We start from the raw sequence: 43,549 nt of genomic DNA, 5'->3' as shown, positions 1-43,549 counted from the left end.
GCCTCGCCCGGGGTTACCGGGCTGACGCGGCTGAGCGCCTGGTGGGCGAAGCTGGGCATCCGCCACGAGCGGACGGCACCGGGCAAGCCGCAGCAGAACGGGCGTCAGGAGCGGTTCCATCTGACCCTGCGGGAGGCGATCGAGCCGCCGGCGGCCGACCGGGCGGCCCAGGCCGCGCGCTTTGCCGAATTCCGGGCGTATTACAACCACGAACGGCCGCACGAAGCCTTGGGGCAGACGCCGCCGGCGCGGCACTATCAGCCGTCGCCGCGGCCGCTGCCGAAGCGTCTGCCGGAGCCGGAGTACCCGCGGGAAGCCGATATCCGCCGGGTGCGCTCGAACGGCGAGATCAAGTGGGCGGGCGACTTCCTGTTCGTGTCCGAGGTTCTGGTCGGCGAATGGGTCGCCATCGAGGAACGCGAAACCGGCGAGCTGCGCATGCGCTTCTACAACACGCCGATCGGGGTGATCGACCCCCAGCAGAAGCGACTGCGTCGGGTTGGGGCGCTTGCGCGCAGGCGCCCAACCCCGACGCATCTGTCACCCATCTATCCGGTCTAAAATGTCACCCATCTATCCGCTGGACATGTACTCGCGACGACGATCCCCTCTGCCGCTTCGCTCGGTCCCGATCGTTACGTGGATTTCATCTTTCGCCCACGCAGGCGTTAGCTCCGGCATCGTAGGGTTCGTTCGTCGGAGCCAAGACGTGGCCTCCCGCCCGCCTCTCCTCCGATCTTCGTTGTCCCCTCGATGGAGATCGTCCCATGCGCAGGAGCCTTCTGTTCGCCGTTCTTGCGGTGCCCGCCCTCGCCCTTACCCCCGCCTTGGCGATGGCACAGACCCAGCCCGCCGTGGCGGCACCGGCCGCCGCCGCGCCGATGAAGATGAAGACCCACCACGCGGCCGGGACTCATCATCGCAAGCCGGTCGCGCATCGCAGCGCCAACAGCGAGCAGGACCAGACCCGCAAGCTGAACGAGGAGCAGCTGAGCAAGGCGAAGTAACCGGTTCGGGCCGCAACAGGCCCTCGCTTCCACCCCCCCTTCCGAGGCGAGGTCCGCGGTCCGCGAGGCCCGGCTGCTCAGGCAGCCGGGCCTCTTTTTCGTCCGTCTCCAGGATTCGCGGCCGGCCCGCCAGACGATCCCCGGAAACATGAAATATCGTTCATGAAGGCATTTTCCCCGGATCGGTATCGCCGGTCCGGTCGTTAGGGAAGGGATCGGTTCACGTGCCGCGGCCGTCTGTGCCTGTGGCCCCGATCTTCAGCATCCCTCGATGGAGATCTTCATGCGCAGGAGTTTTGTCTTTACCGCCCTCGCCGTGTCGGCGCTGGCCGCCGCGCCCGCCCTGGCCCAGACCGGGACCGAGCCGGCGGTGCCCGGCACGACGCCGTCGGTCGAGGCTCCCGCCGCGAACATGCCGTCAGAGCCGACTCAGGGCACCCACCATCGCAAGCACATGCAGTCCTCGAACGCCGAGGACCAGACCCCCCGCCGGCACCGCGGCAGCAAGAGCGCGCAGAACGCGGCGGAGGAGGAGCAGACCCGCAATCTCAACCAGCAGCAGCTGAGCGCCGGAGCCACGCCGCAGCAGATGATGCCCGGCCAGATGGCCCCGGCCCAGCCGATGCAGCCGGGGACCATGGATCAGGCGCCCGCGATGGAGCAGGCTCCCACCATGGACCAGACCATGCCGTCGGACGAGTCGGCTCCGGCCGAGTAATCGCCGCACCATCGGCGACGGAACCAGGGGCCCGGCCGCACCAGCGGCCGGGCCTTTCTCATGCCATGGCGGCGGGATCGCCGGAGGCGAGCACGGTGTCGCGAAACGCCGCCGCCGCCGGCGACAGCGTCCGGCCCGACCGGGTCAGCACGCCGATGTCGCGGGTCACCTCCGGCCCCTGCAGCAGGCGCGTGGTCAGGGCCGGATGGGCCAGCACCGGCAGGGTCAGCACCGGCAGCGCCGTCACCCCGAGCCCGGCCGCCACCAGCGCGCCGGCGGTGGCGAGATGCGACACCTCGAACTCCGGCTCCACCGCCACCCCGGCCTGGGCGAAGCCGCGGTCGGTCAGCGGCCGGACGCTGGTGATCCGCGACATGGCGACGAAGGGGAAGCCCGCCAGGTCGGCCCAGGTGACGGCCGAAGCCCGCGCCAGCGGGTGATCCTGGCGCAGGATGGCGACGAAGCGGTCCGACAGGATCCGCGTGAACTCGACCTTGCCGTCGGGCGCCGGCCGGCCGGCGATGCCGAGATCGGCCTCGCCGCTCAGCACCGCGCCGACCACGCCGTCGAGCAGAGTGTCGATGACGCCGACCGATACGCCCGGATGGCTGCGGCGGAACCGGTCGATCACCGGCGGCAGCAGCCCGGCCGTGACCGAGGGCAGCCCGGCGACGGCGACGCGGCCGCGGGCCGAGCGGAAATAATCGCCGAGATCGTCGAGCGAAGACCGCAGGTCGCCGATCAGCCGGCCGGCGATGGCGGCGAACTCCCGTCCCTGCGGCGTCGGCTCGACCGTCCGGGTGTTGCGGTCGAACAGGCGGATTCCCAGCCGCCCCTCGGCCCGCGCCACCGCCCGGCTGACCGCGGGCTGCGACATCCCCAGAGCCTCGGCCGCGGCCCGGAAGCTGCGCAGCCGGTCGACCTGCAGGAACACCTCGATCTCGAACAGGGACAGGTTGATGCGTTTCATGCATCAATCGATGACACAAATTCACTTCTCGTTCCACCACCCGCCATGGCGTCCTGAGGCCGAGCGGTCGCCGCCGGAAGGACGGCCGCCACAACGGGAGGATGACCATGCTGGCGGCCCTGGGGTTTCTGACCATCGCAGTGTTCCTGGCGCTGATCCTCAGCGGCCGCGTCTCGGTGCTGGTCGCGCTGGTGCTGGTGCCGCTGGCCGGCGGCCTGCTCGGCGGCTTCGGCGCCGGCCTCGGCCCGATGATGCTGGACGGCATCGTCAAGGTCGCGCCGGTCGGCATCATGATCATGTTCGCGGTGCTGTATTTCGGGCTGATGCTCGACACCGGCATCTTCGACCGGCCGATCCGCGGCCTCTTGTCCCTGGTGCAGGGCGACCCGGTGCGGCTGTGCCTGATCACCGCCCTGCTGACCATGCTGGTCGCGCTGGACGGCGACGGCGCCACCACCTTCCTGATCACGGTCACGGCGCTGCTGCCGGTGCACCGCCGGCTGGGCCTGAACCCGCTGGTGCTGCCGGGCATCATCTGCCTCGCCGCCGGGACCATGAACCTGCTGCCCTGGGGCGGCCCGACGGCGCGGGCGATGGCGGTGTTGAAGACCGACGCCGCGGCCCTGTTCAACCCGGTGATCCCGGCGATGATCGCCGGCCTCGTCTGGGTGTTCATCGCGGCCTGGCTGATCGGCCGCGGCGAGCGCAAGCGCCTGGGCATCGCCCATGGCGTCGACGCGGTGGCGCTGGTCGAGCCGACCGAGGCCGAGCGGGCGGCGCGCCGGCCGCACCTGGCCTGGTTCAACGCCGCTCTGACCGTCGTCCTGATCGTGGCGCTGCTGGCCGGGCTGTGGCCGCTGCCGGTGCTGTTCATCACCGCCTTCGCCATCGCCCTGCTGGTCAACTATCCGCGCTGGGAGCAGCAGCGCGAGCGGCTGGTGAAGCACGCCGACAGCGTCGTCACCGTCACCGCGATGATCTTCGCCGCCGGCATCTTCACCGGCATCCTGGGCGGCACCAAGATGATCGGCGCCATGGCCGAGGCGCTGGTGGCCATCGTGCCCCAGAGCCTGGCGCCCTACCTGTCGCAGATCGTGGCGGTGACCGGCATGCCGCTGAGCCTGGTGTTCACGCCGGACGCCTACTACTACGGCATCCTGCCGGTCTTCGCCGGCACCGCCGAGGCGCTGGGCCAGGACCCGCTGGCGATCGGCCGGGCCGCGATCCTGGGCCAGATGACCACCGGCTTCCCCTTGAGCCCGCTGACCGCCTCGACCTTCATCCTGGTCGGGCTGACCGGGGTGCAGCTCGGCGCCCATCAGCGCTTCATCTTCAAATGGGCCTTCGCCTCGACCCTCGTCATGACGGCCGTCGCCTGGGCCACGGGAGCCATCTGAATGCCGACAACGATGCGGATCGGGGCCGGTGCCGGATTCGCCGGCGACCGGCTGGAGCCCGCGGCCGAACTGGTGGCGCGCGGAAAGCTGGACGCGCTGGTGTTCGAATGCCTGGCCGAGCGCACCATCGCCCTGGCCCATCGCCGCCGCCGGGCCGATCCCGATGCCGGCTTCGACCCGCTGCTGGAGCGCCGGCTGCGCCCGGTTCTGCCCGGCGTCGCCGCCCAGGGCATCCGGGTGCTGACCAATATGGGCGCCGCCGACCCGGTGGGCGCCGGCCGCCGCGCCGCTGCCTTGTGCCGCGAGCTCGGGCTGGCGATGCGGATCGCGGTGGTGACCGGCGACGACGTGCTGGACCGGATCGACCCGGCCGCCCTCGCCCTCGAGGACGGCAGGCCGCTGGCCGCGCATGGCCCGCTGATCGCCGCCAACGCCTATCTCGGCGCCGATGCGATGCTGCCGGCGCTGGAGGCCGGGGCGCAGCTGGTGATCACCGGCCGGGTCGCCGACCCGTCGCTGTTCGTGGCGCCGCTGGCCTGGCGCTTCGGCTGGGCGCTGGACGATGCCGGCCGCATCGCCACCGCCACCCTGGCCGGGCACCTGATGGAATGCGCCGGCCAGGTCACCGGCGGCTATTTCACCGATGCCGACGGCAGCGACGCGCCCGGCCTGGCCGATCTCGGCTTCCCGATCGCCGAGGTGACGGCGGGCGGCGGCATCACCGTGACCAAGCTGCCGGGCACCGGCGGGCGGGTCAGCCGCGCCACCGTGACCGAGCAGCTGCTGTACGAGGTCACCGACCCCGGCGCCTATGTCACCCCGGATGTCGTGCTCGACGTCACCGGCGTGTCGGTGGCCGAGCAGGGCGAGAACCGCGTCGTCGTCGCCGGGGCGCGCGGGCGGATTCGGCCGGAGTCGCTGAAGGTCAGCGTCGCCTATGAGGCCGGCTGGGAGGCCGAGGCCGGCATCTCCTACGGCGGCAGCGGCGCGGTCGAGCGCGGCCGGCGCGCCGCCGAGATCGTGCGCGAGCGCCTGGCCCGCCGCGGCGACATCACCGATCTGCGGCTCGACCTGGTCGGGGTCGATGCGCTGCTGCCGGGCCGGCTGCGCGGCGGGGCGCCGTCGGAGGTTCGGCTGCGGCTGTGCGCCCGCGCCGCCACCGCCGAGGCCGCGGCCGATGCGGCGCGGGAGGTGGAAAGTCTGTACACCAACGGCCCGGCGGCCGGGGGCGGCGTGCGCAGCGCCCTGCGCCCGGTCGTGGGCATCGTCTCGACCCTGATCGACCGCCGGGCCGTCAGCCCCGCGGTCGAGATCCTGGAGGCATGATGGTCCGCCTCGGCCAGCTCGCCCATGCCCGCGCCGGCGACAAGGGCGACACCACCACGCTGAGCGTGATCGCCCGCGACCCCGCCGACTACGACCGCCTGCGCCGCGCGGTGACGGCGGAGCGAGTGGAGGCGCATCTCTGCGGCGCCGTGGCCGGGCGCTTCACCCGCTTCGAGCTGCCCGGCCTGTCGGCCCTGCATTTCGTCGGAAGCGGCGTGCTGGGTAGCGGCGTCACCACCTCGCTGGCGCTGGACAGTCACGGCAAGTCGCTGTCCTCCGCCCTGCTCGACCTGGAGCTGGACGCCGGCACCGCCGGCTGAACCAACACAACGGGGGAAATGCATGAGGGGTTGCATCATCCGCGCCGCGGCGCTGTCCATCCTGGCGCTGGGTCTGCCGGACCTGGCCCAGGCCCGCCTCGTCAGCTTCACGGTGGAGCGGCAGGAGGCCGCCGCCCCAGCCAAACCCGGCGCCCCGGCCTATGAGGTCCTGCGCGGCCGCTTCCGGGGCGAGCTGGACCCGGCCGACCCGGCCAATGCGATCATCACCGACCTGCGGCAGGCGCCGCGCAACACCCGCGGCAAGGTCGAGTACAGCGCCACCTTCGCCATCGCCCTGCCGGCCGACCCGAAACAGGCCAGCGGCGTGCTGGTCTATGACGTGCCGAACCGCGGCAATGGCGGCGTGAAGGCCGATCCCGACGGCCATATCCGCGTCGTCAGCGGCTGGCAGGGCGACATCCCGGCCACCGACGGGCTGCAGACGGCGGAGGTGCCGACAGCATCCGGCCTGACCGGGCCGGCCTTCGCCCGGTTCATGAACATGGCGCCGGGCACGCGCAGCCTGCCGATCCTGGTCGGCTTCTCGCGCACCGGGCCCGGGCCGGTGCCGGCGACGCTGGACACCCGCCGGGCGCGGCTGTTCCGGCAATCCGCCGACGACCGGCCGGCGATCCCGGTCGCGCCGCGCGACTGGGCCTTCGGCAATTGCTCGGCCAGCGCCTTCCCCGGCACGCCCGACCCGGGCTGGATCTGCCTGCGCGGCGGCTTCGACCCGCGCTTCGCCTATGGCCTGGCCTATACCGGCAAGGCCCCGAAGGTGCTGGGCATCGGCTTCGCCGCCACCCGCGACCTCAACGCGTTCCTGCACCACGCCGCGGCGGACGATGCCGGCACCGCCAACCCGGCGGCCGGGCTGGTGCGCTGGACGGTGGCGGCCGGCACCTCGCAATCCGGCAACTTCCTGAAGAGCTTCCTCAATCTCGGCTTCAACGCCGACGAGCAGGGCCGGATCGTGTTCGACGGCCTGAACCCGAACATCGCCGCCCGCCAGCTGCCGATGAACCTCCGCTTCGGCGTGCCCGGCGGCGCCGCCACCCTGTACGAGCTGGGCAGCGAGGGCACGCTGTGGTGGACGCATTACAATGACCGCGCCCGCCGGCGCGGCACGTCGAGCCTGCTGGACCGCTGCGAGGCCAGCGGCACCTGCCCGAAGATCATGGAGACCTTCGGCGCGTCGGAGCTGTGGGGCCTGCGGATGTCGCCCGGGCTGGTCGGCACCGATGCGCGCCGGGACCTGCCGCTGCCGGCCAATGTGCGGCGCTACTACTTCCCCGGCGTGACCCATGGTGGATCGGCGATCGGCGGCTTCTCGACCACCGGCGATCCCGCCTTTCCCGGCGCGCCCGCCTGCGTCATGCCGGGCAACCCGAACCCGTCTTCCATGACCTTGCGCGCGCTGCAGGCAGCGCTGGTCGACTGGGTCCGGTCGGGCAAGGCGCCGCCGGCCAGCCGCTACCCGACCCTGGCGGCGGGCGACCTGGTCGATCCGACTTCGCGGGCGATGGCCTGGCCCGCCCTCCCGGGCGCGCCGCGGCCGGACGGCAAGCTGAACGTCTTCCTCGACTATGATGTCGGCCGCGGCTTCGACTATCTGGACCTCAGCGGCGTGCCGGATTTCCTGCCGCCGCGGATCCGGCAGGCGCTGCCGTCGAAGGTCGTGCGCGTCGATGCCGACGGCAACGAGATCGCCGGCGTGCCCTCGGTCCAGGCGCTGGTGCCGCTGGGCACCTATACCGGCTGGAACGTGCTGGCCCAGGGCTACGGCGCCGGCGGCGGCTGCTCCTTCCTCGGCGGCTTCATCCCCTTCGCCCGGACGAAGGAGGAGCGCATCGCCGCCCGCGACCCGCGCCCGTCGCTGCAGGAGCGCTACCGCAGCCATGCCGGCTTCGTCGCGCGGGTGAAGGCGGAAGCGGCGCGACAGGTCGCCGCCGGCTGGCTGCTGCTGGACGACGCCGCGACGCTGGCGGCCCAGGCGGAGGCCAGCGACGTGCTGAAGGACTGAGCCCGGGCGACATGTCGTCGCCGCCCTGGATATCCCGGGGTCTGTGCCCTACTTGAAACACAGACCCCGTGTATCCGGACGACCATGACCATTCTACGCACGATCGCCGCGGCCCTGGCCGCGCTGCTCATCGCCGCCGCGCCGGCCGCCGCCGCGGTCCAGCCGGCCCAGCTGACCGCCCAGGACCGGCAGGACCTGGCGCGGGTCGAGCAGTATCTGGGCAGCCTGACCACGGTGCAGGCGGACTTCGTCCAGACCACCGACAACACCGACCTGTATCGCGGCCATTTCTACCTGAAGCGGCCGGGCAAGATGCGGCTCGAATACGAGCCGCCGATCGCCTACATGTACATCGCCGACGGCACCTGGCTGACCTATTACGACGCCGATCTGCGGCAGCGGAAGGACGTGCCGCTGGGGTCGACCATCGCCGACTTCATCACCCGGGCGAACGTCAAGCTGTCGGGCGACGTCACCGTCGTCAAGGTCAGCCGCGGCAACAACCTGCTGAGCGTCCAACTGGTGCAGACCGACAAGCCGGAGGACGGCACCCTGACCCTGAACTTCACCGCCAATCCGATGATCCTGCAGAGCTGGGTGTCGGTGGACCAGCAGGGCACCGTCACCCAGGTCGACCTGACCGGCATCCAGCCGGGCGTGCAGCTGGACAACAAGCTGTTCGTCGTGCCGCGCCGCCAGGGCAACCGCTGAGCGGTGGCCGACCCGACGCTGGAATGGCCGACGCTGGAATGGCGCAGCCCCTTCACGAATGACGAGCTGAACGCTCTGCATGCGGAATGCTTCGAGCATGCCGTGCTCGCCGACGACTGGTGGGGCCAGGTCAACCGCTTCAGCCTGGGCTGGGTGTGCCTGCGCCAGGCCGGGCGCCTAGCCGGCTTCGTCAACGTCGCCTGGGACGGCGGCGTGCACGCTTTCCTGCTCGACACGGCGGTGACGCCGCCGCTGCAGCGCCAGGGCCATGCGACGCGGCTGGTCCGCGAGGCCGTGGCGCAGGCCCGCGCCGCCGGCTGCGAATGGCTGCATGTCGATTTCGACCCGCATCTCCGCGGCTTCTACCGCGACGCCTGCGGCTTCGCGCCGACCGAGGCCGGTCTCGTCCGGCTGCGGTGACGGGCCTCCGGCCCTATTCCTTGACCATGAACACCGTCGGCAGGGCGACGCCGGCGGCCGTGGGCATCTCGCCGCGTTCGACCGGGCGGTAGCCGAGCCTGGCGTAGAAGGCCTCGGCATTGGCGTTGGCGCGGACCCGGAAGCGGCGGAAGCCGGCGTCTTGGGCGGCCTGCTCCGCCGCCTCGACCATGCGGCGGCCGAGGCCCTGGCCGGCCCGGTCCGGGGCGACGAAGACCTTGCGCAGCCGGGCCGCGGCGGCATCGTCCGCCACCTGGCACCAGCCGGCGGTGGCGACCAGCGCGCCGTCCGGCGCCTCGGCCACCAGCAGGTTGTTGGACAGGAGTTCGCCGGCATAGTCCGGCGCCATGATCAACGCCACATGCGCCGCGATCTGGGCCGGGCTGTGGATGTCGCCGGCGAGGGCCGCGAAGGAATCGGCCTGCAGCCGGCGCACCGCGTCGAGATCGGCCTCGCGGATCGGCCGCAGCACCAGGTCGCTCACGACTCCGCCGGTTCCAGTCGGCGCGCCAGCGGGCCGTCCCGCTCCTCCAGGCAGCAGACCAGGTAGTCGCAGGTGATCTCCTCGCCCGCCGCGATGTCGCGGGCCGCCAGGGTCACCGGCCCGGAATTGTCGGTGTTCGGGTCGTCGTCATGGTTCAGGAAGCGGGCGTCGTCGCCGTTCAGCACATAGCCGCCCGGGAAGTCCGCCGACAGATAGGCGTAGGTCTCGAAGAAGTGGCGCGGCACCTCGGGCAGCGCGGCCACCACCTCCTCCGGCACCACCTTGTCGACCGCCGGCTCGAACCGCCAGATCGGCGTGCCCTGGGCGATCGGCGCCGCGGCGAACACGCCCAGGCCGTGGATCGCGCTCTGCGCCACATAGGTCGGAACCAGGAACATGGGCCCCCCGCTCTCGCTCGTTGAATCGCTTATAACCACGGATTGCGGCCGGCCGGAAGAGGGCAAACAAGGCGTTGTTGCGGCACGCGGGGCGCACGCGGGGCGTGGGCCGAGCCATGCGCGGGCCGCAGGGCCATTCCCGCCCCTGCGGGGCTGGTCGAACCCGGCCTCCGCGGCGAAATATGAGGCACCGGTCCAGGAGCCTGCCCATGTCCGCCTCGTCTCGCCCCATCGTCGGCATCCCGGCCTGCGTCAAGCCGCTCGGGGTCCATCCCTTTCATGCGGTCGGCGACAAATACATCCGCGCGGTGTCGGAGGGGGCGGACTGCCTGCCCTTCCTGATCCCGGCGCTGGGCGCCTGGCACGACATCGACGCGGTGCTGGACCGGCTGGACGGCCTGCTGGTCACCGGCAGCCTGTCCAATGTCGAGCCGCTTCACTATGGCGGCGAGGCCAGCGAGGCCGGCACGCCGCACGACCCGGAGCGCGACGCCACCACCCTGCCGCTGATCCGCCGGGCGATCGAGCGCGGCATCCCGGTGCTGGCGATCTGCCGCGGCCTGCAGGAGCTGAACGTGGTCTGCGGCGGCACGCTGCACCAGCATGTCGAGCGCGTGCCGGGCCGCGCCGACCACCGCGCCGACGAGACCAAGCCGGTCGAACTGCAGTACGGCCCGGCCCATCCGGTGGCGCTGGCCGAGGGCGGCGCGCTGGCGGCGCTGTTCGGCAAGGCCGAGACCATCGTCAACACCATCCACGCCCAGGGCATCGACCGGCTCGGCGCCGGCCTGACGGTCGAGGCGACGGCGCCGGACGGCCAGATCGAGGCGGTGCGGATCGAGGCCGCGCCCTATTTCGGCCTGGCCACCCAGTGGCACCCGGAGTGGAGGTTCCGCGAGAACCCGGATTCGGTGGCGCTGTTCGCGGCCTTCGGCCAGGCCGTCCGCCGCTACGTCGCCGACCGCGACGGCCGCCGCGCCGCCGCGGAATAGGCGGCTCGGCGCCGCGTCAGCGCGCCAACGCCGCGTCGACCGCCTTGGTCACCTCCGGCCCGGTCGGCTCGGCGCCGCTGGGGAAGGCGGCCAGCAGGGTGCCGTCGCGGCCGATCAGCAGCTTGTGGAAGTTCCATTTCGGCACCGCCGCCGCATCCTGCTGCGCCGCCCAGCGGTACAGCGGGTGGGCGTCGGCGCCGACCACCGGCTGCTTGGCCAGCATCGGGAAATCGATGCCGAAGGTGGTCTCGCAGAACTCCGCGATCTCGCCGGACGAGCCCGGCTCCTGCGCGCCGAAATCGTTCGACGGCACGCCGAGCAGCACGAAGCCGCCGTCGCGGTGCCGAGTCCACAACTCCTCGAGCCCGGCATATTGCTTGGTGAAGCCGCAGAAGGAGGCGGTGTTGACCACCAGCACCACCTTGCCGGCGAAGGCGTCGGGGGCGAAGGCGCCGCCTTCCAGCTTCGGCAGCGGCACGGCGGACCAGTCGAGCGGCCGGGCCGCGGCGGGAGTCGCGATCATGATCAGCACCAGGACGATGAATCGGGCCAGCATCGGGGGGACCTCCGACGGGATCGCTCCAGGCTGCGCCGCCGCGCCGCGGGGTGCAAGACCTTGGTGCTCCGCCGGCGGATGCCGTGCTAGGACGGATGGATCCCCCGGCGATGGAAACCCCGCCCGTGCCCGAAACAATCCTGCACCTCCACCCCGGCATGCCGGAGGCGTCGCTGCGCCCGATGCGCGAGCGCTTCGACCTGGTCGAGCATTCGCGGGCGAGCGCCGCCGCCGCCCCGCTGCCCCAGGCCGACCGCATCCGCGGCGTCGTCACCATCGGCGTGATCGGCATCGACCGGGCGCTGATCGAGCGGCTGCCCAATCTCGGCATCATCGCCTGCTACGGCTCGGGCTATGAGCGGATCGACGTGGCGGCCGCGCGGGAACGAGGCATCGCCGTCACCAGCAACACCGGCGCCAACGCCGCCTGCGTCGCCGACATGGCGCTGGCCCTGCTGCTGGCCAGCGTGCGCCGGCTGGGCGAGGGCGACCGCTTCGTCCGCGCCGGGCAATGGACCCGCCCGGCGGCGCCGCCGTCGCTGATCTCGACCGGCCTGGGCGGGCGCCGGGTCGGCATCCTCGGCCTCGGCGCGATCGGCGAGAGGATCGCGCGCCGCGCCGCCGCCTTCGACATGGAGGTCGCCTACCACAACCGGCGGCCGAAGCCGGGCGCGCCCTGGGCCTGGCATGACAGCCTGGCATCGCTGGCGGAATGGGCGGACATCCTGGTCGTCTCCTGCCGCTCCGACGCCAGCACCCGCGGCATCGTCGATCGGGCGGTGCTGGAAGCGCTGGGACCGCGCGGCCATGTCGTCAACATCGCCCGCGGCGAGGTGCTGGACGAGCCGGCGCTGATCGCGGCGCTGGAGGCCGGCACCATCGCCGGCGCCGGGCTGGACGTGTTCGAGCACGAGCCCCAGGTGCCGGAGGCGCTGAAGCGGCTGGAGACCGTGGTGCTGGCGCCGCACATCGCCAGCATGACCGAGGCCGCCCATCGCGAGATGTGCCGGATGACGATCGACGCCCTGGACAATTTCTTCGCCGGCCGGACGCTGACCAACGCGGTCTAACGGCGCCGGCCGCCGGTCAGCCGTGGATCTCCAGCGTCGCGATGCGGCCGTCCTTCAGGCCGAACAGGTAGCGCAGCTCGACCGGGCTGCCGGGAAATTGCCCCGTGACCCGGCCGGTGAGGACCGCGCCGCCCGCCGCCGCGGCCACGGCGAGCGGCTCGACCGTATACGCGTATTTCCGCTTCGACTCGGCCTTCCAGGCCAGGATGGCGTCGACGCCCCGGATGGTGCGGCCCTCGTCGCGGACCTCGGCATCGGCGGCGAAGCAGGCGGCCAGCGCCAAATCGTCGCCGGCATTGTCGGCGGCGACATAGGCGGCGATCGGGTCGGGCAGCTTGAGCGTCATGGCGGATCCTCGGCGTCGGTGGGCCGGTTGCGGGACACCGAGGATGGGAATAGGGTTTCGGGATGGCAAGTACGCACGAAAAAGTAAGGTACTCACCCAAAGGTGAGCGCCCGGCCTACACCCCCGGCTCCGCCGCCGCCGGCGTCGAGCAGGCGCTGAAGATTCTGGAGGGGCGGTGGAAGCTGGTGATCCTGTTCCGCCTGTTCGGCGGCAGGCTGCTGCGCTTCTCGGAGCTGGAGCGCGCCATTCCGGCGATCTCGCAGAAGATGTTGATCCAGCAGCTGCGGCAGATGGAGGCGGACGGCATCGTCCGCCGCATCGTCCACCACCAGGTGCCGCCCAAGGTCGAGTACGCGCTGACCGATTGGGGCCAGGCGCTGTGCCCGGCGCTGGACGCGATCCTGACCTGGGCGGAGCAGCGGCCGGCCGCCGCGCCCGCCGAACCCGAGAGCTGAGCAGGGAGCCGGACCATGGATGCGCTGACCGGGGTGAAGGCCTGCGTCTTCGACGCCTATGGCACGCTGTTCGACACCGCCTCCGCCGCCCGGCGCAGCGCCGCACTGCTGGGCGACAAGGCCGGCCCGCTGGCCGCGCTGTGGCGCGAGAAGCAGCTGTCCTACACCTGGCTGCGGGCGGTGCAGGGCCGCCACGCCGATTTCTGGCAGGTCACCGGCGACGCGCTGGACTTCGCGATGGAGGCGCTGGCGATTGACCAGTCCGGTCCGCGGGACCGGCTCGGTCTGCGCGACCGGCTGATGCAGCTGTATTTGACGCTCGACCCCTATCCGGAGGTGCCGGAGGTGCTGCGCCGGCTGCGCGCCGCCGGGCTGAAGACGGCGATCCTGTCGAATGGCACGCCCCGCATGATCGAGGCGCTGGTCGCCGGGGCCGGGCTGGAGTTCGACGCCCTGCTGTCGGTGGAGCAGGCCGGGGTCTACAAGCCGCATGCCAACGTCTACCAGCTGGCGCTCGACACCTTCGGCCTGCCGGCGCGGGCGATCGCCTTCCAGTCCTCGAACGGCTGGGACGCCTATGGCGCCTCGGCTTTCGGCATGCAGGTGGTGTGGTGCAACCGCAGCCGCCAGCCGCGCGAGCGCCTGCCCGGCGCACCGGACCGCGAGGTCGAGTCGCTGGCCGCGCTGCCGGGCCTGGTCGGGGCCTGACAGCGGGTCAGGAGCCGCACGCCTCGGCGTAGCTCTTCTGCTCGTCGGCGGTCATCTGCTGATGCTCCTGCAGGTCCGAGTCGCGCAGCCCGAGATCGGCCTGGCAGGTCTTGTACAGGTCGCCCAGCTTCACATAGGCGTCGATCAGCGACTTGTGCACGGCGCATTTCTCCGCCTGGGGCGCCATCAGGCTCTTCAGCCGGGCGGATTGCAACGGCGGAATCGCCTTGGTCTGCGCCATGAAATCCTCGTTGCAGCCGGCGAAGGCGGGCACGGCCAGCAGCGGCACCAGGGCCGCGGCAAGAAGGAACTGCTTCACGGAACGCGTCTCCCCACGCTTTCGGGATCCCGGGCCTTGGCCTTACAGGCGGCGAAAAAACCCATCCCGGCGCGAATCGTTCCTGGCCATCTCCCACTGTGGACAGGACAGGGTCGCGACGGTGCCCGGCTCCGTATGTCCATTGGATCCAATAACATCTTGTTGACGTACGAACTTAATTCCATTAAATCCATCAATCACAATGTAACCGGCCGCGACAAGGAGGAACCGACAGATGCAAGCTGAATTTACCCCTGCTCATAAGAAATGGCTCGATGTCTGGACGATCATGGCCGAATGCGTCGAGAAGGCGCTGAGGGCCAGCGGCTACGGATTTGATGCGCCGCCCCACTACACCGGGCGGTCGATCATCTGGTCCGTATCGAAGGATGGAAAAGCGCAGAAGGTGGCCGTCAGAACCTGCCGCGACGGATGGTTCGCCTTTGCCAAGCGGCCGGACGGCGAATGGAAGACGCTGTCCGAGGTGGACCTCGTGGCCGTTGCCGCGACGGATCGAAAGCAGAATCCCAGGCACGTGGAGATCTTTCTGTTTCCGGCGAAGGAGGTCGGGAAGCGGCTCGATCAGAATGTGGAGGCTCGCAAGGCGGCGGGGCACAAGGTGGATGCCGCGAAGGGCATCTGGATCGGACTGGAGCGGAAGGGCGCCGACAGCCCGACCTCGGCCGGATCGGGCCTAGCCGAGATCCATCCGGCCATCGGGGACTATACAATAATGAAATTGCCGGAGGAAAGTTATTCCGATAATTCCAACAACGAGCCGGCCGCCGCATCGCGCTTCGAGGAGCTCGGGAGCGTCGGAGAGGTTCTGCAGGCGGCCAGGGAGCGGATTGCGGTACTGGCCAATGTCCCTTCCGACGCCGTCAGGCTAGATCTCAGCATTGCCAGCAGGTAGCCGGGACCGTCGGCAGCCGACCTCGGTCCGCAACCCGATTCAGCCCTTCGCCGGGCCGGTCGAGGCGCGCAGCACCAGCTCGGTGCCGAAATGGATCTCCTGGCGGCCGCGCGGGTCGATCAGCAGCTCGGCCGCCGCCCGCCCCTTCTCGACCAGCGGCTGGCGGATGGTGGTCAGCGGCGGCCGGGAGGCGGCGGCCGCGGCGATGTCGTCGAAGCCGATCACCGAGACGTCGCCCGGCACCGACAGGCCCTGCCGCGCCAGCCACGCCATGGCCCACAGCGCCAGCCGGTCGCAGGTGGCGAGGATCGCGGTCATGCCGGGCTGGCGCCGCAGCAGCCGCGGCATGCTGCGCTCGATCGACTCGGCCTCGAACAGGCATTCCTCGATCGCCACCTCGCCGGCCGGGATGCCGGCCCCGGCCAGCACGTCGAGATAGCCGAGGAGCCGCTGCTGGCAGGCGTCGTAGATCGAGTCGCGGATGCGGCGCAGCGATACCGCCCCCTCCCGCGAATCCGGCAGCAGCTCCATCGACAGCACGCCGATGCGGCGATGACCAAGCTCGAGCAAATGCCGGGCCGCAGCCTCGGCCCCGGTGCGGTCGGCGACGGTGACGGTGCGGCAGCCCTCGACCAGCGGCTGGTCGACCGTCACCACCGGCAGGCCGCGGCTCTTGATGATGTCGAGGACGCCCGGCTCCTCCTCCATGCAGTACATGATGAAGCCGTCGACCGCGGCCGAGGCCAGGGCCCGGCGCGCCGCCCCGACATCCGCGGCGGCATAGACCGAGATGCCGCGCCCGGTCTCGTCGCACACCGCGGCGACGCCCTGGATCAGGGCCAGCGCCGCCGGGTCGCCGAAGGCGTAGTCCAGCCCTTCCGGGATGATCACCGCGATGGTGCCGATATGGCCGGTGCGCAGCATCCGGGCCAGCGGATCGGCCCCCTGGTAGCCGAGCGCCTCGGCCGCCTGCATCACCCTGGCCCGGATCGCGTCGCTGACCCGCTCGGGGTGGTTGAAGACGTTGGAGACCGTGCCCTGCGCCACCCCCGCGGCGATGGCGATGTCGCGCAGGCGCGCTTTCGGCTTCGGGGCGTCGGGCGTCGGGGCGTCCTCAGGCATGCCCTAGCCTAGCCGCGATTTTGAACCGATTCAAAAACTCCTTGACGGCCGAGCCGCGGAGAGTGATTATGAATCGATTCAAAAAATCGATTCAAAGGAGGCCGTCATGTCCCTCATGACCGGATTCCCGCTGGTCGCCCATCTGATGCAGATCCGGCTGGGCGGTCGATACAGCCACCTGCCGCCGTCGGTGGCGGCGGAGCTGGAGGCGTTCGCCGCGGATCAGGACGCCGCCGCGCGTTCGGCCGCACCCGAGCCGAAGCCGGCCGGCAACCGGAGATCGTCGGTGCCGTCCCCGGCGCCCGCCTTCGCCCTGCGCAAGGCGTGCTGCGGCTGATCGCCTGCCCGGAAACCCTTGTCTCAACGAAGGCTATGCCGCCGACGGGTGATTCACGTAGCGAGTCCAGGCCTTCTGCAAATCTCCAAGCGGGATAGGCCACACGATTTCCGAGTTTCGAGGATGCCTGATCGCGTCGAAGCTCTTCAACAAAGCTTGCTCCATCCTGAAGGCCTGCCTTGCCGTCGGCCAGCGCTGTTCAAGAACCGCCTTGTACCGCGCCCCACCCAGTTCGGGCATCGACGCTCGATTGAACTGACGCTCGCGAAGTTTGACGTCGAACGCCCAACCAATTTTGTAGGCCAGATGCTTATGGCTTTCGACACTCATCAGATAAGTGAAGGCCTCGGTGTTTCGCAGGAACATCACTCCACGCCGCGTCGTCATCGGGGGCGGAGCGCGCTTGCGGGCCACTCCCGGATCGAGCGTCTCGTCAACAACCGCCGGCATCACGGCAATCCGGGTCCGGGGCAGCGCCAGGATGGCAGCCGCCTCCGCCTCCAGCAGCGCAACGATTCCACTTGCCGCGTCCATTCCGAATGAACGTGTCGACACGTTCTTCAGCGAACGACGCGGCTCGTCAAACTGCCACGCGTCCCTGATCTTCAGGGCCCAGGGCCAACGATATTCTCCGTCAACGAAATCCTCTGGTCTCGTCCGCAACCGAAACGCCAGCGAAGGGACCGACTCCGTCGTCGGCTCAACCATTCCGAGGATTTTACCCCGATCAGCTTCGGCCGTTTCCTTGCCTTGCGTGCCGACAATCACCACCAAATCACCCGGCCGCAAAACCTGCATGGCCGCCACCATCCTGCCCCGCTCTCCGAACTGCAGGGGTCCGCATGGGGCATCAAAGCCCCACGTCTTCGTCATGTAGATCGCCATTCCGATATCTCGACTTATGTATTTATGGAAGCTGTCCTAAATACCTTATCTGTACTATAGAATACGAAATCTTTGCTAGTCATACATCTAATACCTGGGATCTATTCCCAGCCCGTACTACAGGCCTCTGAAGTCAGTTTGCAGAGCCGCGATCGCGGGTAACAAAATACCCCCAGTCGCGCGATTCGCGCAACTCTGGCATGAAATAGGGCAGTCTCATTGACATAAATCCGCTGACCATGGTTCGGTTGGGGAACGGCGCCAGACAGACGCCACGCCCAGGAAGAGACACCATGACCATCGGCGAGACCCATTACGCCACCCGCGCCGCCCGGATGCGCGCCTCCGAGATCCGCGAGCTGCTGAAGCTGCTGGACCGGCCGGGCGTGATCTCCTTCGCCGGCGGCATCCCCGACCCGACCCTGTTCCCGGCCGACACTATCCGCGCCGGCTACGAGGCCGCGCTGGCCGCCGGCGACACCGCGCTGCAATATTCGGTCAGCGAGGGCTATGCCCCGCTGCGGCAGTGGATCGCCCGGCACATGGCATCGATCGGCGTGCCCTGCGGCGCCGACAACATCGTCGTCACCTCCGGCTCGCAGCAGGGGCTGGACTATCTCGGCAAGCTGTTCCTGTCGCCCGGCGACACGGCGCTGGTGGGCTGGCCGACCTATCTCGGCGCGCTGCAGGCCTTCAACGCCTATGAGCCGCGCTACGACCGGCTGGAGCCGGAGCACGGCAACGCCACGCCCGCGGCCTACCGCACAGCGGCCGAGGCGGCCGGCAGCCGGGTGCGGCTGGCCTATCTGACGCCGGATTTCGCCAACCCCTCGGGCGAGACGCTGAGCCTGGCCGCCCGCGAGCGCGCCCTGGCCCTGGCCGACGAGCTGGACATCCCGCTGGTCGAGGATTCGGCCTATCAGGCGCTGCGCTACGACGGCGCGGACGTGCCGCCGCTGCTGGCGCTGGACGTCGCGGCCAAGGGCGACATCGACCGCAGCCGCGTGATCCATTGCGGCAGCTTCTCGAAGACCCTGGCGCCGGGGCTGCGCATCGGCTGGATCTGCGCCGCGCGGGGCGTGGTGCAGAAGCTGGTGCTGACCAAGCAGGCGGCCGATCTGCACACGCCGACGATCAACCAGATGGTGATGCACCACGCCGCAGAGCACGCCTATCCGGCCCAGGTGGCGAAGATCCGCGCCGCCTATCGCGACCGGCGCGACCGCATGCTGGCGGCACTGCAGCGGCACATGCCGGCGGGGGTGAGCTGGACCCGGCCGGAGGGCGGCATGTTCATCTGGGCCACGTTGCCCGAGAGGCTGGACGGTGCCGAGTTGCTGGCCCGGGCGGTGGACCAGGGCGTCGCCTTCGTCCCCGGCCGCGCCTTCCACGCCGACGGCACCCACGGCAACACGCTGCGCCTGTCCTTCTCCCTGGCCGACGGCGAGGCGATCGGGCAGGGCATCGGCCGGCTGGGCCGCCTGGTCGCGGGGGCGGCGAAGGCGGCGGCCTGAGGGCTCAATAGAGCCCGGGCACCAGCCGCCAAGTCCGCTGGCGATAGGCCTCGTACTCCGCTCCGAACTGGTCGGCCAGCAGCCGCTCCTCGGCCCGGATGCGGGCCACGAGGGGGACCAGGTTGAGCAGCGCCAGCACCACCCCGATGCCGGAGCGGAAGGCCAGCGCCCAGCCCAGCGCGCCGACGATCAGACCGAGATAGCTCGGGTTGCGGATCACGCCATAGATGCCGCCGGTGACCAGCGTGTGCCCCGGCTGGATCGCCACCAGCCCGCTGAACCGCCGGCCGAGCACGAAGACCGGCCACAGCCGCAGCGCACCGCCGAGGGTGAAGATCACGACCCCGAGCCAGCGCACGGTGTCGCCGTCGAGGGTCCAGAGCTCCATCCGGTCGGTCCAGGCCGGCACATAGGCCCCGAGCAGCCCGAGCACCGTGAAGACGATCAGCACCCAGCGATTGCCGCGGTCCTCGCGCTCGCCGGGGCTGATGTTGCCGCCGCTGAACAGGCTCGCGACCGTCAGCACGGCGGTGACGGCCACCAGGGCGATCCGGGCCGGATGCGCGAAGAAGGCGCCGAACCCGCCCCAGCCGAGCACGGCCAGGCCGAGAAAGACCAGGGTGCCGAGGACGGCGAACAGGGCAAGCTTCGGCGAAGGCATCGGTCGATCCATCCGGCGGCTCCCGGGATCACGGACCCCGCAGGATACAATGCCGGACGGCCGGCCCGTGTTCCTGCCGGGCCGGATCAGCTCTGGGGTGCGTCGTCCCGGAAATACGGCTCGACCGTGCCGGTCATCTTCATCGTCAGCGGGTTGCCGCGGCGATCCCGCGCCTTGCCCATCGACAGGCGGACCCAGCCCTCGCTGACGCAATACTCCTCGACATTGGTGCGCTCGGCGCCGTTGAAGCGGATGCCGACGCCGCGGCGCAGCGCGGCCTCGTCGAAATGCGGGCTGTTCGGGTTGTTCGACAGGTGGTCGGGCGGGGTGTCGGCCATCGGAGGGTTCCCGGCAAAGGCGGCGGATGGCGGGTGATAGCCGCACGCGGCAGCGCTGACAATGCGCGAGACGGATGCTATCGGGTTCTCAATTACAGGCAACAGGGTGGGCGAGGCGATGCTGTTCCATGTCTGCAGCTATACGGGCGCGTCCGGCAATGGCGAGGGCATCACCCTGGCCCGGCTGGAGCCGGAGACCGGCCGGCTGGAGGCGCTGGGCAGCGTCGCCGGGCCGAACCCCGCCTGGCTCGCCTTCGCCCCGGACGGGCGGCACGCCTATGCCGTCAACGAGATCGACGAATTCGGAGGCGCGGCCCAGGGCGCCTGCACCGCCTACCGGGTCGACCGCGACAGCGGCGCCCTGACGGCGCTGAACACCGTCGGCTCCGGCGGCGCCGGGCCGGCGCATTGCAGCGTCCATCCCGGCGGCGGGCACCTGCTGGTGGCGAATTACGGCGACGGAAGCTTGGCGGTGCTGCCGATCGCGGCGGACGGGTCGCTGGGCGCCGCCACCGATGTGCAGGCGCCGGCAGGGCCGGTCGGCGCGGACCGGGCCGAGGCCGGGCCGCCCGGCAGCTTCGCCATCAGCGGCCATGACGGCTCGCACGCCCATCTCATCGAGACCGCCGGCCGCTTCGTGCTGAGCACCGATCTCGGCCAGGACCGGGTCTATGTCTGGACCCTGGACCAGGGCGCGCTGCGTCCGGCCGATCCGCCGTTCTTCCCGGCCGCCTCGGCCGGGGCCGGGCCGCGGCACCTGGCCTTCCACCCGAACGGCCGCGTGCTCTACACCACCTATGAGGAGGCGTCGCAGCTGGCGGTCCACGCCTGGGACCCGGCGACCGGCCGCGCCACCCTGCTGCAGCAGCTGGGGTCGCTGCCGCCGGGCTTCGCCGGCTCCAGCTTCGCCTCGGCGCTGGCGGTCAGCCGCGACGGCCGCTTCCTCTATTCCGGCAACCGGCTGCACAACAGCATCGCCATCTTCGCCGTCGAGCCCGCCGGCACGCTGCGCTGGCTGGACGCGGAATGGACCCGCGGCGACTACCCGAACCATGTGGCGCTGGACCCGACCGGCCGCTTCCTGTTCGCCTGCAACCGGCGCAGCGACAACGTCACCCTGTTCCGGGTCGACGCCGAGTCCGGCCGGCTGGCCTTCACCGGCCGCTACCTTCCGGCCGGCAGCCCGAACATGGTGGCGTTCCTGCCGGGGTGAGGAACCCGCCCTCGCCGTTCAATCTCCCTTGCAATGTCACGAGGGGCGATGGAACGTATTAGAATGGTTCGCCTTTTTATTGCAGTTACAGATAGATCTTGGTTTGACTCACTGTCGGCATATCCACCCGACGAGGTTAATTTCTGGCGGCCGAGTGGCGGCAAGCAGTTCCGGGCGCTTCGGCCAGGTGAACTATTTCTGTTTAAGCTCCATGCCCCCGACAACTTCATCGTCGGGGGAGGGGTGTTCAGCCACGCATCGAATGTGCCGCTTTCGATCGCCTGGGAGGCCTTCGAACGGAAGAATGGTGCTGCTTCTCCGTCTGAGATCCGTAGACGCATCGCTCACTACCGTCGGGATCCCGGCATACTTGACCCGCGTCAGGATCCGATCATCGGCTGTCGAGTACTGACGCAACCATTCTTTTGGCCCCGGGATCTCTGGTTGCCCATACCGGAAAGCTGGCGGCCGAACATCGTCTCGGGAAAGGGCTTCGATCTCAGCGAGACTGAAGGTCTAACCCTATGGCAAGCTGTCACCGAACGCCTCGTCGAGCCAGGGCCGCGCAGCCACCTATACGAAGCGCCTGCGCGCTACGGCACCCCGCATCTGATAGCGCCGCGGCTCGGACAGGGCGCATTTCGGCTCGCTGTCACCGACGGCTACGATCGGCGCTGCGCCGTGACCGACGAAAAGACGCTGCCCATTCTCGATGCTGCGCACATTCGGTCCTATGCCGATGGGGGAGAGCACGAACCATCCAATGGGCTTCTTCTGCGCACCGATATCCATCGCCTGTTTGATCTTGGCTATGTCACAGTGAGCGCAGACGGACACTTTGTTGTAGGTCGCCGGCTCAAGGCCGATTTCGACAACGGCAGACACTACTATGAGCTTCACGGTCAGGCCGTTCGCCCTCCGCACAGCAAAGAAGCGCTCCCATCGCCCGCGGCGCTCGAATGGCACCGTGAAAACCGCTTCCTGGGTTAATCGGTGAGCCGCGACGCTCAAATCCGCATGGCGGCCGTCGAACATGTCGAGCGAATAACCGTCGGCGATATCCTGACGTCGGAACAGCTTCGTACAGGCTTCTCGTTTGCAGGCCAGCGGATACCGCTCATCAATCCACGGCGTGGCATCTTCAAGCCGAAAGTCATGGACTATGTTCTCAGCGTGCTCACTGCCTACCCGCGGACTGGAGCGCGGGTCTGGTACGATGATCAACTCCGTGTTCACGAGCAGATCGAGCGCGGCGACGAACTGATCGACTATGCCTTCATGAGCACGGATCCTGCCGCCGCCGACAATCGCTGGCTTCGCGAAGCATGGGAGACGCAGACCCCGATCCTCTATTTCCTTGGGGTTGCGCCTACCCGCTACATGAAAATCTGGCCGACCTATGTTGCCGAATGGCGGCCGTCCGAACTGAAGGTGCAACTGGCGTTTTCAGCCATTGCGGAGACATCGGAAGCCAAGATCGTCTGGGGTGTGAGCGAACCACCAGCCCGTCGATACAGCTTCCAGCTCATCCGCCAGCGTCTTCATCAAGCGACATTCCGAGAAGCTGTTCTGACCGCCTATGGCAACCGCTGTGCCTTCTCCGGCTTGCCAGAGCCACGGCTACTCGACGCCGCCCACATTATCGCCGATGGTCACATCGACCTCGGACAGCCGATCGTTCCGAATGGTCTGCCGATGTCGAAAATCCACCACGCCGCCTTCGATGCAAACCTGATTGGGATCGATCCGGACTTCCGGATTCACGTCAGCGAGGCCCTACTATCGATCGATGACGGCCCGATGCTTGAACACGGCTTCAAGGACATGGCCGGCCAAGCCATCCGGCTGCCTAGGAGGCCCCGCGACTACCCCGACCGGGATCGATTGGCAGAGAGATTCGAACGCTTCATGGGCCGCTGACGACCCATGAAGCGCCGACAGTATCGGCATCCCGTCTACCCTCGATACACCGGCGCCCCCGAGGGCGAGCCGGTGGCGCCGCCGTCGACGAACAGGTCGACGCCCTGGACGTAGCTGGCGTCGTCCGAGGCCAGGAACAGCACGGTCTTCGCCACCTCCTCCGGCTTGCCCATGCGGCCGAGCGGGATGCCGCGGCTGAGGCGCTGCACCAGCGCCGCGCGGCCCTCCGGCGTCGGCGCCACGGCCGACCAGATGTCGGTGTCGGTCGCGCCGGGCGAGACCACGTTCACCCGGATGCCGCGCGGCGCCAGCTCCGACGCCAGCACCTTGCCCATCGACCGGATGCCGCCCTTGCTGGCGGCATAGGCCGACCAGCCGGCCGCGCCGAGCCTGCTGTGCACCGAGCTGGTGAGGATGATCGAGGCGCCGGCCTTGAGATGCGGCAGCGCCGCCTGCACCGCGAAGAACACGCCGGTCAGGTTGACGCGGACGATCTGCTCGAACTGCTCGAACGAGGTCTGGCCGAGCGGGGTCATGCCGCCGATGCCGGCATTGGCGAAGACGATGTCGAGCCGGCCGAAGCGCTCCACCGCCCGGGCCGCCGCCCGCTCCATCGCCGCGGCATCCGCCGTGTCGGCCTGCAGCGCCAGCACGGCGTCGCCCAGTTCGCGCGCCGCGGCATCCAGCGTCTCGCGGTTGCGGCCGGTGATCACCACCTTCGCGCCCTCGGCCACGAACAGCCGGGCCGTCGCCAGGCCGATGCCGGCATTGCCGCCGGTGATCAGCGCAACCTTGTCCTGCAACCTCATCTCGCTCTCCTGCGATCCGGGCTGGCGGCGACGGCCGGCCGAGCCCATATTCTGGATGATGATCGTCATCTCGATCGGGAAGATGATAACCATCATCCTGATTGTCAATGACCGGCCGAGGAGGATCTTTCGTTGGGCCATTCGCGACAGGACAAGGCGGCCAGCCACGACCGCATCGTGCGCATCGCCGCCGGCCGCTTCCGCGAGGCGGGGGTCGGGTCCGTCGGCGTCGCCGAGCTGATGCAGGAGGCCGGGCTGACCCATGGCGGCTTCTACCGCCATTTCGGCTCGCGCGACGAGCTGGTGGCCGAGGCGCTGGAGGAGGCGCTGGAGCAGAGCCGGGCGACCACCGCCGCCGCGCGCGAGGCGGGCGCCGGCTACGCCGAGATCGTCGCCGAGTATCTGAGCCCGGCGCATCGCGACGCGCCGGCGGCGGGCTGCGCCGTGGCCGCCCTGGCCAGCGAGGCCGGGCGGCTGCAGGACCGGCCTCGGGAAGCCTTCACCCGGCACATCGAGGCCAGCATGGAGACGTTTTTGGCGCTGCTGCGGGCGAAAAACCCGGCCGCCACCCGCGCCGACGCGCTGCTGGCCATCAGCGCCCTGGCCGGCGCCGTGGCCCTGGCCCGCGCCGTGTCCGACCCGGCGCTGTCGGACGAGATCCTGCGGGGGGTCAGGGAAAAGCTGGTGGCGCTGGCCGGGCCGAACGCGTGAGGTCGGCGACACGGCCGTCGTGCATCCTTGATGGCCGCTCAGCGGGGTTCGTTGTAAGCATTCCGACCGCTTGATTGTGGAGGAGACGCAGCATGGACCGATTCACGGGCGGCTGCCTGTGCGGCAACGTCCGGATCGTGGCGTCGGGACGTCCGTACCGGGTCGGCCTTTGCCACTGTCTCGACTGCCGCAAGCATCATGGGGCCTTGTTTCACGCCTCCGCGATCTTCCCTCAGGATGCGGTGACGATCGACGGCGAAACACGCGACTACGCCGGGCGGTTTTTCTGCCCCCGCTGCGGTTCGTCCGTTTTCGGGCGCAGCGCAGACGAAGTCGAAGTGAACCTGGGATCCCTGGATGCTCCTGACCAGCTGATGCCGACCTACGAAAGCTGGATCATTCGTCGCGAATCCTGGTTGCCGCCGTTTCCGCTCACGCGACGATACGACCGAGATCGTGACACCACGGGTCGCTTCGAGACGTAGCTCGGCCACGGCACCGGCACGGTGGCGCTAGACGGGGCCGCAGGCGTCAGCCGCGGGCGCCTGCCTTCGCCGCCTCTTCCGGAGTCCGGGTGGTCAGCGACAGGGCGTGCACCCGGTCCTGCAGCTCGGCCGCCAGCAGGTCGTAGACCAGGCGCTGCCGCTCGACCCGCGACTTGCCGGCGAAGGCCTCGGACACCACCAGCACCCGGAAATGGCTTTCGCCGCGGCCGTCATGCCCGGCATGCCCCGCATGGCGGTGGCTGTCGTCGATGATCTCGAGCTGGGCCGGGGCCAGCGCCTGCTCGATCTTGCGGCGCATGCGGTCGGCGATCTGCATCGGTCCTCTCCTCGATCCGGCCTCTGGTGATAGCAGAGGCGGCGCCGCGGCGGGAGGGCACGATATTCCCATATGAAGCAAGCCCCGATGCTGCGACACGAGGGCAGGGCAGATTTCCGCCGCGTCGACTTGTCAGGCGAAAACACCCTCCCCATACTCGCACCATGGCCACTGCGAACCGCAGAGAGTACCGGGCATTCGAGGAGCCGGCGCCGGCGATGCGCCGCTGCGACCACCCGGACTGTGCCTGCGCCGGGGAGTTCCGGGCGCCGAAATCGCGGCAGCGGCTGAACGACTACTGGTGGTTCTGCCTGGAGCATGTGCGGGAGTACAACCGCGCCTGGAACTATTACCAGGGCATGAGCGCCGACCAGATCGAGCGCGAGGCGCGGCGCGACACGGTGTGGGACCGGCCGACCTGGCCGATGGGGTCATGGCGGGCCGAGCAGCGGCTGCGCACCCGGATCTATGAGAGCTTCGCCGAAGGCGCGGGCGACAACCCCTTCCACGCCGGCCGCGAGGCGCAGGAGGAGGCGAAGCAGGGCCGCCCCCCGACCGAGCAGGAGAGCGCGATGAAGACGCTCGAGCTGGCTCCTCCCTTCGACCTGAAAACCCTCAAGGCCCGCTACAAGGCTCTTGTCAAACTGCATCACCCGGACGCCAATGGCGGGAGCCGCGATGCCGAGGAGAAGTTCAAGACCATCAACCACGCCTACAGCGTGCTGAAGGCCGGCTTCGCCTCGTGAACCGATACTCTGGAACTTGGACTTCGACTGGATCATGAGCGCTGACACCTCCTCGACGCTGCCCGACATCAAGGTGTCCGTGCGGCAGACCTTCGGCATCGACAGCGACCTGCAGGTGCCCGCCTTCTCCGCCGCGACGCAGCACGTGCCGGATGTCGACACCGCCTACCGGTTCGACCGCGACACCACAATGGCCATCCTGGCCGGCTTCGCCCACAACCGGCGGGTGATGATCCAGGGCTATCACGGCACCGGCAAGTCGACCCATATCGAGCAGGTGGCGGCGCGCCTGAACTGGCCCTGCGTCCGGGTCAACCTGGACAGCCACATCAGCCGCATCGACCTGGTCGGCAAGGACGCCATCGTGCTGCGCGACGGCAAGCAGGTGACCGAGTTCCGCGAGGGCATCCTGCCCTGGGCGCTGCAGAACCCCTGCGCCATCGTGTTCGACGAATACGACGCCGGCCGGCCGGACGTGATGTTCGTGATCCAGCGCGTGCTGGAGGTCGAGGGCAAGCTGACCCTCTTGGACCAGAACCGGGTGATCAAGCCGCACCCGGCCTTCCGCATCTTCTCCACCGCCAACACCGTCGGCCTGGGCGACACCACCGGCCTGTATCACGGTACCCAGCAGATCAACCAGGGCCAGATGGACCGATGGTCGATCGTCGCCACGCTGAACTACCTGCCGCATGACGCCGAGGTCGAGATCGTCCTGGCCAAGGTGCCGGACTTCGACACCGAGGAAGGCCGCAGCAAGATCAGCGCCATGGTCCGCCTGGCCGACCTGACCCGCGCCGGCTTCATCGGTGGCGACATCTCGACCGTCATGTCGCCGCGCACGGTGATCACCTGGGCCGAGAATTCACGCATCTTCGGCGATGTCGGCTTCGCCTTCCGCCTGACCTTCCTGAACAAATGCGACGAGGTCGAGCGCTCGACCGTGGCCGAGTACTACCAGCGCTGCTTCGGCACCGAGCTGCCGGAAAGCGGCGTCCGCGCCCATCTGGCGTAAGCCTATTTTTCCTGTCATGCCCGGGCTTGACCCGGGCATCCAGAGAGCGTCGACACCCTCTGGATTGCCGGGTCAAGCCCGGCAATGACAGACTGAGGAGACAGCGGCGAAAGCCGCAGAGACGAAGCAGGCGATGCCCCAGGACGACAGCCCGATCGAGGTGTTCAAGCGCGCCACCACGGCGACGGTGCGGGCCATCGCCGAGCGGCCCGACATCACCGTGGCCTATTCCAGCGAGCCGGCCGGCGTCGCCGGCACCCGGGCGCGGCTGCCGCAGCCCTCGCGCCTGCTGACCTCGGCCGAGGTCGCCAAGGTGCGCGGCGCCGCCGATGCCGTGGCGCTGCGCCTGCGCCACCACAGCACCAAGGTCCACGCCGCCCGCATGCCGCAGGGCGACGTCGCCCGCGCCGCCTTCGAGGCGCTGGAGCAGGCGCGCTGCGAGGCGATCGGCGCCACCCAGATGGCCGGCGTCGCCGGCAACCTGGCGGCGGCGCTGGACGACCGCTTCAAGCGCCAGGGGCTGGACCGCGTCACCGAGCGCGAGCAGGTGCCGCTGGCCGAGGCGGTGCGGCTGGCCGCGCGCGAGGCGATGACCGGCGAGAAGCCGCCGCCGAACGCCCGCCATGCCGCCGAGCTGTGGCGGTCCTGGCTGGAAGGCCGCATCGGCCGGTCGCTGCACGAGCTGGCTGATTCGATGGACGACCAGGAGGCCTATGCCCGCTGCGCCAAGCATCTGCTGGCCGAGCTCGACGTCGATGTCGGCCAGGAGGACGAGAGCCAGGAGGACGAGGACGGCGAGGACGACGACAAGGCCGACGGCGAGCAGCCGGAGGAGCAGGGCCGCGAGGGCGAGCAGGTCAGCGCCGAGGCCGACGACAGCGACAGCGACCCGGAGAGCGGCGACGAGACCGACGCCGAGGGCGCCCAGCAGGAGGAGGCGTCGGACGATTCCGACGAGTTCTTGACCGAGGACACCGAGGCGCCGGGCCAGCCCTGGCGCGACGACCAGACCGGCGCGCTCGACCCGAACGGGCTGAACTACAAGGCCTTCACCACCCAGTTCGACGAGATGGTGGCGGCCGAGGACCTGTGCGACACCGACGAGCTGTCGCGGCTGCGGCTGATGCTGGACCAGCAGCTGCAGCACCTGCAGGGCGTGATCGCCAAGCTGGCCAACCGGCTGCAGCGCAAGCTGATGGCCAAGCAGACCCGGTCCTGGAACTTCGACCTGGAGGAGGGCATCCTCGACGCCGCCCGCCTCGCCCGCGTGGTGATCAACCCGCTGACGCCGCTGTCCTTCAAGATGGAGCAGGACACCGACTTCCGCGACACGGTCGTGACCCTGCTGATCGACAATTCCGGGTCGATGCGCGGCCGGCCGATCACCATCGCCGCGATCGCCGCCGACATCCTGGCGCGGACGCTGGAGCGCTGCGGCGTGAAGGTCGAGATCCTCGGTTTCACCACCCGCGCCTGGAAGGGCGGCATGGCCCGCGAGCGCTGGATCCAGCAGAGCAAGCCGCAGAATCCCGGCCGGCTGAACGACCTGCGCCACATCGTCTACAAATCCGCCGACGCGCCCTGGCGCCGGGCCCGCAAGAATCTCGGCCTGATGCTGCGCGAGGGCGTGCTGAAGGAGAACATCGACGGCGAGGCGCTGCTGTGGGCCCACAACCGCATCGTCGGCCGGCAGGAGCAGCGGCGCATCCTGATGGTGATCTCCGACGGTGCCCCGGTCGATGATTCGACGCTGTCGGTCAACCCCGGCAACTATCTCGAGCGGCACCTGAAGCAGGTGATCGAATACATCGAGCGCTGGTCGCCGGTGGAGCTGGTGGCGATCGGCATCGGCCATGACGTGACCCGCTACTACCGCCGCGCCGTGACCATCGTCGACGCCGAGCAGCTGGGCGGCACGATGATCGACAAGCTGGCCGAGCTGTTCGACGAGGAGCCGAAGAAGGCCGTCACGATGCGCCGGGCGAGCTGAGATCAGCCGGCCCGAGGCTTTTCATCATCCCATGCGCGAATCGCCGCGGCTTTGCCGCCGCGGCTCCACACCGTTGCCATAATAAAAGTGCTCTAATGGCATCGAGAAAAACACGGTATGATCCTTCCGATCGAGGAAGACGGTCGCGGCATCGCCGCGATGTCGTCCTCGTGGATCGGCGTTGTTGAGGAATCGGGCGGCTCGACTAGCGGCGTATTTTCCTGTTCTAGGATATTTTGGAGCGCGGGAATGCCGGTGTTCCATGATCGACTTGCGGGCGGCGCGCAGGCGGCGGTTGGTTTCGATCCGGCGAACCACGGGGGGGTGGCCGGGTGACCGCGGGCGCGCAGGTGATCCTCCGGACCGTGCAGCGGATCTACGACGCCGCGATGGAGCCGGAGGAGTGGCCGCATTGCCTCGACGCGGTGCGCGACCTGGTCGGCGGCTCGCATGCCGTGTTCACCACCAACAGCCTCGACGGCGTCCAGCTCTCCACCTGCTCCCGGATGGATGCGCGGCAGCACGGCGACCGCTGCGACCAGATCCTGCACAGCGATTTCTGGACCGAGCAGATGCAGCGGTTCCCGGCCGGAGCCGCCCGCACCCAGTCGTCCCTGGTGCCGGTCAAGGACTATGAGCGGACGGATTTCTACCAGCAGCTGATCCGGCCGATCGGCGGCGGCCTGGCGGCGGTGGCGGTGCCGTGGCGCGGCACGTCCGGCTGGTCCGCCGTGCGCATCTGCCGGCCGCTGGCCGAGCGCGATTTCGGCGCCGAGGAGTTGAACCGGCTGCAGGCCCTGGTGCCGCATCTGGCCAAGGCCGGCAAGCTGAACCGCCGCCTGGCCGGCGTCGACCCGCGCGCCACCGGCGCCCTGGCCGCGATCGACGCGCTGGGCCTCGGCCTGATCCTGCTGGACCGGCACGGCCGGCCGGTGTACCGCAGCGAGCGGGCCGAGGCGGTGATCGCGGCGCGCGACGGGCTGCTGGCCGACGCCTACGGCATCGCCACCACCCTGCCGGCGCAGACCCGGGCGCTGCACCAGGCGATCGCCGCGGCGATGCTGCTGGCCGGCGGGCCGGACACGGCCGATGCCGCGCTGAACCGTGCCGCCGCCACGATGCTGCGCATCCCGGTGTCGCGGCGGCCGCCGAACGGGCCGCTGATCCTGAGCGTCATTCCGGCCCCGTCAGCGGACCGCGGCGCGGTCCCCGGCGAGCCGGGCGCGGTGGCGGTGCTGATCTCCGACCCCGACCGCCGCTGCCGCATCGACACCGCCGGCCTGGCCAGCGCCTATGGCCTGACCCGGCGCGAATCCGACCTGGCGGCGCTGATCGCCGGCGGCCTCGGCCCGGCGGAGGCCGCCGAAAGCCTGGGCATCTCGATCGGCACCGCCCGCCACTACCTGAAGCAGGTGTTCGAGAAGACCGAGACCCACCGGCAGGCCGAGCTGGTGCGCCTGCTGCTGCACAGCTTCGCCGCCCCCGACCTCGGCACCGCGACGGAACGCTAGCCGCCCGCCAGCCCGCCGCCCGCATCCGCCAACAGGCGCCGCAGCCAGCCATGGCCCGGATCGCTGTCGTTCCGCCGATGCCAGAGCATCGTCTCGTCATAGCCCGAATGGTCGAACGGCAGGGGAAAGGCGCGGACGCCCGGCCACTCCGCCATGCGCAGGACGCGCGTGGACAGGGTCGAGATCATGTCCGTGCCGGCGATGATGCGCGGCACCGCCAGCGCGTAGGGCAGGCTCATCGCCACCTGCCGCTTCAGGCCGCGATCGTCGAGGATCCGGTCGACAGCCCCCTTCAGGTCGCCGACATGGGTGACCAGCAGATGGGGGTATTTCAGGTAGAGCTCCAGCGTCAGCTCGTCCCGGACCTCGGGATGGTCCGCGGAGACCAGGGAGACCCAGCGCACGGGGAACAGCGGCGCACGCCGGATCGTCGCCGGGGCATCCGGCAGGATGGTCAGGGCGAGGTCGACCGTACCCTTCTCGAGCGCTTCGACCATATCCTGCCGGTGCAGGGCGCGCAGGATGACCGAGACCTTCGGCGCCTCGGCCCGCAGCCGGGCCATGACGCCGGGCATCAGGACGGCGGCGATGTGATCGGTGGCCGCGATCCGGAACACCCGGCCCGACCGCACCGGCTGGAAGCGCCCGAGGCCGCCCAACGCGTCCTCGATCTGGCGCAGCGCCGCCCGGATCGGGTCGGCCAGGTCCAGCGCCCGCTCGGTGGGGCGGACCCCCTCGGCATGGCGCACGAACAGATCGTCGCCGAACAGGCGGCGCAGATGGGCCAGGCGCTTGCTCATCGCCGGCTGGCTGAGCCCGATCCGCTCCGCCGCCGCGCTGACGCTGCCCTCGCCGAGCAGCGCATCGAAGGCGACCAGCAGGTTGAGATCGACGGCGGCGAGGTTCATGGGCGCCTCACTGTATTTCCCTGAGGAATAGGCAGATAGCGGATATCGATTGGAAGAATATCGGTCAACATGAGACCACTGCGCCCGCTTCGACGGGAGAACCACCGCATGCGACCGCATCTCGTGCTTGCCGCCCTCAGCCTGCTCGTGCCCTCGGGTCCCTCCGGCGCGCAGGACGCCCCCGGCAGCATCCTGGCCGCCCTGTCCGACACCGACATGGTGCCGACCGTCTACGAGACCGGCGATCTCGGGCCGGCCGATCCGCGTCACCGCGACACGCTGTCCCTGATCTCCGGCGCCGAAGGCCGGCTCAGCGCGAGACCGCTGGAGGTCTCGAACTCGACCAACGGGCCGCCGGGATCGCTCGACCTGTCCCCGGACGGCCGCTTCGCCTTCGTCGCCGAGACGTTCCGGCCACGCTCGCCCGGGATGACGAAGCTGAGCGAGCTGGTGCCCGGCACCGGCCTCCGCTCGGTCGACATCCGGCCGGGCCGCGATCCCGCGGTCATCGACCAGGTCAAGATCGGGACCCGGCCGCAGGCGATCCACCTCAGCCCCGATGGCGGCCTGATCGTCGCCGTCACCACCGATGCCGACCGCGAGCTTTCCTTCATCCCGGTGCGGGACGGCCGCTTCGGCGCGGTGACGCGGTTCGGTCTCGACCTGCCGCCGTCGGGCGGCTTCATCCCGCTGAAATCCACCTGGGTGCAGTGGCACCCCGGCGGCCGCCACATCGCCGTCAACCTGGTCGACCGCGCCCAGGTGGCCTTCTACGCGATCGAGCGGGACGCCGCCGGGTCGGTCGCAGCGATGCGCCCATGGGGCAATCGGGTGCAGACCAACAAGTTCCCCTTCGTCGGCCGCTTCTCGCCGGACGGCCGGTTCTACGTCACCTCGGACCTGCAATGGGGCGTCGACACGCAAGGCTTCTTCGGGGTGCGCGAAGGCATCCTGACGACCATCCGCCTGGCCGAGCCCGGCAGCGACGGCGATGCGGCGCGCCACACTGTCCCGCATATCGCCCTGGGCGGCTGGGGATCGGAGACCATCGCCTTCAGCCCGGACGGCCGCTTCCTGGTGACCTCGAATCTGCGCGGAACGGGAAAGCCGGACGGCTCCCCCGACTGGACCCGCGAGGCGTCGCTCAGCCTCTACGAACTGGACGGCGGGACCGGCCGGCTCACGCCACATGGCGATTGGCCGATCGCCGCGGTCCTGCCGCAGGGCCTGGCCTTCGACCGCGACGGCCGGACCCTGTTCGTGGGTGTCAACCGCACCCGCGACGGCAGCCCCGGCGGCGCCGTCGAGGTCTGGCGGATCTCGACCGAGGACACGCCGGTGCTCGAGCCCACCGGGGAACGGATCGGGCTGCCGCCGGGCGTGCATACGCTGGTCGCGCGATAGGCCGGCCGCTTGACCGGCCGGCCGGGATCGGTCTTTGCTGCGCCTTCCCGATTCAGGAGGCGCCCATGCCGACCCCGGAGCCCGCACCGGTGCTGGAGACCGCCCGGCTGATCCTGCGCCCACCCAGGGCCGAGGATTTCGACGGCTGGGCCGAGTTGATGGCCGATCCGGAGGCCGCGCGCTTCATCGGCGGCGTGCAACTGCGCACCGTGGCCTGGCGCGGCTTCCTCACCATGGCCGGCGCGTGGACGATCCAGGGCTTCGCCAATTTCTCGGTGATCGAGAAGACGACCGGACGCTGGATCGGCCGGCTCGGCCCCTGGCAGCCGGAGGGCTGGCCGGGCACCGAGGTCGGCTGGACCCTGTGTCGCGCCGCCTGGGGCAAGGGCTACGCCACCGAAGGCGCCTCGGCGACGATCGACTGGGCCTTCGACCATCTCGGCTGGACCGAGGTGATCCACTGCATCGCGTCGGAGAACGAGCCGTCCAAGGCGGTGGCGCGCCGGCTCGGCTCGCGCTTCCGCGGCCTGGACCGGCTGCCGGCGCCGATCGACGCCAAGGTCGAGATCTGGGGCCAGAGCCTTGAAGACTGGCGGGGGCGAGATCGGATAAAGTCTGCCCCTTCACCCGAATAGCCCCTCATCCCGCCGAACCGACCGGACATCCATGACCGCCACGCGACGAGCCCCGAAGCCCGTGGCCAAGCCACGCAAAGAAGCGAAACTCTCGCGCACCCTGCAGCCCGCCGATCTGTCGCCGGTGGAATGGCAGCGGGCTTTGCGCCGCCAATTCGGCCGCGAGCAGGCCTTCACGCTCGAAAACCTGACGAACGAGCCGTTCTTCTCCGAATTCCGGATTGGCAATCCGGTTTCGAGGTCGAGTTACCGCGTGGTCATCCGAGGACCGGGTCCCGGCGGCAACTACTGCAGCTGCCCCGACTACACGACCAATGAATTGGGCACCTGCAAGCACATCGAGTTCACGCTGGCTCAGTTGGCGCAGAAGCGCGGGGCGAAGACCGCGTTCGCGCGCGGCTACCGGCCGGCGTTTTCCGAGTTGTATCTGCGCAACGACGGCGGCCGCCGCATCTATTTCCGGGCCGGAACGGATTGTCCGCAGCAGGTGGCCGAAGCAGCGGAAGGCCTGTTCGACACCGGACAGGGCGGGGTGCTGCGGGATGACCGCTTCGGCGAAATCGAAGCCTTCCTGGCCGCCGCCTCGAACAGCGGGCACGAGTTGCGGGCCTATGACGATGCCCTCGATTTCATCGCCGGACGGCGCGACGCCGTTCGGCGCGCCGAACGGCTCGAGCAGCTGTTCCCGAAAGGCGCTGCCGATCCCGGGTTCTCGAACCTGCTGCAGGTGCCGCTCTATCCCTACCAGGCCGAAGGCGCGCTGTTCGCGGTCCGGGCCGGGCGGGCGCTGATCGGCGACGAAATGGGATTGGGCAAGACGATCCAGGCGATCGCGGCCATGGAAATCCTGGCGCGCCATTTCGGCCTGGCGAAGGTGCTGGTGGTCTGCCCGGCCTCGCTGAAATACCAATGGCAGAGCGAGATTCTGCGCTTCTCCGGCCGGCGGGACGAGACCGCGGCGCGGGTCATCGGCGGCGGCCGGGCGCAACGCCGGAAGGACTACGCCCTCGACGACTTCTGCAAGATCACCAATTACGAGAGGCTGGCGCCCGATCTCGACCTGATCGCCGACTGGGAGCCGGATCTCGTGATCGTCGACGAGGCGCAGCGGGTGAAGAACTGGAACACCATCGCCGCCCGCGCCCTGAAGCGAATCGACAGCCCTTATGCGATCGTGCTGACCGGCACGCCCCTGGAAAACAAGCTGGAAGAGCTGGTTTCGATCGTCCAGTTCATCGATCAATACCGGCTGGGGCCGATCTGGAAGCTGCTCTACGAGCATCAGGTCAAGGATGAGGGAGGCCGGGTCACGGGCTATGACGGGCTCGAGAAGATCGGCCAGACCTTGGCGCCGGTCATGATCCGCCGGCGCAAATCCGAGGTGCTGCGGCAATTGCCGAGCCGGACCGACCAGACTCTCCTGGTCCCGATGACCGAAGGGCAGATGGCCCATCACCAGGAGAATGCCGACTCGGTGGCCCGCATCATCCAGCGTTGGCGCAGGATGAAGTTTCTGTCGGACAAGGATCAACGGCGACTGACCTGCGCTCTCCAGAACATGCGCATGTCGTGCAACAGCACCTATCTCCTCGATCGGGAAACCGATCACGGGGTCAAGGCCGACGAACTGGCGGCGCTGTTCGCCGATCTGTTCGCGGACCCGGACGCCAAGGCGGTGGTGTTCTCGCAATGGACGCGCAGCCACGACATCGTCATCCGGCGCCTCGAAGCGCAGGGGATCGGCTATGTCAGCTTCCATGGCGGCGTGCCGTCGGAGAAGCGTCCGGCCCTGATCGAGCGGTTCCGCGACGATCCGGCGTGCCGGGTGTTCCTGTCGACCGATGCCGGCGCCTCCGGCCTCAATCTACAGCACGCCTCGACCCTGGTGAATTTCGACCTGCCGTGGAATCCGGCGCTGCTCGAGCAGCGTATCGCGCGGATCCACCGCATGGGCCAGACGCGGCCGGTTCGGGTGATCAATTTCGTGGCGAAAGGAACCATCGAGGAGGGCATGCTGTCGGTGCTGGCCTTCAAGCGGTCCCTGTCGGCCGGAATTCTCGACGGCGGCGCCAGCAGCATCTCGCTCGGCGGCTCGCGCCTCACCCGATTCATGAAGGATGTGGAATCCGTCACCGGGCAGATGGGCCAGGGCGAAACCGTAACGCCGGCCGAGGAGGCCGGAGCCGTGGCGGGCGTGGACGGCGTCGACGCTGCCGAAGCCGCCGAAGCCGCGGAGGAAATGGGGGCCGGGATCGCGGTCGCGCCTGCGAAGGCCGATGCGGCCCCGCCGCATGGATCGCACGCCGACCCCTGGCAGGCCCTGGCGCAGATGGCGGTGCAGCTCGTCGCGGCCGTGGCGGCAACGAAGGATGCGGATGCGCCAGCGCATCCCTGGATCGAGCACGATCCGACCACGGGGACACGAAGCCTCAAACTGCCGCTCCCGCCGCCCGCAGTCGCACACCAGCTCGCCAACGCGCTTTCGGCCTTCGCGGAGGGATTGCGCGGCCGATTCGGCGAACCGCCGTCGCCTTGAGACGGCGGTGGCGCGGCCGGACGCAGCCCGGCTAAGGCGGCGCCACGGCCTTGCTCAGGCGGCGGGTGGTCGGCGCGAAGCCGGCCGCCTCGTAGCAGGCCACGGCCCCGACGTTGAACTCCCAGACGCCGAGCTCGAGGGTGCCGATGCCGCGGCCCCGCGCCCAGTCCTCGGCATGGCGCAGCAGCAGCCCGGCGATGCCGCGGCGGCGGTGGCCCGGCATCACCACCAGATTGTCGATCTCGGCGATGCGGCGCTCCGGCCGGACCGCATTGGCCGCGACCGTCCGTTCGATCAGCGTGGCGAGGCCGGCCAGGGCGCCGCCGTCGTCGGCGACCAGGATGGCGCTGCCGGGCCCCGCGATCAGGCCGGCGACCAGCTCCGGGCTGCGCACCGGGCCCTCCGGCTCGACGAAGAGATCGGGCCGGATCTCGCGGTGAAAGCGGTCGAGCTCGGCGAACAGGACGCAGAGGGCGGCGTGCTCGTCCGGACGGGCCGGGCGGATAAAGATGGGCGGCATGTCGGGTCTCCTGATGGCGCCGCACGGCTCCGGAGACCCCACATGGAAATGCCGCCGGAACCGGCGGCATGGGATGGGCATGAAACATCGTCCCCGCCGCCTCAGAAGGGCGGGGCACCGTATCGCGGAGCGGGGCGAGGACGACGGATCATGCCGGCAGGCTATCGGCGGGCCGGGCCGCGGTCAACCGCGGGCGGCCCGAACGCCTTGAGAATGCCCTCGACATCCGCTACCGCCTGGGCAGGATCACGGGGATGCGGATGATCGGGGTTTTCGATTCGGGACATGGCGGGCTGACGGTGCTGCAGGCGCTGACCCGGCACCTGCCGCAGCAGCGCTTCCTCTATCTCGGCGACCACGGCCACGCCCCCTACGGCAACCGCGAGCCGGAGGAGATCTACCGCCTGACCGTGGCGGCGGTGGAGCGGCTGTTCGGCCTGGGCTGCCGACTGGTGGTCCTGGCCTGCAACACCGCCGCAGCCACCGGGCTGCGCCGGCTGCAGCAGAGCTGGCTGCCGCAGCACCATCCCGACCGGCGGGTGATCGGCGTGCTGGTGCCGATGGTGGAGGCGATCACCGGCGTGCCCTGGATGGCCGACATCCGCACCGGCCGGCATCGCGGCGAGCCGCGCACGGTCGCCATCTTCGCCACCCGCCACACGGTGCGGACCGGCGCCTTCGTCGAGGAGATCGGCAAGCGCGCGCCCGAGATCACGGTGGTGCAGCAGGCCTGCCCGGTGCTGGTGACGCTGATCGAGCGGGCGGCGCCGGAGCCGGTGCTGCGCCGCGCCGTGCGGCGCTATTCGGCCCTGCTGATGCGGCAGCTCAAGGGCGTGCCGCCGGACGCGGTGATCCTGGGCTGCACCCACTACCCGCTGGTCGCCGGCCTGTTCGCCGAGACGCTGCCGCCGGGCGTCGAGATGCTGTCCCAGCCCGACATCACCGCCCGCAGCCTGAAGGCCTATCTGCAGCGCCACCCGGAATTCGACACCGCCGGCGGGGCCGAAACACCGCCGCTGTTCTTCACCACCGGGGATGCGGATCAGGTCTCCACTCTCGCCACCCGCTTCCACGGCCGCCCGGCGCCGTTCCGGCCGATCGGGGCGGAGGCGCTGGCCGGGGTGCCTTGAACCCTATCGGGAAAAGGCCAGCGGGCTTCCCGGCTCCGGCCATTCCATCGCCGCCAGCCGCCCGGTGCCGGACAGGGTGATGTAGGCGGTCCTCCGGTCCGGCCCGCCGAAGCAGATGTTGGTCACGATCGGATCGTCCGGCAGCATCACCTGGTCCAGCACGGTGCCGTCCGGGGCGATCACGGTGATGCAGCCGGTGATCAGCGTGGCGACGCAGATGTTGCCCCGGGCATCGACGGCCAGGCTGTCGAAGCGCTGGTAGCCCGGCAGGCCGCACACCAGCCGGCCGCCATGCGGCGACGGAAACGGGTGCCGCTTCGGCTGCCCCGGCGCCTCGAGGTCGAAGGCCCAGAGGCGGCCGGTCTCGGTCTCCGACACATAGACGACCGAATCGTCCGGCGACAGGCCGACGCCGTTCGGCGTCTCCATCGGATAGGCGACCTCGACGATGCGCGACCCGTCGGCCCGGCCGTAATACAGCCCGCCATAGTCCCGCTCGCGCTCGCGATGCTTGCCGTAATCGGTGAAGTAGAAGCCGCCCGACCGGTCGAAAACGATGTCGTTCGGGCCGCGCAGCGGGTGGTCGCCGCAGCGATCATAGAGGGTGCGGACCTCGCCGGTGGCGAGGTCGAGGCGTTCGATCCGGCCGCTGGTGTAGTGCGGATGCACGCCGCGGCGCATGCGGTTGAAGCCGCCGTCGTGATGGAACAGGAAGCCGCCGTTGTTGCAGACATAGAGCGCGCCGTCCGGCCCCAGCGCGAGACCGTTGGGACCGCCGCCGAGCTGCGCCACCACCTCGACCGTGCCGTCGGGCCGGACCCGGCTGACGGTCTCGCGCTGGATCTCGACGAGCAGGACGGAGCCGTCGGCCTCCGCCACCGGCCCCTCGGGGAACTGGAGGCCGCTGGCGAGAATGCGGATGTCGGGCATTGGTCCTCCGTCGGATCGGCCCGGATCGGGCTGCGGCTTCGTTATCGGCTTCCGCACGATACCGCTGCCGCCGGTCCCGTCCAGGCCGATCTGGCCGGCGCTCAGCCGATCGACCGCGGCGTCAGGATGTCCTCGAGCCCGATCCGCCGCAGCAGCTCGGCCCGCACCCGATCGGCGACGCCGTTGACGACCTCGGCGCCGTCCTGCGACGGGTCGATATGGACTCGGAACGGGCGCTTGCCGAACGGGGTGTCGACCACCTTGACGATGGCGTCCGCCACCGCCTGCGGGTCGGCGTCGGCCGGCTCCAGCGCCGCCAGGCCCTTGAAGGCGACCTCGCCGAAATCGGCGGTCGGGCCCTTGGCGTATTCCTCGGCCCGCGCCGTGTCGGCCGGCGTGCCGGAATGGGCGAAGTGGTTGGTGCCCTTGGTGAAGGCGCCGGGCACGATGATCGAGGTCTCGATGCCCCAGCGCGCCAGCTCGCCGGCATAGCTGACGGCCAGCGCGTCCATCCCCGCCTTGGCGGCGAAATATGGCGCCAGATAGGGCGGCGTGCCGCCGCGCGAGCTGCTGGACGAAACCCAGACCAGCAGCCCCTTGCCCTGCTGGCGCAGCTGCGGCAGGGCGGCGCGGTTGACCCGCTGCGTGCTCAGCACGTTGATGTCGTAGAGCTGGGCCAGCTGCTCCGGCGTGAAGGCCTCGGCCGGGCCGTAGACCATGTGGCCGGCATTGTGGACGACGACGTCGAGCCGCCCGTTATCGGCGATGATCCGGGCGATCGCCGCATCGGCCGAGGGCTGCGACGCGACGTCGAGCTCGACCGTGCGCAGGTCGACGCCGTGCTCCTTCGCATAGGCCTGGACCTCGGCCACCTGCGGCGCGTTGCGGCCGGCGGTGTCGCGCATGCTGGCATAGACGGTGTGGCCGGCATGGGCCAAAGCGCGGGCGGCCATCAGGCCGAAGCCGCTGGACGCGCCGGTGACGACGATGACGTTGCTCATGGGTTCTCTCCGGGAATGCAGGGTCGGTCAGACGAGGCCGCCATTGGCGCGCAGGACCTGGCCGTTGACCCAGCCGCCGTCCGGGCCGGCCAGGAAGGACACGGCCGCGGCGACGTCCTGCGGCGTGCCCAGCCGCTCCAGCGGCACCGCCTTGGCGAAGCGCTCGACCAGCTCCGGCGACTTGCCGTGGAAGAACAGCTCGGTGCCGACCGGGCCCGGGGCCACGGCGTTGACGGTGATGGAGCGGCCGCGCAGCTCCTTCGCCAGGACGCCGGTCAGCGTCTCCACAGCCGCCTTGGTCGCGGTGTAGACGCCGTAGGTCTCCAGCTTGGTGCCGACGACGCTGGTCGAGATGCTGATGATCCGGCCGCCGTCGCGCAGCCGCTTGGCGGCCTCGCGCAGCATGTTGAAGGTGCCCTTCAGGTTGATCGCGACCGTCTTGTCGAACAGCGCGTCGTCGGTGTCGGCGATCCGCGCCAGCTGCATGATGCCGGCGTTGTTCACCACCACGTCGACGCCGCCGAAGGCGGTCTCGGCCGCCTCGAACATGCGGCGCACCGCGGCCGGGTCGGCGACGTCGGCCTGGGCGGTCAGGGCGCGGCCGCCGGCCTGCTCGATGCCGCGGGCCAGGGCCTCGGCGGCCTCGGCATTGCCGGCATAGTTGACGACGACGGTGAAGCCGTCCCGGCCGAGCCGCTCGGCGATCGCGGCACCGATGCCGCGCGAGGCGCCGGTGACGATTGCGACCTTACCGGGCACGCCCGTGGTGTTCCGTTCGCTCATCTTGTCCTCCTCCCCGACATCGTGTCGGTGACGGAAAGATGGACCTTATCCGTTTCCGGATAATCTGCTTTGATCTGGCATCATCATTCGGAATTCGGGAACAATAGCCATGGACCGGCTGGACGCGATGCGACTGTTCCTGCGGGTGGTCGAGCGGCACAGCTTCTCGCTCGCGGCGCAGGATCTCGGCCTGCCGCGCTCGACCGCCACCGAGGGGGTCAAGCAGCTGGAGGCGCGGCTGGGCGTGCGGCTGCTGCAGCGCACCACCCGGCAGGTCCGGCCGACGCTGGACGGCGAGGCCTATTACCAGCGCTGCCTGTCGATCCTGGCCGATATCGAGGAGGCCGAGGCCGCCTTCACCGGCGCCAAGCCCAAGGGGCTGCTGCGGGTGAACGTGCACGGCATCCTGGCCCGGTCCTTCATGATGCCGGGCCTGCCGCGCTTCCTGGAGGAATACCCGGAGATCCGGCTGCATTTCGGCGAGGGCGACCGCTTCGTCGACCTGGTGCGCGAGGGCGTGGACTGCGTGCTGCGGGTCGGACACCCCGCCGACAGCGCGCTGATCGGGCGGCGCATCGCGATGCTGTCGGAAGGCACCTTCGCCAGCCCGGCCTATCTGGAACGGTTCGGCATGCCGCGGAGGCCGGACGAACTCGACGGCCACCGCATGGTCGGCTTCCTGTCCTCCGCCACCGGCGCCCTGCTGCCGCTGGAGTTCACGGTCGACGGCGCCCGGCGCGAGGTGACGCTGCCGGTGACGGTGTCGGCGGCGGGCGCCGAGATCTACTTCGCCGCCGGCCGGCTGGGGCTGGGGCTGATCCAGCTGCCGCGCTACCGCCTGTTCGAGGACATGGCGGCCGGCACCATGGTCGAGGTGCTGGCCGGCACGCCGCCGGCCCCCTCGCCGGTCTATGTGCTGTATCCGCACAGCCGGCAGCTGTCGCCGCGGGTCCGGGTGTTCATCGACTGGCTGGCGGCGGAGTTCGCCGCCCGCCTGCCGTCGGCCGAGGGCGGCTAGGGACGGTTGGAGGCGGCTTACGCCGCCTCCTGGCCGTCGATCAGCCCCATCGCCTGGTGCTCGAACAGCTCGCGGTAATGGCCGCCCTCGCGCTTCACCAGCTCGGCATGGGTGCCCTGCTCGACGATCCGGCCACGGTCGAACACCAGGATGCGGTCGACCTTCTGCACGGTCGACAGCCGGTGCGCGACGATGATCGTGGTGCGGCCGACGATCAGCTTCTCCACCGCCGCCTGGATCAGCGATTCCGACACGCTGTCCAGGCTGGATGTCGCCTCGTCCAGGATCAGGACCGGGGCGTCGGCCAGGATGGCGCGGGCCAGGGCGACGCGCTGGCGCTCACCGCCCGACAGCTTCACCCCGCGCTCACCGACCATCGTCTCGTAACCCTGCGGCAGGCGGGCGATGAAGTCGTGGGCATAGGCCTGCGTCGCCGCGTCGACGATCTGCTCCATCGTCGCGTCGGGCCGGCCATAGGCGATGTTCTCCGCCAGCGAGCGGTGGAACAGCACCGGCTCCTGCGGCACCAGGGCGATCTGCCGGCGCAGGCTCTCCTGCGTCACCCCGGCGACGTCCTGGCCGTCGATGCGGATGGCGCCGCCGTTCAGGTCGTACAGGCGTTGCACCAGCTTGACGAAGGTGCTCTTGCCGCTGCCGGAATGGCCGACCAGGCCGATCCGCTCGCCCGGGGCGATGGTCAGGGTGAAGCCGTCATAGATCGGCTCCCTCTGCCCCTGGTAGCGGAAGGTGACGGCGTCGAAGTCGATCCGGCCGGCCCCGACCTCGAGCGCCGGCGCCGCCGGCCGGTCCTCGACCCCGAGCGGCTGGTCCATGAAGTCGACCAGCTCCTCCATGTCGTTGACCGCACGCTGCAGGTTGCGGACATGCATGCCGACGCCGCGCAGATAGCCGTGGATCAGGGCGTAGGTGCCGAGGATGTAGGCGATGTCGCCCGGCGTCGCCATGCCGCGGCCCCACAGCCACAGGCCGATGCCCAGCACCATGCCGTTCAGCCCCACCATCAACAGGTTCTGGGTGGTGCCGGAATTGGTGCCGCGATGCCAGGTGCGGATGGTGCGCTGGCGCCAGATCTCGACCGTGCGGGCGATGAAGCTGTCCTCGCGGCGCTCGGCGCCGAAGGTCTTCACCACGGCGTTGCAGCCGATCGAATCCGCCAGGTTCCCGCCCAGCTTCGAATCCATCTCATTGGCCAGCCGCGCCGCCGGGGCGACGTAGCGCAGCACCAGCACCAGGCTGACCAGCATGAACACGGCGACGCCGCACGCCACCGCCGCACCCATCAGCGGCCAGCGCGCCGCCAGGAGCGCGGTGGCGCCGAGCAGGACCAGGATCGATGGCAGCAGCTCGACCAGGATCACGTCGTTCAGCAGGTCCATCGCCCAGGTGCCGCGGTTGATCTTGCGGACCGTGGCGCCGGCGAAGGCGTTGGCGTGCCAGTCGGTGGAGAAGCGCTGGACGCGCCAGAACGCCTCCTGCGTCATCGCCTGCATGACCCGGGTGGTCAGCCGGATGATGGCGCGGAACACCGTGTCGCGCAGCGCCACATAGACGATGCCGAGCGCGACGATGGTCAGCAGCGCCTGCAGCGCCGCGTCGTAGCCGCCGGGGCCGGAGGCGATGGCGTCGACCATGTGGCCGGCGAACACCGGCAGCACGACGTCGATCGCGGTCGAGGCCAGCACGCCGCCGATCGCCGCCGTGATCGGCAGCGGATGACGGCGCCAATGGCCGTAGCTGAAGCGCAGCACGCGCAGCAGAGGATTCTGGTTGGTGGTCTGGTCTGGCGCCACGGTCGTTCCGACACCGCCGAAGCGGCATCCTCCCGGCTGAACGGTTCAGGCGAGTCGGCGAGGGCGAGGCCCGGCACCGACGGCGATCTGATGGTTTCTGAACGGGGCGCCCGGGCGGTGAAGGCCCT

49 protein-coding genes are annotated in these 43,549 nt (G+C 69.9%); 31 read left to right on the top strand and 18 right to left on the bottom strand.

The features are described 5' to 3' along the window. The 3 genes from ACTOWL_RS12330 to ACTOWL_RS12320 form a co-directional block, all read left to right on the top strand. A partial coding sequence (locus tag ACTOWL_RS12330; RefSeq protein WP_441321524.1) for an integrase core domain-containing protein occupies positions 1 to 561 on the top strand: 561 nt, incomplete at its 5' end. A gap of 206 nt (positions 562 to 767) precedes the next feature. Beyond that, entirely contained in the window at positions 768 to 1,007 is a 240-nt protein-coding gene (locus ACTOWL_RS12325) for a hypothetical protein (RefSeq protein ID WP_441321523.1), read from the top strand. 271 nt (positions 1,008 to 1,278) lie between these two features. Continuing rightward, entirely contained in the window at positions 1,279 to 1,725 is a 447-nt protein-coding gene (locus ACTOWL_RS12320) for a hypothetical protein (RefSeq protein ID WP_441321522.1), read from the top strand. A gap of 58 nt (positions 1,726 to 1,783) precedes the next feature. Here the strand turns inward: ACTOWL_RS12320 and ACTOWL_RS12315 are convergent, their stop codons facing one another. Then, a complete protein-coding gene (locus tag ACTOWL_RS12315) occupies positions 1,784 to 2,695 on the bottom strand; it encodes a LysR substrate-binding domain-containing protein (protein WP_441321521.1) in 912 nt (303 codons plus the stop codon). Between the two features lie 107 nt (positions 2,696 to 2,802). Here ACTOWL_RS12315 and ACTOWL_RS12310 point away from each other — a divergent pair, with 107 nt between their 5' ends. The 6 genes from ACTOWL_RS12310 (at position 2,803) to ACTOWL_RS12285 (ending at position 8,892) form a co-directional block, all read left to right on the top strand. Next, entirely contained in the window at positions 2,803 to 4,092 is a 1,290-nt protein-coding gene (locus ACTOWL_RS12310) for a CitMHS family transporter (protein WP_441321520.1), read from the top strand. Continuing rightward, on the top strand, positions 4,093 to 5,418 hold the full coding sequence (locus ACTOWL_RS12305; RefSeq protein ID WP_441321519.1) for an acyclic terpene utilization AtuA family protein: 1,326 nt from the start codon (positions 4,093 to 4,095) through the stop codon (positions 5,416 to 5,418). After that, complete coding sequence (locus ACTOWL_RS12300) at positions 5,418 to 5,738, top strand: AtuA-related protein (protein ID WP_441321518.1); 321 nt, start codon at positions 5,418 to 5,420, stop codon at positions 5,736 to 5,738. Before ACTOWL_RS12305 ends, ACTOWL_RS12300 begins: the two co-directional genes overlap by 1 nt. A 22-nt stretch (positions 5,739 to 5,760) precedes the next feature. After that, on the top strand, positions 5,761 to 7,761 hold the full coding sequence (locus ACTOWL_RS12295) for an alpha/beta hydrolase domain-containing protein (protein ID WP_441321517.1): 2,001 nt from the start codon (positions 5,761 to 5,763) through the stop codon (positions 7,759 to 7,761). A gap of 84 nt (positions 7,762 to 7,845) precedes the next feature. Continuing rightward, entirely contained in the window at positions 7,846 to 8,472 is a 627-nt protein-coding gene (locus ACTOWL_RS12290) for a LolA family protein (protein ID WP_441321516.1), read from the top strand. Between the two features lie 3 nt (positions 8,473 to 8,475). Next, positions 8,476 to 8,892 carry a GNAT family N-acetyltransferase gene (locus tag ACTOWL_RS12285; protein WP_441321515.1) on the top strand — a complete coding sequence of 139 codons (417 nt, stop codon included), beginning with the start codon at positions 8,476 to 8,478 and terminating at the stop codon, positions 8,890 to 8,892. A gap of 13 nt (positions 8,893 to 8,905) precedes the next feature. On the opposite strand, the gene ACTOWL_RS12280 is transcribed toward ACTOWL_RS12285, so the two are convergent. Both ACTOWL_RS12280 and ACTOWL_RS12275 read right to left on the bottom strand, forming a co-directional pair. Further along, complete coding sequence (locus ACTOWL_RS12280) at positions 8,906 to 9,394, bottom strand: GNAT family N-acetyltransferase (protein WP_441321514.1); 489 nt, start codon at positions 9,392 to 9,394, stop codon at positions 8,906 to 8,908. Further along, positions 9,391 to 9,792, bottom strand: coding sequence for an SET domain-containing protein (locus ACTOWL_RS12275; RefSeq protein ID WP_441321513.1), 402 nt, complete (start codon positions 9,790 to 9,792; stop codon positions 9,391 to 9,393). The genes ACTOWL_RS12280 and ACTOWL_RS12275 overlap by 4 nt, the downstream gene beginning before the upstream one ends. 209 nt (positions 9,793 to 10,001) lie before the next feature. Here ACTOWL_RS12275 and ACTOWL_RS12270 point away from each other — a divergent pair, with 209 nt between their 5' ends. Further along, positions 10,002 to 10,784: a gamma-glutamyl-gamma-aminobutyrate hydrolase family protein gene (locus ACTOWL_RS12270; RefSeq protein WP_441321512.1), complete on the top strand. Its 783-nt coding sequence runs from the start codon at positions 10,002 to 10,004 to the stop codon at positions 10,782 to 10,784. 16 nt (positions 10,785 to 10,800) lie between these two features. Here ACTOWL_RS12270 and ACTOWL_RS12265 read toward each other — a convergent pair whose 3' ends face one another. Continuing rightward, a complete protein-coding gene (locus ACTOWL_RS12265; RefSeq protein ID WP_441321511.1) occupies positions 10,801 to 11,340 on the bottom strand; it encodes a glutathione peroxidase in 540 nt (179 codons plus the stop codon). A 125-nt stretch (positions 11,341 to 11,465) separates the two neighbouring features. Between ACTOWL_RS12265 and ACTOWL_RS12260 the strand changes: the two genes are divergently transcribed. Then, positions 11,466 to 12,410, top strand: coding sequence for a 2-hydroxyacid dehydrogenase (locus ACTOWL_RS12260; protein ID WP_441321510.1), 945 nt, complete (start codon positions 11,466 to 11,468; stop codon positions 12,408 to 12,410). Positions 12,411 to 12,426: 16 nt separating this feature from the next. On the opposite strand, the gene ACTOWL_RS12255 is transcribed toward ACTOWL_RS12260, so the two are convergent. Then, a complete protein-coding gene (locus tag ACTOWL_RS12255) occupies positions 12,427 to 12,756 on the bottom strand; it encodes a nuclear transport factor 2 family protein (RefSeq protein WP_441321509.1) in 330 nt (109 codons plus the stop codon). 62 nt (positions 12,757 to 12,818) lie between these two features. On the opposite strand from ACTOWL_RS12255, the gene ACTOWL_RS12250 reads away from it, so the two are divergent. Then, complete coding sequence (locus tag ACTOWL_RS12250; protein ID WP_441321508.1) at positions 12,819 to 13,211, top strand: winged helix-turn-helix transcriptional regulator; 393 nt, start codon at positions 12,819 to 12,821, stop codon at positions 13,209 to 13,211. Between the two features lie 15 nt (positions 13,212 to 13,226). Beyond that, on the top strand, positions 13,227 to 13,919 hold the full coding sequence (locus ACTOWL_RS12245; protein ID WP_441321507.1) for a haloacid dehalogenase type II: 693 nt from the start codon (positions 13,227 to 13,229) through the stop codon (positions 13,917 to 13,919). Between the two features lie 7 nt (positions 13,920 to 13,926). On the opposite strand, the gene ACTOWL_RS12240 is transcribed toward ACTOWL_RS12245, so the two are convergent. Continuing rightward, positions 13,927 to 14,238, bottom strand: a complete 312-nt coding sequence (locus ACTOWL_RS12240; protein ID WP_441321506.1) for a hypothetical protein — start codon at positions 14,236 to 14,238, stop codon at positions 13,927 to 13,929. Positions 14,239 to 14,473: 235 nt separating this feature from the next. Between ACTOWL_RS12240 and ACTOWL_RS12235 the strand changes: the two genes are divergently transcribed. Beyond that, complete coding sequence (locus tag ACTOWL_RS12235) at positions 14,474 to 15,151, top strand: hypothetical protein (protein WP_441321505.1); 678 nt, start codon at positions 14,474 to 14,476, stop codon at positions 15,149 to 15,151. Positions 15,152 to 15,190: 39 nt separating this feature from the next. Here ACTOWL_RS12235 and ACTOWL_RS12230 read toward each other — a convergent pair whose 3' ends face one another. After that, entirely contained in the window at positions 15,191 to 16,273 is a 1,083-nt protein-coding gene (locus ACTOWL_RS12230; RefSeq protein ID WP_441321504.1) for a LacI family DNA-binding transcriptional regulator, read from the bottom strand. A 106-nt stretch (positions 16,274 to 16,379) separates the two neighbouring features. Here ACTOWL_RS12230 and ACTOWL_RS12225 point away from each other — a divergent pair, with 106 nt between their 5' ends. Next, the gene (locus ACTOWL_RS12225; protein ID WP_441321503.1) at positions 16,380 to 16,610 is read left to right on the top strand and encodes a hypothetical protein; all 231 of its coding nucleotides are present in this window, start codon (positions 16,380 to 16,382) and stop codon (positions 16,608 to 16,610) included. A 33-nt stretch (positions 16,611 to 16,643) separates the two neighbouring features. On the opposite strand, the gene ACTOWL_RS12220 is transcribed toward ACTOWL_RS12225, so the two are convergent. Then, the gene (locus tag ACTOWL_RS12220; RefSeq protein WP_441321502.1) at positions 16,644 to 17,495 is read right to left on the bottom strand and encodes a GIY-YIG nuclease family protein; all 852 of its coding nucleotides are present in this window, start codon (positions 17,493 to 17,495) and stop codon (positions 16,644 to 16,646) included. Positions 17,496 to 17,788: 293 nt separating this feature from the next. Between ACTOWL_RS12220 and ACTOWL_RS12215 the strand changes: the two genes are divergently transcribed. Next, the gene (locus ACTOWL_RS12215; RefSeq protein WP_441321501.1) at positions 17,789 to 19,009 is read left to right on the top strand and encodes an aminotransferase-like domain-containing protein; all 1,221 of its coding nucleotides are present in this window, start codon (positions 17,789 to 17,791) and stop codon (positions 19,007 to 19,009) included. 4 nt (positions 19,010 to 19,013) lie between these two features. Here the strand turns inward: ACTOWL_RS12215 and ACTOWL_RS12210 are convergent, their stop codons facing one another. Then, complete coding sequence (locus ACTOWL_RS12210) at positions 19,014 to 19,670, bottom strand: methyltransferase family protein (protein ID WP_441321500.1); 657 nt, start codon at positions 19,668 to 19,670, stop codon at positions 19,014 to 19,016. Between the two features lie 86 nt (positions 19,671 to 19,756). Next, positions 19,757 to 20,008 carry a DUF3297 family protein gene (locus ACTOWL_RS12205; protein ID WP_441321499.1) on the bottom strand — a complete coding sequence of 84 codons (252 nt, stop codon included), beginning with the start codon at positions 20,006 to 20,008 and terminating at the stop codon, positions 19,757 to 19,759. 118 nt (positions 20,009 to 20,126) lie between these two features. Between ACTOWL_RS12205 and ACTOWL_RS12200 the strand changes: the two genes are divergently transcribed. The 3 genes from ACTOWL_RS12200 (at position 20,127) to ACTOWL_RS12190 (ending at position 23,141) form a co-directional block, all read left to right on the top strand. Then, on the top strand, positions 20,127 to 21,221 hold the full coding sequence (locus ACTOWL_RS12200; RefSeq protein WP_441321498.1) for a lactonase family protein: 1,095 nt from the start codon (positions 20,127 to 20,129) through the stop codon (positions 21,219 to 21,221). Between the two features lie 63 nt (positions 21,222 to 21,284). Beyond that, a complete protein-coding gene (locus tag ACTOWL_RS12195) occupies positions 21,285 to 22,211 on the top strand; it encodes an HNH endonuclease (RefSeq protein ID WP_441321497.1) in 927 nt (308 codons plus the stop codon). 3 nt (positions 22,212 to 22,214) lie between these two features. After that, positions 22,215 to 23,141 (top strand): HNH endonuclease, encoded by a 927-nt coding sequence (locus tag ACTOWL_RS12190; protein ID WP_441321496.1) that lies wholly within the window; start codon positions 22,215 to 22,217, stop codon positions 23,139 to 23,141. A gap of 35 nt (positions 23,142 to 23,176) precedes the next feature. Here the strand turns inward: ACTOWL_RS12190 and ACTOWL_RS12185 are convergent, their stop codons facing one another. Beyond that, entirely contained in the window at positions 23,177 to 24,046 is an 870-nt protein-coding gene (locus tag ACTOWL_RS12185; RefSeq protein WP_441321495.1) for an SDR family NAD(P)-dependent oxidoreductase, read from the bottom strand. 36 nt (positions 24,047 to 24,082) lie between these two features. On the opposite strand from ACTOWL_RS12185, the gene ACTOWL_RS12180 reads away from it, so the two are divergent. After that, positions 24,083 to 24,661 carry a TetR/AcrR family transcriptional regulator gene (locus tag ACTOWL_RS12180; RefSeq protein WP_441321494.1) on the top strand — a complete coding sequence of 193 codons (579 nt, stop codon included), beginning with the start codon at positions 24,083 to 24,085 and terminating at the stop codon, positions 24,659 to 24,661. 92 nt (positions 24,662 to 24,753) lie between these two features. Continuing rightward, positions 24,754 to 25,146, top strand: coding sequence for a GFA family protein (locus ACTOWL_RS12175; protein ID WP_441321493.1), 393 nt, complete (start codon positions 24,754 to 24,756; stop codon positions 25,144 to 25,146). Between the two features lie 46 nt (positions 25,147 to 25,192). On the opposite strand, the gene ACTOWL_RS12170 is transcribed toward ACTOWL_RS12175, so the two are convergent. Continuing rightward, the gene (locus tag ACTOWL_RS12170) at positions 25,193 to 25,483 is read right to left on the bottom strand and encodes a BolA family protein (protein WP_441321492.1); all 291 of its coding nucleotides are present in this window, start codon (positions 25,481 to 25,483) and stop codon (positions 25,193 to 25,195) included. Between the two features lie 164 nt (positions 25,484 to 25,647). On the opposite strand from ACTOWL_RS12170, the gene ACTOWL_RS12165 reads away from it, so the two are divergent. From ACTOWL_RS12165 to ACTOWL_RS12145, 5 genes are all read left to right on the top strand, one after another. Then, a complete protein-coding gene (locus tag ACTOWL_RS12165; RefSeq protein ID WP_441321491.1) occupies positions 25,648 to 26,229 on the top strand; it encodes a J domain-containing protein in 582 nt (193 codons plus the stop codon). A 34-nt stretch (positions 26,230 to 26,263) separates the two neighbouring features. After that, a complete protein-coding gene (gene cobS / locus ACTOWL_RS12160; RefSeq protein WP_441321490.1) occupies positions 26,264 to 27,244 on the top strand; it encodes a cobaltochelatase subunit CobS in 981 nt (326 codons plus the stop codon). Positions 27,245 to 27,377: 133 nt separating this feature from the next. Continuing rightward, complete coding sequence (cobT, locus tag ACTOWL_RS12155) at positions 27,378 to 29,234, top strand: cobaltochelatase subunit CobT (protein ID WP_441321489.1); 1,857 nt, start codon at positions 27,378 to 27,380, stop codon at positions 29,232 to 29,234. A gap of 117 nt (positions 29,235 to 29,351) precedes the next feature. Beyond that, complete coding sequence (locus ACTOWL_RS12150) at positions 29,352 to 29,570, top strand: hypothetical protein (protein ID WP_441321488.1); 219 nt, start codon at positions 29,352 to 29,354, stop codon at positions 29,568 to 29,570. After that, positions 29,567 to 30,745 (top strand): helix-turn-helix transcriptional regulator, encoded by a 1,179-nt coding sequence (locus tag ACTOWL_RS12145; RefSeq protein WP_441321487.1) that lies wholly within the window; start codon positions 29,567 to 29,569, stop codon positions 30,743 to 30,745. Before ACTOWL_RS12150 ends, ACTOWL_RS12145 begins: the two co-directional genes overlap by 4 nt. Here the strand turns inward: ACTOWL_RS12145 and ACTOWL_RS12140 are convergent. Further along, positions 30,742 to 31,653, bottom strand: coding sequence for a LysR substrate-binding domain-containing protein (locus tag ACTOWL_RS12140; RefSeq protein ID WP_441321486.1), 912 nt, complete (start codon positions 31,651 to 31,653; stop codon positions 30,742 to 30,744). The two genes, ACTOWL_RS12145 and ACTOWL_RS12140, sit on opposite strands and share 4 nt — an antisense overlap. A 108-nt stretch (positions 31,654 to 31,761) precedes the next feature. On the opposite strand from ACTOWL_RS12140, the gene ACTOWL_RS12135 reads away from it, so the two are divergent. The 3 genes from ACTOWL_RS12135 to ACTOWL_RS12125 all read left to right on the top strand — a co-directional run bounded on the left by ACTOWL_RS12135 (position 31,762) and on the right by ACTOWL_RS12125 (position 36,228). Continuing rightward, positions 31,762 to 33,057: a beta-propeller fold lactonase family protein gene (locus ACTOWL_RS12135; RefSeq protein WP_441321485.1), complete on the top strand. Its 1,296-nt coding sequence runs from the start codon at positions 31,762 to 31,764 to the stop codon at positions 33,055 to 33,057. Positions 33,058 to 33,122: 65 nt separating this feature from the next. Then, positions 33,123 to 33,692, top strand: coding sequence for a GNAT family N-acetyltransferase (locus ACTOWL_RS12130; RefSeq protein WP_441321484.1), 570 nt, complete (start codon positions 33,123 to 33,125; stop codon positions 33,690 to 33,692). A 61-nt stretch (positions 33,693 to 33,753) separates the two neighbouring features. Then, positions 33,754 to 36,228, top strand: a complete 2,475-nt coding sequence (locus ACTOWL_RS12125; RefSeq protein WP_441321483.1) for a DEAD/DEAH box helicase — start codon at positions 33,754 to 33,756, stop codon at positions 36,226 to 36,228. A gap of 31 nt (positions 36,229 to 36,259) precedes the next feature. On the opposite strand, the gene ACTOWL_RS12120 is transcribed toward ACTOWL_RS12125, so the two are convergent. Next, entirely contained in the window at positions 36,260 to 36,748 is a 489-nt protein-coding gene (locus ACTOWL_RS12120) for a GNAT family N-acetyltransferase (protein WP_441321482.1), read from the bottom strand. A 260-nt stretch (positions 36,749 to 37,008) separates the two neighbouring features. On the opposite strand from ACTOWL_RS12120, the gene ACTOWL_RS12115 reads away from it, so the two are divergent. Then, the gene (locus ACTOWL_RS12115) at positions 37,009 to 37,878 is read left to right on the top strand and encodes a glutamate racemase (RefSeq protein ID WP_441321481.1); all 870 of its coding nucleotides are present in this window, start codon (positions 37,009 to 37,011) and stop codon (positions 37,876 to 37,878) included. Between the two features lie 3 nt (positions 37,879 to 37,881). Here ACTOWL_RS12115 and ACTOWL_RS12110 read toward each other — a convergent pair whose 3' ends face one another. The 3 genes from ACTOWL_RS12110 to ACTOWL_RS12100 form a co-directional block, all read right to left on the bottom strand. After that, the gene (locus tag ACTOWL_RS12110; RefSeq protein WP_441321480.1) at positions 37,882 to 38,808 is read right to left on the bottom strand and encodes an SMP-30/gluconolactonase/LRE family protein; all 927 of its coding nucleotides are present in this window, start codon (positions 38,806 to 38,808) and stop codon (positions 37,882 to 37,884) included. Between the two features lie 101 nt (positions 38,809 to 38,909). Continuing rightward, positions 38,910 to 39,809 (bottom strand): SDR family oxidoreductase, encoded by a 900-nt coding sequence (locus ACTOWL_RS12105; RefSeq protein WP_441321479.1) that lies wholly within the window; start codon positions 39,807 to 39,809, stop codon positions 38,910 to 38,912. Between the two features lie 27 nt (positions 39,810 to 39,836). Beyond that, positions 39,837 to 40,592, bottom strand: coding sequence for an SDR family oxidoreductase (locus tag ACTOWL_RS12100; RefSeq protein ID WP_441321478.1), 756 nt, complete (start codon positions 40,590 to 40,592; stop codon positions 39,837 to 39,839). Between the two features lie 109 nt (positions 40,593 to 40,701). On the opposite strand from ACTOWL_RS12100, the gene ACTOWL_RS12095 reads away from it, so the two are divergent. Next, positions 40,702 to 41,610 carry a LysR family transcriptional regulator gene (locus tag ACTOWL_RS12095; protein ID WP_441321477.1) on the top strand — a complete coding sequence of 303 codons (909 nt, stop codon included), beginning with the start codon at positions 40,702 to 40,704 and terminating at the stop codon, positions 41,608 to 41,610. A gap of 17 nt (positions 41,611 to 41,627) precedes the next feature. Here the strand turns inward: ACTOWL_RS12095 and ACTOWL_RS12090 are convergent, their stop codons facing one another. Continuing rightward, the gene (locus tag ACTOWL_RS12090) at positions 41,628 to 43,421 is read right to left on the bottom strand and encodes an ABC transporter ATP-binding protein (protein WP_441321476.1); all 1,794 of its coding nucleotides are present in this window, start codon (positions 43,419 to 43,421) and stop codon (positions 41,628 to 41,630) included. Positions 43,422 to 43,549 lie beyond the last annotated feature (128 nt).

Origin of the sequence: Inquilinus sp. CA228, from assembly GCF_052078665.1 — a bacterium.
Taxonomy (GTDB): Bacteria; Pseudomonadota; Alphaproteobacteria; order DSM-16000; family Inquilinaceae; genus Inquilinus.
The sequence above is the reverse complement of the archived record's forward strand: the minus strand, read 5'-3'. Positions and strand labels throughout refer to the sequence as shown.

What these genes read in the sequence shown, in the direction of transcription:
- ACTOWL_RS12325 (WP_441321523.1), top strand. Translation starts at nt 768, where the DNA reads ATGCGCAGGAGCCTTCTGTTCGCCGTTCTTGCGGTGCCCGCCCTCGCC.
- ACTOWL_RS12320 (WP_441321522.1), top strand. Translation starts at nt 1,279, where the DNA reads ATGGAGATCTTCATGCGCAGGAGTTTTGTCTTTACCGCCCTCGCCGTG.
- ACTOWL_RS12315 (WP_441321521.1), bottom strand. Translation starts at nt 2,695, where the DNA reads ATGAAACGCATCAACCTGTCCCTGTTCGAGATCGAGGTGTTCCTGCAG.
- ACTOWL_RS12310 (WP_441321520.1), top strand. Translation starts at nt 2,803, where the DNA reads ATGCTGGCGGCCCTGGGGTTTCTGACCATCGCAGTGTTCCTGGCGCTG.
- ACTOWL_RS12305 (WP_441321519.1), top strand. Translation starts at nt 4,093, where the DNA reads ATGCCGACAACGATGCGGATCGGGGCCGGTGCCGGATTCGCCGGCGAC.
- ACTOWL_RS12300 (WP_441321518.1), top strand. Translation starts at nt 5,418, where the DNA reads ATGGTCCGCCTCGGCCAGCTCGCCCATGCCCGCGCCGGCGACAAGGGC.
- ACTOWL_RS12295 (WP_441321517.1), top strand. Translation starts at nt 5,761, where the DNA reads ATGAGGGGTTGCATCATCCGCGCCGCGGCGCTGTCCATCCTGGCGCTG.
- ACTOWL_RS12290 (WP_441321516.1), top strand. Translation starts at nt 7,846, where the DNA reads ATGACCATTCTACGCACGATCGCCGCGGCCCTGGCCGCGCTGCTCATC.
- ACTOWL_RS12275 (WP_441321513.1), bottom strand. Translation starts at nt 9,792, where the DNA reads ATGTTCCTGGTTCCGACCTATGTGGCGCAGAGCGCGATCCACGGCCTG.
- ACTOWL_RS12270 (WP_441321512.1), top strand. Translation starts at nt 10,002, where the DNA reads ATGTCCGCCTCGTCTCGCCCCATCGTCGGCATCCCGGCCTGCGTCAAG.
- ACTOWL_RS12265 (WP_441321511.1), bottom strand. Translation starts at nt 11,340, where the DNA reads ATGCTGGCCCGATTCATCGTCCTGGTGCTGATCATGATCGCGACTCCC.
- ACTOWL_RS12255 (WP_441321509.1), bottom strand. Translation starts at nt 12,756, where the DNA reads ATGACGCTCAAGCTGCCCGACCCGATCGCCGCCTATGTCGCCGCCGAC.
- ACTOWL_RS12250 (WP_441321508.1), top strand. Translation starts at nt 12,819, where the DNA reads ATGGCAAGTACGCACGAAAAAGTAAGGTACTCACCCAAAGGTGAGCGC.
- ACTOWL_RS12245 (WP_441321507.1), top strand. Translation starts at nt 13,227, where the DNA reads ATGGATGCGCTGACCGGGGTGAAGGCCTGCGTCTTCGACGCCTATGGC.
- ACTOWL_RS12235 (WP_441321505.1), top strand. Translation starts at nt 14,474, where the DNA reads ATGCAAGCTGAATTTACCCCTGCTCATAAGAAATGGCTCGATGTCTGG.
- ACTOWL_RS12230 (WP_441321504.1), bottom strand. Translation starts at nt 16,273, where the DNA reads ATGCCTGAGGACGCCCCGACGCCCGACGCCCCGAAGCCGAAAGCGCGC.
- ACTOWL_RS12225 (WP_441321503.1), top strand. Translation starts at nt 16,380, where the DNA reads ATGTCCCTCATGACCGGATTCCCGCTGGTCGCCCATCTGATGCAGATC.
- ACTOWL_RS12220 (WP_441321502.1), bottom strand. Translation starts at nt 17,495, where the DNA reads ATGGCGATCTACATGACGAAGACGTGGGGCTTTGATGCCCCATGCGGA.
- ACTOWL_RS12215 (WP_441321501.1), top strand. Translation starts at nt 17,789, where the DNA reads ATGACCATCGGCGAGACCCATTACGCCACCCGCGCCGCCCGGATGCGC.
- ACTOWL_RS12210 (WP_441321500.1), bottom strand. Translation starts at nt 19,670, where the DNA reads ATGCCTTCGCCGAAGCTTGCCCTGTTCGCCGTCCTCGGCACCCTGGTC.
- ACTOWL_RS12205 (WP_441321499.1), bottom strand. Translation starts at nt 20,008, where the DNA reads ATGGCCGACACCCCGCCCGACCACCTGTCGAACAACCCGAACAGCCCG.
- ACTOWL_RS12200 (WP_441321498.1), top strand. Translation starts at nt 20,127, where the DNA reads ATGCTGTTCCATGTCTGCAGCTATACGGGCGCGTCCGGCAATGGCGAG.
- ACTOWL_RS12195 (WP_441321497.1), top strand. Translation starts at nt 21,285, where the DNA reads ATGGTTCGCCTTTTTATTGCAGTTACAGATAGATCTTGGTTTGACTCA.
- ACTOWL_RS12185 (WP_441321495.1), bottom strand. Translation starts at nt 24,046, where the DNA reads ATGATGGTTATCATCTTCCCGATCGAGATGACGATCATCATCCAGAAT.
- ACTOWL_RS12175 (WP_441321493.1), top strand. Translation starts at nt 24,754, where the DNA reads ATGGACCGATTCACGGGCGGCTGCCTGTGCGGCAACGTCCGGATCGTG.
- ACTOWL_RS12170 (WP_441321492.1), bottom strand. Translation starts at nt 25,483, where the DNA reads ATGCAGATCGCCGACCGCATGCGCCGCAAGATCGAGCAGGCGCTGGCC.
- ACTOWL_RS12165 (WP_441321491.1), top strand. Translation starts at nt 25,648, where the DNA reads ATGGCCACTGCGAACCGCAGAGAGTACCGGGCATTCGAGGAGCCGGCG.
- cobS (WP_441321490.1), top strand. Translation starts at nt 26,264, where the DNA reads ATGAGCGCTGACACCTCCTCGACGCTGCCCGACATCAAGGTGTCCGTG.
- cobT (WP_441321489.1), top strand. Translation starts at nt 27,378, where the DNA reads ATGCCCCAGGACGACAGCCCGATCGAGGTGTTCAAGCGCGCCACCACG.
- ACTOWL_RS12150 (WP_441321488.1), top strand. Translation starts at nt 29,352, where the DNA reads ATGATCCTTCCGATCGAGGAAGACGGTCGCGGCATCGCCGCGATGTCG.
- ACTOWL_RS12140 (WP_441321486.1), bottom strand. Translation starts at nt 31,653, where the DNA reads ATGAACCTCGCCGCCGTCGATCTCAACCTGCTGGTCGCCTTCGATGCG.
- ACTOWL_RS12135 (WP_441321485.1), top strand. Translation starts at nt 31,762, where the DNA reads ATGCGACCGCATCTCGTGCTTGCCGCCCTCAGCCTGCTCGTGCCCTCG.
- ACTOWL_RS12130 (WP_441321484.1), top strand. Translation starts at nt 33,123, where the DNA reads ATGCCGACCCCGGAGCCCGCACCGGTGCTGGAGACCGCCCGGCTGATC.
- ACTOWL_RS12120 (WP_441321482.1), bottom strand. Translation starts at nt 36,748, where the DNA reads ATGCCGCCCATCTTTATCCGCCCGGCCCGTCCGGACGAGCACGCCGCC.
- ACTOWL_RS12115 (WP_441321481.1), top strand. Translation starts at nt 37,009, where the DNA reads ATGATCGGGGTTTTCGATTCGGGACATGGCGGGCTGACGGTGCTGCAG.
- ACTOWL_RS12110 (WP_441321480.1), bottom strand. Translation starts at nt 38,808, where the DNA reads ATGCCCGACATCCGCATTCTCGCCAGCGGCCTCCAGTTCCCCGAGGGG.
- ACTOWL_RS12105 (WP_441321479.1), bottom strand. Translation starts at nt 39,809, where the DNA reads ATGAGCAACGTCATCGTCGTCACCGGCGCGTCCAGCGGCTTCGGCCTG.
- ACTOWL_RS12100 (WP_441321478.1), bottom strand. Translation starts at nt 40,592, where the DNA reads ATGAGCGAACGGAACACCACGGGCGTGCCCGGTAAGGTCGCAATCGTC.
- ACTOWL_RS12095 (WP_441321477.1), top strand. Translation starts at nt 40,702, where the DNA reads ATGGACCGGCTGGACGCGATGCGACTGTTCCTGCGGGTGGTCGAGCGG.